A 57,671-nucleotide genomic window follows, 5' to 3' on the forward strand; every position below is an offset into this window, starting at 1 on the left:
GTTTGATTACTTCGTGCGTGATCGCATTCCTTTTCTTAGAACTGGCACCGAGCGATGTATTCGGACGTGAATTATCCACCGTACCCTTTATTTTAGTTTCCGTCGCAACGGTTGCAATTTCCGTATTAGGCGATTTGGCGGAAAGTATGTTTAAACGCCAAGCGAATATTAAAGACAGCAGCAATTTAATTCCGGGACACGGCGGTATTTTAGATCGAATTGACAGCTTAACTGCGGCGATTCCGTTCTTTGCCACTTTCTTTTTCTTTGTATTATAGGATGTTATGACCTCTGTTATTGCATTTTTCATCTTAATTTGCGTACTGGTTTTTGTACATGAATACGGTCACTTTTGGGCTGCTCGTAAATGCGGCGTCAAAGTGATCCGTTTTTCGATCGGCTTTGGAAAAGTGCTGTTTAAAAAGACCGACAAACACGGCACCGAATTTGCGTTTTCATTAATTCCGCTCGGCGGCTATGTACAAATGTATAACGGAGAAAACGAACATCAAGCTCGCGCAGATCAAACTTTAGCAAGTAAATCCGTTTTACAACGTGCCTTTATTATTGTTGCCGGTCCGTTAGCCAATTTTATATTTGCGATATTGGCTTACTGGTTGGTATTTGCGAACGGCATACCGACTCTAAAACCGGTTACCGGACAGATTTTACCGGATACGATTGCCTCACAAGCAAAGTTACCGACCGAATTTGAAATTAAACGCGTCGCTTCGCACAACGTACAAGATTGGGAGGAAACGACGCTTGCGTTAATCGGTTATGTCGGTTCCGATCGTGTAGAAGTTGAAGGCAGTCTGGTCGGTGAAGACCGTTTACAACGTTTCTATTTGGATTTATCCAATTGGAATGTGGACGGAAATAAAGAAAATCCATTAACTACGCTCGGAATCAGAACAAAAAGCAGTATCGTTAAACCGGAAATTAAACAAGTTATCGAAAATTCACCGGCGGCAAAAGCCGGATTACAAGCCGGTGATAAAATAGTCAGCGTGAATCAAACACCTTTCGATTGGGCAGATTTGGTTAAACAGGTTCAAACCGGTCAAATACTCGAATTAACCGTCGAGAAGTCCGGTAATACTTATCGATATTCTCTGCAACCGGATAAAAAAGACGATCGCTATTTTATCGGTATCGTCCCGAGCTACGAGCCTCTAGCGGATAAGTATCGAACCGAATTAAAATATGATATTCTAGCCGCTTTATGGAAAAGCGTTGAAAAAGTAGGCGCGTTGGTTAAAACCATTCTACAATTTATCGGGAACTTAATTACCGGCGAATTATCATTAAAAAATATGGGCGGTCCTATTTCAATGGCTAAAGGTGCGGGAGCAACCGCCGAAATAGGTTGGGTTTACTATATCAGTTTTATGGCGCTGATTAGTGTCAATCTTGGCGTAATGAATTTATTCCCAATCTTACCGCTAGACGGAGGACAACTTATTTTACTTGGTGCGGAAGCCGTTAGAGGAAAACCGCTCGCTGAAAAATTCCAATTACGTTTTCAACAAATCGGTGTATTCTTCGTACTAAGTTTAATGGCTTTTGCCTTTATGAATGATCTCATTCACTTTTAATTCCAGGTTATAAGCGGTCGATTCCGCTGATAATTTTGCAAACATTCATAGGATAATTTCAATGAAAAAATTCTTACTTTCTTCTCTTTTAATTGCAAACGGTGTGGTCGCAGCACCTTTTGTCGTTAAAGATATTCGTGTTGACGGCGTACACGCCGAAACAGGTCAGGCTATCATTTCTTCGTTACCGGTGAAAGTCGGTCAAACGGCTACGGATAATGATGTCGCAAACGTGGTAAGACAACTTTTCGAACAAAATCGCTTTGATGACGTCCGAGCGACACGAGAAGGTAATACCTTAGTCATTAAAGTTGCCGAGCGACCTTTCATCAATAGCGTTGATGTCGAAGGTAACAGTGCTATTCCGAAAGAGCCGTTACAGGAAAACTTAAAGGCGAACCTTATCACTAAAGGTGAACTCTATGACGCTGCAAAATTAGAAGGTTTTAAACAAGGCTTACTTGATCATTACCATTCTATCGGTCGCTATGAAGCTAAAATCGATACGACAACAACTCGCAACGAAAACGGCGGTATTAACATTAAATTAAATATTACCGAGGGCGAAGTCGCTTACGTTAAAAATATAAAATTCGAAGGCAATCAAGTATTTACCGATAAAGAATTAACTAAACCGTTAGATATTCAGCCGGACGTATCTTGGTGGAATATTTTTGAAAGCAGTAAATTCGAGCAACAGGCTTATAATAAAGATTTGGAAACGTTACGCGATTATTATTTAAATCGCGGTTACGCTCAATTTGCATTGCAAGATACCGATGTAACCTTTAACGATAAAAAAACCGAAGTGGATCTTACTTACAAAATTCACGAAGGCGTACAATATAATATTAGCGACATTCGTATCATCGGTAATACGGCAAAACTCGATAACGAATTAAATACGTTATTAAAAGACTTCGAACCGGGTCAATTATTCCGTAAAAGCGAATTGGTCGAGATCGAAGAAGGTATTAAACAAATACTCGGCGAACATGGTTTCGGCTCGGCAAAAGTCGATTTATATCCTAAATTCAACGAGCAAGATAAAACGGTACAAATTAACTTTATCGTTGATGCCGGTCGTCGTATTTACGTACGCAAAATCCGCTTTGAAGGCAATGATGTAACGGCGGATTCAACCTTACGTCGCGAAATGCGCCAACAAGAAGGTGCGTGGCTATCCACTACGAATGCGGCATTAGGTAAATCTCGTTTAGAACGTACCGGCTTCTATGAAACCGTCGATATGACGATGCCGACCGTTCAAAATACCGATGACCAAGTGGATTTAGTCTATAAAATTAAAGAGCGTAATACCGGTTCGATTAACTTCGGTATCGGTTACGGTACGGAAAGCGGTATCAGCTACCAAGCGGGTATCAAACAAGACAACTTCTTGGGGATGGGTTCGACCGTCAGCTTAAGCGGTACGCGTAATGACTACGGCACAAGCGTAAACTTAGGTTACACCGAACCGTACTTCACTAAAGACGGCGTAAGTTTAGGCGGTAACGTTTTCTACGAAGATTACGATAACTCGAACAGCGACACCTCTGCGGCTTATAAACGTCAAACTTACGGTATTAACGGTACGCTAGGCTTCCCGGTAAATGAAAGCAACTCATATTACCTAGGCTTAGGTTATACGCACGATAAGTTAAAAAATGTCAAACGAGAATTTACTCGTGAAAAATACGTGAAATCGATGAACTTCCCAATTATTGACGGCAGTAATCGTTATGAGCGTATTAAAGCGGACGATTTTGATTTCTCATTCGGCTGGAACTACAATAGCTTAAACCGCGGGTATTTTCCAACCGAAGGTACTACCGCAAATATCGGCGGTAAAGTGACGATTCCGGGTTCCGATAATAAATATTATCGCTTAAATGCCGATTTTAGAAATTATTATCCGCTTAATCGTGAACACAAATGGGTTATTTCAACTAAAGCCGGTTTAGCTTATACCAAAGGTTTCGGCGGTAAAGAAGTGCCGTTCTATCAACTTTATTCGGCGGGCGGTATCGGCACATTGCGCGGTTTCGCATACGGTGCGATTGGTCCTAAAGCAATTTATTACTCTACGCAGAGTAATAAATTCACGAATGCAAGCGATGATGTCGTCGGCGGTAATGCAATGGCAAATGCAAGTTTGGAATTAATCACCCCGACACCGTTTGTCAGTGATAAATATCAGCACAACGTACGTACGTCATTATTTGTAGATGCGGCAAGCGTATGGAATACGAAATGGAAAAAATCCGTATATCCGACATTACCGGATTATAAAGATTACAAACGTGTACGCGCTTCCGCCGGTATTGCGTTCCAATGGCAATCCCCGATCGGTCCTTTAGCGTTCTCTTATGCTAAACCGATTAAAAAATATGCGGGCGATGAAATCGAGCAATTCCAATTTAGTATCGGTAGCTCGTTCTAATCGATTAACAAGCGGTTAGATTTTGTCTATTTTTTGCAAAATTTTTGATAAATCCGACCGCTTATTTTCGTGCTACTCAGTACCGAATTAATTAAAAGAAATAAAGGATATCTAAATGAAAAAATTATTTAAAGCAGCAACAGTAACCGCAGCATTAGCAACCGCAGGCTTGGCTCAAGCAAGCGATACCATCGGTTTCGTAGATCCGAACTATTTACTGCAAAATCACCCTGTTGCCATTGATGCGGCACAGAAATTTGAAAAATTTATGAAAGAAGGCCAAAGTAAATTCGCCGACGAAGATAAAAAATTAGCGGAAGAAAATAAAGCCTTAACCGCAGAACGAAATAAACTTGAAAGCGATGCGAAAAAATTACAAGAAGAACAAACAAAAGTAGAAGCATCACTTAAGAAAAAATCCGCCGCATTAGAAAAAGATGCGCCGCGTTTACGCTCTAAAGAAATTCAAGCGCGTCAAAACGCAATCGAAGCGGAATATAAAGCGTTCCAAAACAAAGTTTCGGCAATCCAAAAACGTGAAGCCGACTTTGGTAAAAAAGCCGAAGCCTTCCAGAAAAAAGCGGACGCTTTCCAAGAAAAATTAAATAAAGCGCAACAAGAAGCCGGCGGTATGGATCCTCAAGCGGTACAAAAACAAGTGGTTGAGGAAATTAACGCAACAGTGAAAGAAGTGGCTAAATCAAAAGGTTATACTTTAGTATTACCACCGTCCGTTGCACTGTATGCGGAAGATGAAACCAAAGATATTACCGAAAAAGTGTTGGAAGCGTTAAAAGCGAAACACCCTGAAATTAAAATCGAACAACCGGTTGCAAATCCGGAGGTAAAAGCGGAAGAAGCTAAACCGGCAACCGACTCACCTCAAGCAGAAACAACCAAACCAGAAGAAGCGAAAAAATAATGGCTAATTTCCGTTTAATTGAACTTGCGGAGCAAATCGGCGGTACTCTAAGGGGTAACGCCGATTTGGCTATTTCTAGCATTGCCGCATTAGATAAAGCAAATTCGTCACAAATTACTTTTATTTCTAACGCAAAATATCGCCCTCAATTAGCACAATCTCAAGCCGGTGCGATTATTGTCAGCGAAGCGGATATCGAGTTTTGTGCGGAATCACAAAATCTTATTATCGTAAAGAATCCGTATGTCGCTTACGCATTATTGGCACAGTATATGGATTCGACGCCTAAAGCCGCTAACAGTATTTCACCTCACGCCGTTATTTCTTCGGAAGCAATTTTAGGCAATAATGTTTTCGTCGGTGCGAATGCGATGATTGAAAGCGGTGTAGAATTGGGAGATGACGTTATCATCGGTGCCGGATGTTTTATCGGTAAAAATACTAAAATCGGCGCACGTACTCAATTGTGGGCAAACGTATCGGTTTACCATAACGTCCGAATCGGTTCGGATTGTTTAATCCAATCCTCTGCGGTAATCGGCAGTGACGGCTTCGGTTATGCCAATGATAAAGGTCAATGGATTAAAATTCCGCAAACGGGCGGCGTGATTATCGGTAATCGTGTGGAAATCGGCGCTTGTACTTGTATTGACCGCGGTGCTTTGGATCCGACCGTTATCGAAGACAATGTAATTATCGACAATCTTTGTCAAATTGCGCATAATGTTCATATTGGTTTCGGTACGGCCGTTGCCGGTGGAGTAATTATGGCGGGTAGCCTGAAAGTAGGCAGATTCTGTCAAATCGGCGGTGCAAGCGTATTAAACGGTCATATGGAAATTTGTGACGGAGCCGTCATTACCGGTATGAGTATGGTGATGAAACCGATTACCGAAAAAGGAATCTACTCGTCTGGTATCCCTGCTCAAACCAATAAAGAATGGCGTAAAACCGCTGCGCTAACAATGAATATCGATGAGATGAACAAACGTTTAAAAGCGATTGAAAAACGTTTAGCTGAATAAGCATTTTTTATGGGCTTACCGCTGTAAGCCTTATTTTAGTTTATACATTTTATTATGAGGCCGAATTAATGACTATTGAAGTACAAGAAAATAGAGAACCTAAAATTATTGAAGTAACGGAAATTATGAAAATGTTACCTCATCGCTATCCTTTCTTACTTGTAGATCGTGTTATTGATTTTGAAGAAGGCAAATGGCTGAAAGCAATTAAAAACGTGACCGTAAACGAACCTTGTTTTACCGGTCACTTCCCTGAAAGTCCGATTTTCCCGGGCGTGCTTATTTTAGAAGCGATGGCGCAAGCAACCGGCGTATTAGCGGTCGCGACACACGGAAAAATGGCGCAAGACGAATTATATTATTTTGCGGCTATTGATAATGCTCGCTTTAAGCGTCCGGTCGTGCCGGGTGACCAACTTACATTCGAAGTTGAATTTTTAAAAGAAATGCGTGGTATCACTAAATTTACCGGAAAAGCTTTTGTTGATGGAAAACTAGTGTGCGAAGCCGATTTAATGTGTGCACGTAAATAATTAAACTCCAACCTCACGGGAGAAACTATGCGATTAATTGATTCAACTGCAAAAATCAGTCCTTTAGCCGTCGTTGAAGAAGGAGCGCAAATTGGCGCTCACGTCGAAATCGGCCCGTTTTCCGTTATCGGCAAAAATGTAAAAATCGGTGCAAAAACAATTATTCACTCTCATGTTGTGATTAACGGTCATACCGAAATCGGCGAACAAAATCAAATTTTCCAATTCGCCAGTATCGGGGAAATTAACCAAGATTTAAAATATCAAGGCGAACCGACTAAAGTGATTATCGGCAATCGTAACCGTATTCGCGAAAGCGTTACCATCCACCGCGGAACCGTGCAAGGCGGCGGTGTTACGCGTATCGGTAATGATAACCTGTTTATGATCAATACTCATATTGCGCACGACTGCTCTATCGGTAATCGTTGTATTATTGCCAATAACGGTACTTTAGCCGGTCATGTTACGTTAGACGATTTCGTTATCGTAGGCGGAATGTCGGCGATCCACCAATTCGTCGTTATCGGTTCACACGTAATGTTAGGCGGCGGTTCAATGGTTAGCCAAGACGTACCGCCATACGTAATGGCACAAGGAAACCATGCTCAACCGTTCGGGGTGAATTTGGAAGGTTTAAAACGTCGCGGCTTTGATAAGCCGGCGATGCACGCCATTCGTAATGCGTATAAATTAATTTATCGTAGCGGTAAGACAATTGAAGAAGCAATTCCGGAAATCGAACAATTTGCAGTAAACGAACCTGCCGTTCAGCTATTCCTAGATTTCTTTAAACGCTCGACTCGCGGTATTATTCGCTAATCGGCCGAATAGACAAGCGGTGTAATTTGCAAAGTTTTTAACAAATTACACCGCTTTTTTTATAAATTAATGACCGCTTGTTCCGCCAATTCTCGTGCCAATTTATCTATATGTAACACATCGGCGATTTCTTTCACTTGAACCGGTGCAATATTTTCCACCACTGTTCTATTCACGTTCACAATATCAATAAAACGAATACGCTCGTTTAAGAAAGCCTCAACCGCCACTTCATTTGCCGCATTCATTGCAGTTGTCGCATACTGACCTTCCGAAAACGCATCAATTGCTAATTTTAAATTCGGATAGCGAGCAAAGTCCGGTTCGATAAAGGTTAATTCTTTCAATTTAAAGAAATCTAACGGAGCCACGCCGGCATTAATGCGCTTCGGATACGCCATCGTATGTGCAATCGGCGTACACATATCCGGATTACCCATTTGAGCAATAACGGAACCGTCAATATAACGTACCATCGAATGAATAATCGATTGCGGATGAATAATAATTTCCATCTCCTCTGCCGACGCATTGAATAACCAACGGGCTTCAATATATTCCAAGCCTTTATTCATCATCGTGGCACTATCGACCGAGATTTTCTTACCCATAGACCAATTCGGGTGAGCAACCGCTTGTGCCGGTGTAATCGCTGCAAATTCGTCTAACGGTTTCACACGGAAAGGACCGCCAGAACCGGTTAAAATAATTTTACTCACGCCTAACTCGGCAAGCGGGCAAAAACCGACTTTTTGTTGTGCTTCCGGCGGTAGGGATTGGAAAATCGCATTATGTTCACTATCAACCGGTAATAACTGCGCGCCGGATTTTCTCGCCTCATCAATAAAGATTTGCCCGCAAGTGACTAATGATTCTTTATTTGCCAATAAAACTTTTTTACCAGCTTTAACCGCTGAAAGCGTTGGTAACAGGCCTGCCGCCCCAACAATCGCCGCCATCACTATATCCACTTCGGGGTGAGCGCTCAATTCACAAATCGCTTTTTGACCGCTTAATACTTCGGTTTTTACATTCAATTGTCTAAGCTGTTCCACCAATGCTTTTGCGGCGTTCTCATCATCTAATGCGGCAAATTTCGGTTGAAACAATAAGCATTGCGTCGTCATCAATTCAACGTTTTTACCGCCGACCAAACCGAATACTTCGTATTCGGTTTTGTTCTGTTCCACCACCGATAAGGTACTTTTACCGATTGAACCGGTTGAACCTAAAATGACTAATTTTTTCATATCCATTCCTAATCACTCAAAAAAACAAGCGGTCTTTTTTGTGATTTTTTTTACAAATTCGACCGCTTGTCACTTAATTTGATAAACGTTTCGCTTCAATAACATCGTCCAGCTGCGCAATACGCGCTAAGAGCTTGCCGAGCATTTCGATATTATTAAGTTCAATGCTCATATCCATAATCGCCAAACTGCGTTTCGCATCAATACGGCTCGATACGCTTAATACATTCACTTTTTCATTCGCCATCACCGCACTCACATCACGTAATAAACCGTTGCGGTCATTGGCGGTCACTCGAATCGCCAAACTAAAGCCGTTTGCATAATGCGTTCCCCATTGTGCATTTACTACCCTCTCCGGATTCGCACTGCGTAGGTCAAACAACTGTTCGCAATCGGCTCGATGAATCGAAATCCCACGCCCTTGGGTAATATAACCGACAATCTCGTCACCCGGAATCGGCTGACAGCAACGTGCGATGGTATGCATCAAATTACCGACACCGTCAATGATGATCTGTCCGTTTTTGCCCTTATGTTGTTGATTATTTGCGTTTTTATTAACTTGTTTTAATACCGCTTCGTCTTCTTGTTCTGCGGTCGGTTTAATTAATTTACTTTGTAAATAATGGCTTAATTGATTTAAACGAATATCGCCGCCGCCGATACCGGCATACAAATCATCGAATTGTTTTAAGTTATAACGAGGCAGTGCATACTGCTCAATTTGTTTATAAGTAAAGCCGAAACGAGCCATCTCCGCTTCCAACGCTTCCTTACCGAGCGGAATATTTTTTTCTCGATCCAGCTTTTTAAACCAAGCGATAATTTTTGCTCGTGCTTTAGACGTATTGACAAAGCCGGCATTCGGATTTAACCAATCTCGACTCGGATTCGGATTTTTCTGGGTAATAATTTCGACTTGATCACCCATTTGCAATAAATAAGTAAACGGCACGATACGTCCGGCGACTTTTGCGCCGATACAACGATGACCCACCTCGCTATGAATCGCATAAGCAAAATCAAGCGGTGTTGCATTTTTAGGCAAATCAATCACCTCGCCCTTCGGCGTAAAGACATAAACACGATCATCAAACACTTGAGAGCGCATTTCCGCCGCCATAACCTCGCCAGAATCGGCAATATCGTTTTGCCACGCTAATAATTTACGTAACCATACGATCTTTTCTTCATAACCGGAACGACCGGCGGTTGCGCCCTCTTTATATTTCCAATGCGCTGCGACACCTAATTCCGCATTTTCGTGCATCGCTCGAGTACGAATTTGTACCTCTATGGTGCGTTCACCCTCGCCCAAGACAACGGTATGAATGGATTGATAACCGTTCGGTTTAGGATTAGCTATATAGTCGTCAAAATGTTCAGGTAAATGTTTATATTGGGTATGAATAATCCCTAATGCAGTATAACAATCTTCCAAATTCGGTACGATAACACGCACCGCTCGAATATCGAACAATTGTTCAAAACGCAGATTTTTCTTCTGCATTTTTTTCCAAATACTGTAGATATGTTTCGGGCGACCGTAAACTTCCAAATCGCCGATTTGTTCGCTTAGACAAGCGGTCAAATCCGCCACGAATTTTGCGATATAACTCTCGCGTTCCAAACGGCGTTCGCCGAGTTGCAAGGCGATTACTCGGTAACATTGCGGATGTAACGCTCGGAAGCAATAATCCTCCAGTTCCCATTTCAGCTGTCCGATGCCTAAACGGTTAGCGAGTGGTGCATAAATATGCGAGCATTCTTTTGCCGCCAATACAAGATCTTCTTCGGTATGACGATATTTTCCTCGCAAATAGACGATACGTTCCGCCAGCTTAATAACCACACAACGGAAATCATCTACCATCGCTAACAGCATACGACGAATATTATCGATTTGCAGATCGGACACACTGTTCGCACTCAGTTGGCGAATATTGTCCATTTCAATCACGCCTTTCACCAAGTTTTTAACCTGATTACTGAAATCTTCTTTGACTTGGGCGAGATCGATAATGTGATTTTTTACGAGAGGGAAAAGTAAGGCGGCGACAAGCGAGTCATCATCCATATTCAGCCCGTGTAAAATTTCCACCATTTCAATCCCATCCCACATAAGGTGATAAGTATCGGTATCCAATTTTTCATGGGCGTAACGCCACGCGATTTGTAACTCTTCAAAGGTTATCGGCGACATTTGCAAAGCGGCACTCCAACTCGCTAACTCAAAAGTACTCGGATCAAGCTCGTGTGAGCGACGAATTGCTACCATAATTCCTCCTTTGCAAAATATTGTGAATATTTAACCGCTTGTCAGTCGAAAAGATGAATAGCATTATACTGGTATTTTTATAAAATGCTTGCTTATTTAGTCACTTTTCTTTTCTAAAGAGAAACGGGAATATACCTTCCGATACCTTATTTGAGGTATATCCGTTGTGATAAATCAAACCAATCTCTACAATTATTTGCGAGAGCCGATTCTATTCGTTAGAATAGGTCGGTTTCAACGGCATTTTGCCGTTTTTTGTTTTTAGCGTGGGATGTAAATGACGATTTTAGCACTTGGTATTAACCATAAAACGGCTTCGGTAAATTTGCGAAGTAAGGTGGCGTTTGATGATCAAAAACGTCAGCTTGCTTTCGAACAAATTCAACGCCGCGCGCTTGCTGAAAGTGTCGTAATTCTTTCAACTTGTAACCGAACGGAACTCTACTTTCATAATGCGGAAATTACGCCGCGAGAAGAACATGAAGATAACATCGCATGGCGTGAACAATGTTTTGAATGGTTTGCCGAAATTCATCAACTTGAACATAATGAATTACGCGAATGTATTTATTTCAAACAAAATATGGAAGCCGCTCGTCATTTAATGCGAGTAGCGTGCGGTTTAGATTCGCTTATCTTGGGCGAGCCGCAAATTCTAGGTCAGGTAAAACAAGCTTATCAATATAGCGAGAATTTTTACCAATCGCAGAACAGCCATATTTCTACTAAATTATCCCGCCTGTTCCAACGTACCTTTTCGACGGCAAAACGTGTGCGTTCCGAAACGGAAATCGGTTCAAGTGCGGTATCGGTCGCTTATGCCGCTTGCGGTTTGGCACGCCAGATTTTCGATAATTTCGGTAAATTGCGTTTCTTGTTGGTCGGTGCCGGCGAAACCATCGAATTAGTCGCGCGTTATTTAATTCAGCACGGCGCGAAAAACATTATGATCGCCAACCGTACGCCGCAACGTGCGGAAACGTTAGCTGAGCGTTTAAACACGCCGATGCAAATTTTATCATTAAGCGCATTGCAAATCGGTTTAAACCAAGCGGATATCGTTATCAGTTCTACCGGCAGTCCGGATATGCTGATTAACAAAGAAATGGTGGAAATCGCACAGAAACAACGCCAGTTTGATCCGATGTTATTGATTGATATTGCCGTTCCTCGCGATATTGACGAAAATGCCGGCGAATTGGATGCGGTATATTCTTACAGCGTGGATGATTTACAACATATCATTCAACGTAATATGGCGCAAAGGGAACAAGCGGCGGAACAAGCGGCACAAATTGTGGATGAAGAATGTAAAGCGTTCTTTGAATGGCTAAAACAACAGCAATCCAGCGATTTGATTAAACGTTATCGCCAAGATGCCGAGCAAACTCGTCAAGAGCTATTGGCGAAAGCATTAGTTGCCTTAACCAGCGGACAAGACAGCGAAAAGGTACTTAACGAGCTAAGTTATAAACTGACCAACAGCTTATTACACGTGCCGACCCAAGCGTTACAGGCTATGGCGAAAAGCGGAAATTCTCAAGGACTTCAGAGTTTTTCTAAAGCCTTAAAATTAGAAGAACAATAATCCAAAAAAACTCAATAAACAAGCGGTCGATTTTCGGTAAAATTTTGCCGAAAATCGACCGCTTTTTTTGATCCTTTTTCCGTTCTCAACGCTTTTAGTATATAATATGGCAATTTTGCGACTCGCAAAGACAGAATTTTTAGAAGGACAGAATAAGAATGACTCCAGTTGTTGCCCTTGTCGGCAGACCGAATGTAGGTAAATCCACTTTATTTAACCGCTTAACCCGCACGCGCGATGCGTTGGTAGCGGACTTTCCGGGACTTACCCGTGACCGTAAATACGGTCATGCGAATATTGCCGGCTATGATTTTATCGTGATTGACACCGGCGGGATCGACGGTACGGAAGAAGGCGTAGAAGAAAAAATGGCGGAACAATCGCTACTGGCGATTGAAGAAGCGGATGTCGTGCTTTTCTTAGTGGATGCACGTGCCGGTTTAGTACCTGCCGATATCGGTATCGCTCAATATTTACGTCAGCGTGAAAAAACCACCGTTGTGGTCGCCAACAAAACGGACGGTATCGATGCGGATTCACATTGTGCGGAATTTTATCAATTAGGCTTAGGTGAAGTCGAACAAATCGCAGCGGCACAAGGTCGTGGCGTGACACAACTTATCGATCAAGTATTAGCCCCGTTAGGCGAACAATTAAATGCGGATCAAGCGGTCGAAAACGAAGAAAATTCTGCAAATGAAGAAGCAGACGAATGGGATACTGACTTTGACTTCGAAAATGAAGACGATACCGCATTACTTGATGAAGCACTTGAAGAAGAAACCGAAGAGTCTATTGAAGATAAAAATATCAAGATTGCCATCGTCGGTCGTCCGAATGTAGGAAAATCGACTTTAACCAACCGTATTCTCGGCGAGGAACGCGTGGTTGTTTACGATATGCCGGGTACGACACGTGATTCTATCTATATTCCGATGGAACGTGATGGTCAGCAATATACGATTATCGACACGGCAGGTGTACGTAAACGTGGTAAGGTCAATTTAGCGGTAGAAAAATTCTCTGTGATTAAAACCCTACAAGCGATTCAAGATGCAAACGTAGTATTACTTACCATTGATGCGCGTGAAGGGATTTCTGATCAAGATTTATCATTACTTGGCTTTATTCTGAATGCCGGTCGTTCACTTGTGATCGTAGTTAATAAATGGGACGGCTTATCACAAGATATTAAAGATCAAGTGAAATCCGAATTAGATCGCCGTTTAGACTTTATTGATTTCGCGCGTGTGCATTTTATTTCCGCATTACACGGCTCGGGCGTGGGTAACTTATTTGATTCCGTGAAAGAAGCCTATGCGTGTGCAACACAAAAAACTTCGACTTCGATGCTAACGCGTATTTTACGTATGGCAGCGGATGAGCATCAGCCGCCGTTAGTAAACGGTCGCCGTGTGAAATTAAAATACGCTCACCCGGGTGGTTATAATCCGCCGATTATCGTCATTCACGGTAACCAAGTCGAAAAATTAGCGGATTCTTATAAACGTTATTTAAGTAATTACTTCCGTAAGAGCTTGAAAATTATCGGTTCGCCGATCCGTATTCAGTTCCAGGAAGGAAATAACCCGTTTGCAGGTAAGAAAAATAAACTGACACCGAACCAATTACGTAAACGTAAACGTTTGATGAAGTTTATTAAAAAAAGTAAGAAATAATTAGACAAATCTCTCCCTTATTAGTACCCGTCTTTGGCGGGTATTATGACTGAACAAGGTTTAAGGCACTCGCCATAAACGTGTGCCATCATTTCATTGAGAAATTAATTATGATGATGCAATACTCTCCGAAATTTAATAACGCTAAAGTGCTTGTACTTGGCGATGTAATGTTAGACCGTTATTGGTTTGGTGCCACCAACCGCATTTCACCGGAAGCACCGGTGCCGGTGGTAAAAGTACAAGATATCGAAGAACGTGCCGGCGGTGCCGCAAATGTGGCAATGAACATTGCCAGCCTTGGTGTACCGGTCGCCCTTCACGGTCTAATCGGGCAAGATGATGCCGGCCGTGCTTTAGATAAATTACTCAATTCACATAATATCCAAAACCATTGTGTTGCATTGGATTCACATCCAACCATCACCAAATTGCGTATTCTGTCACGTCATCAACAACTATTACGTTTAGATTTCGAAGAAGGCTTTCATCATGTCGCAAGCGATTCTCTCCTTGCAAAACTTGAGCAAGAAATTACCGCTTATGGCGCATTAATCTTATCGGATTACGGCAAAGGTACGCTTGAATCGGTACAGCAAATGATTCAAGTAGCACGTAAAGCCGGCGTACCGACACTCATTGACCCGAAAGGTACCGATTTTGAACGTTATCGAGGTGCAACGCTCTTAACACCGAATATGTTTGAGTTTGAAGCGGTAGTCGGTCACTGCAAAAATGACGATGAAATTGTAGAAAAAGGCTTAAAACTGATTGCCGATTTTGAATTAACCGCATTATTAGTGACTCGTTCGGAAAAAGGTATGACGTTATTACGTCCGAACCAAGCACCGTTCCATTTACCAACCCAAGCGAAAGAAGTTTATGACGTAACCGGTGCCGGCGACACGGTGATCAGTGTGCTTGCCACTGCGATTGCCGACGGTCGTCCTTACGAAGAAGCGTGTTATTTAGCGAATGCGGCGGCTGGCGTGGTTGTAGGTAAATTAGGTACTTCAACCGTGACACCAACAGAATTAGAAAATGCGATTCATCATCGCGAAGAAACCGGTTTCGGGATTTTAGCGGAAGACGAATTAAAACGTGCGGTAGAACAAGCAAAGCAACGTGGCGAAAAAATTGTGATGACCAACGGCTGTTTTGATATTCTGCACCCTGGTCACGTTTCTTACTTAGAAAATGCACGTAAATTAGGCGATCGTCTAATCGTTGCGGTAAATACCGATGAATCGGTGAAACGCTTAAAAGGCGAATCTCGCCCGATTAACGATTTAAATGCTCGAATGGCGGTACTTGCCGGTTTAGCCTCGGTGGATTGGGTCGTGCCTTTTGCAGAAGATACGCCGCAACGTCTTATCGGTGAAATCTTACCTAACTTATTAGTCAAAGGTGGCGATTATAAGCCTGAAGAAATTGCCGGCAGCCAAGAAGTTTGGGCAAACGGCGGCGAAGTTAAAGTGTTAAATTTTGAGAACGGTTGTTCAACGACAAACGTAATCAAGAAAATTCAGGCGTCAAAATAGGCTTTCTATCCACTAATGGAAAAAATTATTATTGATGCCGAGCAGTTTCAGCGTACGATTTCTCGGATTTCTCACCAAATTATCGAAAAACATTCTTCCTTAGATAATTTGGTGTTAGTCGGGATAAAACGTCGCGGCGCTGAAATTGCCGAAATGTTACAAAGCAGGATTGCCGAACTTGCTCAAACCGAATTGCCGTTAATGGCTTTAGATATTACATTTTATCGGGATGATCTTCATTTAGATCATCAAGACCCCGTTTATACCGGAGTGGAATCTCAAATTGATATTACCGGAAAAAATGTTATTCTGATCGATGACGTATTATTTACCGGACGTACGATTCGAGCCGCGCTTGATGCATTACTTGATTTTGGACGGGCAACACGTATAGAACTGGTCATTCTGGTCGATAGAGGGCATCGCGAGTTACCAATCCGAGCCGATTATGTCGGAAAAAATATTCCGACCGCAAGAACGGAACAAGTACAAGTGCGAACGCAATTTTACGACGGAATGAATCAAGTGGTGCTTATTCGAGCGAAAGATGAGTGAATAAATACTTAGGAACCTTTTTTAGAAAAATAGCTCTAATTATATCGGGGCTTATCTTTAACCTTTAGTAGGAAATAATAAATGAAATTAATCTCTGCAAAATCATTATTAGTCGCATTGGTTACTGCAATCGGTATTTCTCAAACGGCAATTGCCATTGAAGAACGTGTCGTAGCACTTGTCGATGGCGTACCGGTAATGGAAAGCCAAGTTCAGCGCGCTTTAAGTAAAAAAGCAAATTCCGAAGCAAATCACAAAGCCGCGTTAGAACAAATTATTGATGATCTTTTAGTACAAAAAGCGGTCAAAGAAGCGGGCGTAAAAGTCAATTACGCTAAAGTGGATCAAGTGATTGAAGATATCGCCGCACGTAACGGTATCACTTACGGTCAGTTACTCGATGCGTTGGATTATCAAGGTATTACCTTAGAGCAATACCGTCAGCAAATCGCACAACAAATGGCGATGGAACAAGTACGTCATATCAGTATCGGTAAATCAATTCAAGTTGATCCGAAAGACGTTCACGCTTATGCAAAAGAATTACTCGAAAAAGATAAAGCAAACGGCAAATTGAAAAATGTGACCGGCGTTCAACATCGAGTCAGTCATATTTTAATTAAAACGACACCGGTGTTAAATGATATTCAGGCAAAAGCGAAATTAGCTCAAATTGTTGCGGATATTAAAGCGGGTAAAACCACTTTTGAAGAAGCGGCGAAAGCGAATTCGGTCGATTATCTTTCGGCTGCGGACGGTGGTGATTTAGGTTATAATTTCTTAGATATTTATGATCCTGCATTTGCAAAAGCCGCAAGCACGGCAAAACAAGAGCAAATTACCGCACCGTTTAAATCTCAATTCGGTTGGCATATTCTTAAGGTAACCGGTACACAACAAGGCGACCGTACAGAAGACGCTTATAACCAACGTGCTTACGAGCAATTAGTGGACAAACAAGCGCAAGAAGCGGCAAAAGACTGGGTAAAAGCATTGAGAAAAACCGCTGACGTTCAGTACGTTGGTAAATAAACATAACGATTTATCTGAGAACCTCGCTATTTGCGGGGTTCTTTGCTTATTTTAAAAGGATAACAATGAGTAATCAAAATTCAAAAAAACATTTAGGTCATACCGCCCGTAAGCGTTTCGGTCAAAACTTTTTACACGATATGAATGTTATTCATAATATCGTATCTGCCATCAATCCGAAAAACGGTCAATTTTTACTTGAAATCGGTCCGGGTTTAGGCGCATTAACCGAACCGGTCGCCGAGCAAGTGGATAAACTCACGGTGGTTGAGCTGGACAGAGATCTCGCCGAGCGTTTACGTCATCACCCGTTCTTAAATCATAAATTAACCATTATCGAACAAGATGCGTTACGTTTTAATTTCCGTGAATATTTTGAAAGTCTCGAGCTAAAAGAAGGTGAAGGGGTTCGTGTATTCGGTAACTTGCCGTATAACATCTCAACGCCGTTGATGTTCCACTTATTCAAATTTCACGATTTGATTCAAGATATGCATTTTATGTTGCAAAAAGAGGTGGTAAAACGTCTATGTGCCGCACCGAATAGTAAAGCGTACGGTCGTTTAACTATTATGGCGCAATATTATTGTCAAGTAATGCCTGTGTTAGAAGTGCCGCCGACCGCATTTAAACCGGCACCTAAGGTAGATTCCGCCGTGGTACGTTTAATGCCGCATAAAGTATTACCGCATCCGGTAAAAGACGTATATTGGTTAAACCGTGTAACTACACAAGCCTTCAACCAGCGTCGTAAAACCTTGCGTAACGCACTCTCAACGCTATTTAGCCCCGAGCAATTAGAAGCGTTGAATATCGACCTAAATGCACGTGCGGAAAACTTAAGTATTGCGGACTATGCCCGTTTAGCCAACTGGTTATATGACAATCCGCCGGCAGTGGATAACCAAGAAGAAATCATTGACGAAGATATCTAATCTGACAAGCGGTTAAATTTGTAAAAAATTTTGCAAATTCCACCGCTTAGTCATAGATATAAAAAAACCTAAGAGATTCTCTTAGGTTTTTTGTTTTTATTAGCAATTATTTCGTACCGAAAATCTTATCACCGGCATCGCCTAAGCCCGGCACGATATAGCCGTGCTCATTTAAATGGCTGTCAATTGAAGCGGTGTATAACTCTACGTCCGGATGCGCAGCCTCTAATGCTTTAATACCTTCAGGCGCAGCGACAAGTACCAGTACTTTAATTTGCTTACAACCGGCTTTTTTCAAAAGATCGATTGTTGCAATCATTGAACCGCCCGTTGCTAACATCGGATCAACGATAATCGCTAAACGCTCTTCTACATCATTGGCTAATTTCGTGAAATATGGAACCGGTTCTAACGTTTCTTCATTACGATAAATACCGACGACACTGATACGCGCGCTCGGAATATGTTCCAACACACCGTCCATCATCCCTAAACCCGCACGTAAAATAGGTACGACCGTTACTTTTTTACCTTTAATACGTTCAACTTCCACTTTACCGCACCAACCGTCAATTTCAATCGCTTCCGTTTCTAAATCGGTTGTCGCTTCGTAGGTTAATAAGCTACCGACTTCTGTCGCTAACGCACGGAAATCTTTGGTATTAATATCGGCGGCACGCATTAAGCCAAGTTTATGTTTAACCAGAGGATGTTTTACTTCTACAATTTTCATATATTACTCCTAAGCATTTTTATATTATTTTAAATAAGAAACGAATACGATTCCAATATAAACCGATTAATTCTGTTGTTCTTTAATTTTCGCCAATTCTTCATCTCTTAATACTCTACGAAGAATCTTACCTACATTACTTTTCGGTAATTCGTCACGAAACTCTATTTCTCGAGGAATTTTATAACCGGTCAAATATTGACGACAATAATTTCGTAATTCTTCACGTGTAAGGCTTTCGTCTTTTTTCGTCACAAAAATTTTAATCGCTTCACCGGACGATTTACTCGGAATACCGATTGCGACGACTTCATTTACTTTCGGATTATGTGCAATAACCTCTTCGATTTCATTCGGATACACATTAAAACCGGAAACAATAATCATATCTTTTTTACGATCGACAATACGTAAATTAAGATCTTCTCCCATCACAACGATATCGCCGGTTGCCATCCAACCGTCTTTCAGAACGTCTGCGGTATCTTGCGGACGTTGCCAATAACCCTGCATAACTTGAGGGCCTTTAACCCAAAGCTCTCCTCGCTCGCCAATCGGCACATCGTTCCCCTCATCATCTACAATACGAATATCCGTATTAGGAACCGGTACGCCGATAGATCCGGTATGCTCGACCGAATCACTGCGTGTTGCGGCAATCAATGGAGAGCATTCCGTCATACCGTAACCTTCGATAATATGGCAATCGGTCGCATCATGCCAACGTTTCGCTACCGCGGATTGAATGGATGCGCCGCCTCCGACGCTAAGTCTAAGATGCGAAAAATCAATTTCTTTAAATTGCTCATTATTCAATAACGCATTAAATAATGTATTTACCCCGGTTAAAGCAACGACTTTATATTTTTTTAATTCCTTAACAAAGCCCGGAATATCGCGAGGGTTGGTAATTAACAAACCAGTTATACCCAGTTCAATAAAAAGCAGGCAATTAACGGATAATGCAAAAACGTGATATAACGGTAAAGGAATAACCGCTATGCATTCTCTACTATTTCGTAATAATGGCTCCGCAACCCATTTGGCTTGCATTAAGTTTGCAACTAAATTGCCGTGCGATAACATTGCGCCTTTAGCCACACCGGTCGTACCGCCGGTATATTGTAAAAAAGCCAGATCCTCTCTATATAAAGAAGGTTTCACATACTGACGTTGCTTACCGATACTTAACGCTTCACGGAAACTTACCGCATGAGGCAATTTATATTTAGGAACGAGTTTTTTAACGTACTTCACTACAAAATTGACTAATGTACGTTTACCGAATGAAAGTTGATCCCCCATTCGGGTCAAAATAACATGTTTTACACTCGTCTCAAATACGATCTTTTCAAGTGTTGCGGCAAAATTGGAAACGACAACGATAGCTTTGGCACCGCTGTCGTTTAACTGATGCTCCAATTCTCTGGGCGTATAAAGCGGATTAACGTTTACCACCACCAAACCGGCACGTAATGCGCCAAACAGTGCTATCGGATATTGTAATAAATTCGGCATCATCAATGCGATTCGATCACCTTTTTCCAAACGAAGTTCGTTCTGCAAATAAGCGGCGAATGCACGGCTTCTTTCTTCCAATTTACGGAAGGTAAGTACTTTTCCCATATTAATATAAGCGGGAATATCGGGATGCTTGCGTACGGCGGATTCAAACATTTCCAGTAATGAGTCGTAAGGTGTAACGTTTATCGTTTTCGGTGAGCCTTCAGGATAATTTTGTAACCAAATTTTTTCCATACTGTCTCCTATTAAAGTCGTCTCAAAAATACAGGCGTGAACTCACTTTCCCGTTTTTTATACATTATTCTTCTGATGTTCCAAAAAGTCATACTTACACTTATCAACATAAACAATGCGACGAATAACTCATTCGCAAACAGTTGAGAAAAAATGACCGCAGAGAGAACTAACACAAACAATGGAACACAATAAATTAAAAATACACTCAGTAATAAAGTTGGTTCGGGCAAACCGATTTGTACTTTATCTCCGACTGTCAAAGGCATATCTACGGATAATTTGAATTGAGGTGCAAACTTTTCTCCGGTAAGCGCCGATAAAGATTTCGTACCGCAACTATTACGGGCGGCGCAACCTCCACAAGCACTTTTTGCACTACATTGTACCGTTGCAATACCGGATTGGTAGTCCACAACGGTAGCCGTTTCAATCATCATTATATTTTCCTCATATCATTGAACGCTTTATGATTACTCAAAAATAAGCAATCCGTATTTTCCTTTTGCAAACCATATTAAACTGGTCGTATATGAAGAAAAATAAAAAAAGCGGTAAGATTGTAGCAAATTTTCTCAAAAAATTCGCTAAATCTTACCGCTTTCTTTGTTAGTAGATTTAATTTATTACAACAACAAATTCATTCGACTATTTTATAAGCTCGTTAATTCTTTTCTAACTCTGATTTTTTATCGGTCGATGATGTTTGAGCCTTTTCTTTTTGTTCTTTCTCTTTAGACGTATTCATCGCTTCGACATCCAGTTTACTTTGTAACTGTTGAGCTTGTAATAACGCATTGATTTTGTGTTGCTGACTTTCTAATTTATCGAGAGTCGCGACATCTTTGCTCGGTGCATTATAGCTTACCGGTTGAACCGAATCGCTAAACGGCTGTGTCTGTAATACAGGTTGGCTCGCTTGTGCAAGTTCGTTTTTCTCATTCATCATATTTACGCCGAGCACCGCAACCAAGCACACCGATGCGGCGATACCCGCTTGCATAAGCGGCATACTCCAGCGTTTTAATTTGATTAATTTACCCTGAGGAGCAGTCGTAGTTTCCTGAACGGACGGCTGAGATTCGATTTCTTCATTTTCCAGTAACGCTTCCATTTTTGCTGAAAAATCACGACCAAGAATAATCTCATCACCGTGCAAAACACTACTTACGGCATGGTATCTTGCCCATTTTTGCTTTAATTCGGGACTTTCGCATAACTCATCGATGAACGCATCATCAACTTTTTGCCCGTCCATAAAAGCGGAAAGGGTTTCATTTTGTTGCATAATAAACTCCGATTGAATCTTAAATCTGTTGCATTAGCGGATTGACCTTTACATCAATCGCTTCTCTTGCTCTAAAGATACGCGAACGAACCGTACCGACGGGACATTGCATGACTTCCGCAATTTCTTCATAACTTAAACCTTCCAACTCACGCAAAGTAATTGCCGTTTTGAGTTCTTCAGGTAAATTTTCAATCGTGTCAAAAACGACACGTTTTAATTCTTCGGATAGCACCACATTTTCCGGTGTATCACTCTCACGAAGTTGAACCCCAACATCAAAGCTTTCCGCATCTTCCGCCAAAATATCTTCTTTAGGAGGACGTCTTCCCAAAGCGGTTAAATGATTTTTAGCAGTGTTCACCGCAATACGATAAAGCCACGTATAAAAGGCGCTTTCTCCACGGAAAGACTCTAATGAACGATACGCTTTAATAAAAGATTCCTGCACAATATCCGGAATATCATCACGTGAAACATAGCGAGTTAATAAACCTGCCACTCTGTTCTGATAACGTACGACGAGTAAATTAAATGCTTTTTTATCACCTTTCTGTGCACGTTCAACCAATTCTTGATCGGCTACCAGCTCACTCATCTATTTGCGTTATCCTAATCTATTTCGCATATTCCTTATTGTTCTCATTCCGTACATCCTTTAGTGTGTAACAAAAATGAAAAGTTCATATAAAGAATAAATTACTCAATTATTTACAAATACTTTAATAAAATTCAATAACAAGACTAAGGATGCTACAAATATTTATAATTTTACTAAACTACTTATGTGTAAAAATTCAATCAATGTTATATAAAACAACCGGTCAAATATAATCGTATCAATATTTTCTTATTTAATGACTGAAAGCGGTCAGATTTTACTGGATTTTTACAAAATTTCCATCAAATCTGACCGCTTATCTCATCTTTTTAAAATACTTTATTTTTTAGCTTTTAAATCCGCCACTTTATGCGCTCGATAAATCGCATTGATCGCATGGATTAACGCACGCGCCGAAGACTCGACAATGTCGGTGGCTAAACCGACACCATGGAAACGGCGTCCTTCGTGTTCAACCACGATATCCACTTGTCCCAATGCTTCCGCACCTTCGCCTTTTGCGGTAAGGTTATAATGAAGCATTTTTACTTCCATACCCGTAATAGCCAAAATCGCATTAAAGACCGCATCGACCGGTCCGTTACCGCCGCTTGATACTTGGCTTAATTTTTCGCCGTCCAATTCCACCTGAACAAACGCCGAAGCCGGTAAATGACTAATCATTTGTGACGTAATCACATCTAAATGCAATCTGTCCTCATCACCGGCTTGCATATCGATAAAGGCAAGCGCTTCCAAGTCATAATCAAATACTTGACCTTTCTTATCCGCCAATTTTAGGAATGCGTCATAAAGTTTATCCAAATCATAGTCGTTTTCTTGATAACCCATTTCGCTCATATGATTTTTCACGGCGGCACGTCCTGAACGGGCGGTTAAATTTAATTTTTCTTTCTTCAAACCGATGGTTTCAGGCGACATAATTTCATAGGTATTTTTATTTTTCACCATACCGTCTTGGTGGATACCGGATGAATGGGCAAAGGCATTCGAACCGACAATCGCTTTATTCGGTTGAATCGGCATATTACATAATTGGCTGACCATTTGGCTGACACGATGAATTTCTTGCGTGTTAATGCGCGTATCTCTACCATTGAACATATCTTGGCGAGTTTTGATTGCCATGACCACTTCTTCTAATGCGGTATTCCCCGCACGCTCGCCGATACCGTTAATCGTACATTCGATTTGTCTCGCACCATTTAACACTGCCGTGAGCGAGTTTGCCGTCGCCATACCTAAATCGTTATGACAATGCACCGAAACAACCGCTTTATCAATATTCGGCACACGGTTCATCACATTGGCAATAATATCGCCGTACTGATACGGCAAACAGTAACCGACCGTATCCGGAATATTTACCGTAGTCGCACCGGCATTGATTGCCGCTTCGACAATACGACAAATGTTATCAATACCGGTACGTCCCGCATCTTCACAGGAAAACTCCACATCATCGGTATAGTTTCTGGCACGTTTAACCGCATGCACCGCCATTTCAACGACATCATCAAACGAACGTTTTAATTTAGACTCAACATGAATAGCGGAACTGGCGATAAATGTATGAATACGAAATGCTTCTGCGACTTTCAATGCTTCCGCCGCCACATCAATATCTTTATCCACTGCGCGGGATAATGCGCAAACACGGCTGTTTTTAATGTGTTGAGCAATGGTTTTTACCGACTCGAAATCCCCTGCCGATGAAACCGGAAAACCAACTTCCATAACATCAACGCCTAAACGCTCTAATGCTAACGCAATTTGTAGTTTTTCTTTTACGGTTAAACTTGCTTTAAGCGATTGTTCACCGTCACGTAATGTCGTATCAAAAATAATAATGTTACTCATAAGCTCTCCATTAAGTGTTCTCAACACTTTTATCCGAATTCAATATACCGAAATAAACTAGTCAAATATGCCCATCTTCACCGATTCTTTGCTATTTTTTATAAGTAAAAAAAACCCGCATCAATGTGCGGGCAAAGTGTGGATAGTGAACGCTTTCACTCCGAACGACCTTTATCCTCGCACGAAATGCGATAACAGAAGCAGTCGAAGAGATAGTCGTTTTTCCATTATGTTGTGTGTGTTTATGTTTGCATAGTTATTTGAAATACGGGTACATATTAACTTCAAATAGAGTGAAGTCAATAGCATTTTTCACTACAAGCAAACGATTTCCCGATAAAACATTGCATAAAAACAGTGATTAATTCTTTATAAATTAAAATAATTAGCAAATAACGCTAATACATCTAAATTCTTCCGAATAAACATTAGCTGTTTTAACAAAATGCAAGACCTCCGACCTTTTAATTCTTTTTCTGATTTTTTCAATAATTTTTGATTACGGTAGTAGAAATTCGCTATTTTCTTTGAAGAAACCGGTCAAATTTGTTAGCCTTAAATCAAATTATAATCAGAATAAATTTATAAGGATCTTTTATGACTCACCCGTTTCGCGCCATTGTTTCCGATTTAGACGGAACACTTCTGAATGCCGACCATAAAATAGGTCAATATACGATAGAAACGTTAAGCAAACTCTCTCAACAAGGTATCGATATTTTTTTCGCAACGGGGCGAAATTATCCCGATGTAAAACATATCATTAGCAAAGTCAATGTTAATGAAGCGATGCTCATTACCTCTAACGGCGCCAGAGCGAATTTTCTTTCCGGTCAGACCGTATTAAATCACTACCTTCCGGAAGATATTGCATTTCAGCTGATGAATATCCCTTTCGACAGTAATAGAGTTTGCCTTAACAGCTACCAAGGCGACGAATGGTTTATCAATGTCGATATCGAACAGTTAAAAAAATATCACAAAGATTCCGGCTATTCCTATCAAGTCGTCGATTTCAGCAAACACCACGGGCGTCAAACCGAGAAAGTTTTCTTTATCGGTAAGGCTCCGGAAGATCTCGTCCCAATCGAACAATATATTAAAGCGAAGTTTGGCGACCGAATTTATATGACCTATTCCGCGCTGCTCTGTTTGGAAGTAATGAACAAATCCGTATCAAAAGGCAATGCGCTTGAAGAATTGGTAAAACTAAGAGGCTACGAGTTAAAAGATTGTTTGGCATTCGGCGATGGTATGAACGATATAGAAATGCTTTCCAAAGTGGGGAAAGGTTGTATTATGCGGAATGCGGATAAGCGTTTAATTCAAGCGTTACCTCAACATGAAATTATCGGCAATAATGCGCATGAATCGGTCGCCGCTTATATACGGGCTACATTCGGTATCCTCTGATCGTTTATCTATTAACAAGCGGTCTGATAACCGAACGATATTGCAAATTTTTGGTCTTAACAGACCGCATATTACCTAGACATTATCGGAAAACAAATGAAATTAAAATCGTTAATCACGGGATTGACCCTTGCCGGTATTATAACCGCCGGCTATTTCTATTTTTTTAATCAAAGTGACAATCAACAAGTCTATTATATTACCGAACCCGTCGCACGAGGCACGATTGATAAGCATGTATTGGCAACCGGCTCGGTACGCGCCAGTAAGCGGACCGAAGTCGGGGCGCAGGTATCCGGTAAAATCATTAATCTTTATGTGGCCTTGGGGCAACAAGTTAAAAAAGGCGATTTGCTTGCCGAAATAGATTCGAGTAATCAAAGTAACAGTTTAAGCACGGCGGAAGCAACGCTTTCCTCTTATCAGGCACAGTTAAAATCCGCTCAAGTCGCATTGGAAGTCGCACAATCCAATTTCAATCGTTTAAATAAACTTTATAAGCAACAAAGCGCTTCCCAAAGTGATTTTGAAACGGCGAAAAATACCTTAGCTTCCGCCAGAGCGACGGTAGATAACGTAAAAGCGCAAATTAAATCGGCACAAATTTCGGTAAACGATGCCAAAACCAATTTAAATTATACGCAAATCGTATCGCCGATGGACGGCACTATTGTGTCCATACCGGTTTCGGTCGGGCAAACCGTCAATGCGAATCAAACCTCGCCGACTATTGTTCATGTGGCGGATTTAAGCAAGATGCTAGTCAAACTTGAGATTTCCGAAGGCGATATCGCTCAAGTAAAATCGGGACAAGCGATTCGATTTACGACACTGGCGGAACCTAATCATACGCACAACAGTAAAATTGACAGCGTAGATCCGGCATTGACTACCTTAAGTGACGATAACGCCTCAAATAAATATGCGGAGAAATCAGGCAATACCGAAGCGATTTACTACTACGCCAATTCTTTGGTTGAAAATTCGGAGCAAAGATTACGTATCGGTATGACGGTGCAAGGGCAAGTGGATATTGTTAAGCGCGAAAACGTGTTGATCGTGCCGACATCTGCGCTGAAGAAAAAAAGTAATGCGGTGTTTATCAATGTATTGGAAAATAATCAATCGATTGAGAAAAAAGTCGAAATCGGGCTTGCCGACAGTCAATATACCGAAGTGTTGAGTGGTTTAAATGAGGGAGAAAAAGTGATTACCGCCCAACGTACGGATGATGAAAAAATCAGTGCGGAAATGCGCCGCAGACCGGGCGGATTCTAATTGACTAAAAGCAAGCGGTGGAAATTTACAATATTTTAGTAAATTTCCACCGCTTGTTTACATTAAATCGTCCGAAAAATTATTTTTCGTTCTTAATCGAGGCGAAAATCATCGCCAATACCGGACCGGAAATATTGTGCCAAAAGCTAAATACCGCACTTGGCACCGCCACCACCGGATTCGCTTTAAAATGCAATGCGGCTAACGCTGCGCCTAAACCGGAATTTTGCATACCGACTTCAATCGAAACCGCTTTACTGTCGGCAATCGGTAATTTTAATACTCGACCTACCGTATAACCGATTAAATAACCTAAACCGTTATGTAATACCACTACGAAGAAAATCAATAAACCGGATTCGATAATACGATCTTTACTGACCGAAACCACCGCCGTTACGATTAAGATAATCGCCACAACCGAAATTAACGGCATCGTTTGGCTGAATTGTTCGATTTTTTGTTTAAAAATAGAACGAATCACTACCCCGACAAAAATCGGTAACAATACCATTTTTAAGACGGAAACGAACATTGCGCCCGCATCAATTTCCAACCATTCGCTTGCAAATAAATAGAAAATCGCCGGCGTTAATACCGGAGCCAATAAAGTTGAAACGGTAGTGCAAGCGACGGATAACGCCGTATTTCCTCTTGCCAAATAAGTCATCACGTTCGATGACGTCCCGCCCGGACAAGAACCGACTAAAATTACCCCGATTGCTAAATCCGGCGGTAGCTGAAATGCTTTAGCCAATAAAAAAGCAATACTCGGCATCACGACAAATTGCGCAATCACTCCGATAATCGCCGCTTTCGGATTTTTAGTGACTTCGCCAAAATCCTTAAAGGTTAAAGTAAGCCCCATTCCCAGCATGACGATACCGAGCAAGTATGGAATCCAAGGTACGAATTGCTTAAAAGTTTCCGGATATTGCGCCGAAATAAAGGCAAATACCACTACCCAAATAGCAAATGTTTTACTCACAAATAACGTCAGTTTTAATAAAAAATTCATGTTGTGTCCTTATTTATTATTAACATATATTGATTTAAATTAAAGGAAACACAGGCTACCTGAATTTTTTAGAAATGTGAATAGACAAGCATTCGCATTCTTTGTACCCTTTACAAACTTTTAACTGATTACGTTAAAAGAGATTTAAAGCAACAAAACGAAGGAGAAAACAATGAAATTGTTTAAATTAACCGGTGCAGCGGTCGCTTCCGCATTTATCTTAACCGCTTGCGCTCATCACGATACAACCAATCATGATGAAATGATCTTACAAGAACAAGCGGCATTAGGTCTTAACTGGGTACAACAATCCGGTGAGTATCAAGCACTTGCGCATCAAGCGTTCAACACGGCTAAAGTCGCATTTGATCAAGCAAAAGTCGCCAAAGGTAAGAAAAAAGCGGTTGTGGTCGATTTAGACGAAACCATGGTGGATAACAGCGCCTATGCCGGCTGGCAAGTCAAAAATCATAAAGCCTTCGACGGCGAGAGCTGGACTCGCTGGGTAAATGCCCGTCAAACGCAAGCGATTGCCGGTGCGGTAGAATTCAATAATTACGTAAACAGTCATAAAGGTACGATGTTCTACGTATCAAACCGCAAAGACAACGGTGAAAAAGCCGGTACGTTAGACGATATGAAAAAATTAGGCTTTACCGGTGTCAGCGAACAAACCCTTTTCCTCAAAAAGGACAAATCGAACAAAACCCCTCGCTTTGAAGAAATTGAAAAACAAGGTTATGAAATCGTGCTTTACCTTGGCGATAACTTAAATGACTTCGGCGATGCGACCTACAAAAAATCCAATGCGGAACGTCGTGATTTTGTTGCGGCAAATAAAGACAAATTCGGTAAAAAATTTATCGTACTTCCTAACCCGAACTACGGCGACTGGGAAGGCGGTTTAGATAAAAACTACTATAAAGGCGATGCGAAAAGCCGTTTAGATATTCGTCACGGTGCAATTAAGGCTTGGGACGGCAAATAATTTATCTTATCAAATTCACTTCCGAAGACCGCCACAAGCGGTCTTTTTTCTATCTCTCTTTACAAAATTTTGCTAGGATTGAACCGCTTATTTTAACCTAACAAGGACATAACAATGGTTACCATGAATATTACGCTTTCCCAAGATCCCGCTCCCGAACAATGGGGCAAAAATGCCATTCTGTCTGCCAATCAACAAGGTATGACGATTCACCTACAAAAAGATCCGCTAACGACGATTCAGCGTGCCGCTCGTAAAATTAAAAATCAAGGCGTTTTAAACGTTACGCTTAGCGGACAAGGTTGGACATTAGAAGAATGTTGGGCATTTCATCAAGGTTTTATCAGTGTTCGCAATACCGGAACAGTAAGTTACCCCGACTTAGCCGAACAACAAGCGGAATTTGATGCACGTTTGCATTGTTCTGACTTTACACGTGCTTTGATTAACGAATCTTCCGAAACGCTTACCCCTGAGCGTTTAGCGCAAAAAGCGGCGGAGTTTATTACTAAACAGTCTGAGCAATATCTCGGTAAAAATGTAGTCTACGCCGAAATGATTAGCGGTGAAGTGTTAAAACAGCAAGGCTATCACGGTATTTGGACGGTAGGTAAAGGCTCTGCAAATAAACCGACATTGCTCAAATTGGATTTTAATCCGAGCGGTGATATTAATGCACCCGTGCTTGCTTGTTTAGTCGGTAAAGGCATTACTTTTGATACCGGCGGTTATAGCATTAAACCGAGTGACTCAATGAGTACTATGCGTACCGATATGGGCGGTGCAGCCTTATTAACCGGTGCATTAGGCTTTGCAATCAGTCGCGGCTTAACACAACGGGTAAAACTCTACTTATGCTGTGCGGAAAATATGGTAAGCAGTACTGCATTTAAATTAGGCGATATTATCGAATATCGCAATGGCGTTAGTGCAGAAGTGCTGAATACCGATGCGGAAGGTCGCTTAGTGTTAGCGGACGGCTTAATTGAAGCCAGTGAGCAAAATGCGAAATTTCTTATTGATGCGGCAACCTTAACCGGCGCGGCAAAAGTGGCGGTCGGTAATGACTACCATTCGGTACTGTCTATGGATGATGAATTAACCGCTTGCTTATTTAATGCGGCAAAAGCGGAACACGAACCCTTCTGGCGTTTACCGTTTGAAGAATTTCATCGTTCACAAATTTCGTCATCATTTGCAGATATTGCCAATATCGGATCAGTACCGGTTGGTGCCGGTGCAAGCACGGCAACCGCCTTTTTATCGTACTTTGTGAAAGATTACGAAAAAAATTGGCTTCATATTGATGCTTCCGCCACTTTCCGTAAAACAGCGAGTGATTTATGGGCGGCAGGTGCAACCGGTTTAGGGATGAAAACCCTCGCGAATCTGCTTTTATCTCGATAAACGTTTTGTAAAATTTCCAAAAAATTTAACCGCTTGTTCCGCTAAAGTTCGCGTAAAACAAGCGGTTTTATTTTGCTTTGTGTATAATATTGCGAATTGACTTCTATTTTGCCATTTAGGAACAAATATGAATTACTTAGCGAGTGCAAACGAAACTCTCAGCCTTTACGCCCAAGCAATTAGCCAGCTTAATCAACGTTTAGACGGCGCATTTAATCAAGCGGTCGAAATGGTTTTGAACTGTGAAGGACGCGTCGTGGTTGCGGGTATCGGTAAATCCGGTTTAGTCGGACAAAAAATGGTCGCGACGTTTGCTTCAACCGGCACACCGAGTTTTTATTTACATCCGACCGAAGCCTTCCACGGCGATTTAGGGATGTTAAAACCGATTGATGTGGTGATTCTTATTTCCAACAGCGGAGAAACCAATGATGTAATTAAATTATTACCCAGCCTAAAAAGTTTCGGTAATAAAATTATTGCGATGACCGGCAATCCGAATTCAACTCTTGCTCAACACGCCAATTTAATTCTCAATATCGGTGTTGAGCGAGAAGCCTGCCCGAATAATCTTGCCCCTACTACATCGACACTAGTAACCATGGCGCTCGGCGATGCGTTGGCGATTGCATTAATCAACGCACGTGACTTCAAAGCGGAAGACTTCGCTCGCTTCCACCCGGGCGGTAGCTTAGGACGTAAATTGCTCAATCGCGTGAAAGACGTGATGCAAACTAAGTTGCCGATCGCCCAACCGAATGCGGATTTCAGTACGATTCTAAGTGTGATGAATGAAGGCAGAATGGGCGTGGCATTAATTATGCAAGGCGAACAATTACAAGGCATTATCACTGACGGCGATATTCGTCGTACGTTAGCGCAATTCGGTACGGACAGTTTAGCGAAAACCGCCGAACAAATTATGTCGAAACATCCGAAAACCGTTTCGGACAATACTTATTTGGCGAAAGCGGAAGAAATGATGAAAGAATTGCATATTCATTCGCTCATTGCGCTGAACGACGAAGGCAAAGTGTCCGGTATTATGGAATTCTCAAGTTAAGGATGTTTTGTGGCAAAATCAAATTATATTACTCGCGGCGGATGGCAGACCTTAGATCAAGAACTTAAATTCTTGTGGAAAGACGAACGCCCGAAAGTAACGCAAGCGGTATCGGAAGCCGCCGCTTTAGGTGATCGAAGTGAGAATGCCGAATATATTTACGGTAAACGTCGCTTACGTGAAATTGATCGCCGAGTTCGTTTTTTATCTAAACGCTTAGAAGTGTTACAAATCGTGGATTATCATCCGAAACAAGAAGGCAAAGTCTTTTTCGGTGCTTGGGTTGAGCTTGAAAACGAACAAGGAGAAACCAAGCAATACAGGATTGTCGGGTGTGATGAATTTGATCCGGCTAAGAATTGGATCTCAATTGATTCGCCGGTAGCCCGAGCGTTAATCGGTAAAGAAGCGGATGATGAAATTAAGGTGAATACGCCGCTTGGCAAAAGCTTGCTATATATCAACAAAATCTGGTATGAGAAAGAAGGTCTTTACTAGTACATAAAATGTAAGCGGTCGTTTTTAACGGGAAATTTGCAAAATTCCAGTCAAAAACGACCGCTTGTTTTTAGTACGTCAAACGAAAAATTAGATCGCTTTTAATACGTTTACCATTTCAATTGCACCTAATGCACACTCTGAACCTTTGTTACCTGCTTTAGTACCCGCGCGTTCAATCGCCTGTTCAATATTTTCTGTGGTTAATACACCGAAAATTACCGGTACACCGGTTTCTAATGCAACTGCACCGATACCTTTTGCCGCTTCATTACACACGTAATCATAGTGAGTTGTTGAACCACGAATTACTGTACCTAAACAAATTACCGCATCATATTTACCGCTTGTTGCCATTTTTTTCGCTACTAACGGGATCTCAAATGCTCCCGGTACCCATACCGTATCAATATCATTTTCATCCGCACCGTGACGCACTAAAGTATCAATTGCGCCGCTTAATAATTTATCGTTGATAAAATCGTTGAAACGTGCGGTTACGATACCGAATTTTAAACCTGTCGCAACTAAGTTACCTGTAATCTTTGCCATTTTTTTGTCCTCTTGAAATATGCAAAATTTTATAAAAAAGTGACCGCTTGTATCATTTTATAGTAGGGACGCAATGCTTGCTTCCCTAACATTACATACAGTCGTTAAAGTTAGAAGTTAAACATATGTCCCATTTTTACCTGTTTCACTTTTAGGTAATCAATGTCATTTTTGTTCGGTTCTACAATAATCGGCTCACGTGCAACGATATTTAACCCTTGCTCTTTTAAGCCTTCAATTTTTGCCGGATTATTGGTTAATAAACGGATCGATTTCACGCCTAACTGCTGGAACATTTGCGCACCGATATAATATTCACGTTCGTCTTCTTTAAATCCTAAAGCGACGTTCGCTTCAACCGTATCCATCCCTTTATCTTGTAGTTCGTAAGCACGTAGCTTATTGATTAAACCGATACCACGACCTTCTTGGCGTAAATACAGAATCACACCTCTGCCCTCTTGCTCAATTTGGGTCATTGCTGCGGCAAATTGCTGGCCGCAGTCACAACGTTGAGAGCCGAACGCATCACCGGTTAAACATTCAGAATGAATACGCGCTAAAACTTGCTCACCGTCCGTTAAATCACCTTTGACTAACGCAACGTGTTCTTTACCTGAAATCACTTCAACAAAGCTATGCGCCATAAATTCGCCGTATTTTGTCGGCATTTTTACCACAGAAATTTGTTTCACTAAGCTATCATGTTTACGACGATATTCTTGTAATTGTTGAATCGTGATAAACGGCATATTGTGCTCTACGGCAAATTTTTGTAGATCCGGCATGGTCATCATTGTGCCGTCATCTGCCATAATTTCACAACATAAACCAGCGTGTTTTAAACCGGCTAAACGAGCTAAATCAACTGTTGCTTCAGTATGACCGTTACGTACTAAAACACCACCGTCTTTTGCTACTAATGGGAACATATGCCCTGGGCGGCGGAAATCACTTGCTTTCGCATTATCACCTACAATTTTCATTGCGGTAATTGAACGTTCAAAAGCAGAGATGCCTGTTCCTGTGTCAATGTGATCCACCGATACTGTAAACGCCGTTTCATGGTTATCTTCATTGACTGCCACCATCGGATGGAAATTTAACTTTTTAGCAATTTCCGTTGAAACCGGTGTGCAAATTAAACCTTTGCCATAAGTTGCCATAAAATTGATATTTTCCGGTGTTGCGAATTCTGCAGCACAAATAAAATCACCTTCGTTTTCACGATCTTCATCGTCAGTCACTAAAATGATCTTACCTTGACGAATCGCTTCAATCGCTTCTTCTACTTTTGAAAATTGGAAATCTGTCATCTTCTTTTCCTAAAATATACATTTTTGTCGGTAGGGTACACTGAGTGTGTCCTACAAATTTTAAAATCCCGCCTGCTTTAAAAAGTCTAAACTAAGATTACTTTTCGGTTCATCCGCCGGCTTTTTTAGCAAAAACTGTTCGATATATTTGCCGACAATGTCGTTTTCTAAATTGACAATACTGCCGATTTTTTTCGAACCTAAATTGGTTTCTTTTATGGTATGTGGAATAATCGATACACGGAAACTTTCATCATCGGTATCCACTACGGTCAGGCTAATACCGTCTATGGTAATCGAACCTTTCTCAATAATATAACGCATTAACTTCGGAGAGGTTTTTATACGATACCAAGTTGAATTATGTGCCGGTATGATTTCCGCAATTTCGCCTGTGCCGTCAATATGCCCCGAAACAATGTGTCCGCCGAAACGTCCGTTTGCCGCCATCGCGCGTTCTAAATTAACCGGACTATTCGGTTTTAATTCGCCTAATGAAGTACGTTTTAACGTTTCAGACATCACATCAGCGGTAAATTGGTTGTTTGAAAAAGACGTTACGGTTAAACATACGCCGTTCACCGCAATGCTGTCGCCTAAATGAACGTCTTGTAATACTTTGGTCGCATTAATTGTGACTACCGCAAATTCGCCTTGCTTATGAATTTGAGCAATTTTGCCGACTTCCTCAATAATACCTGTGAACATATAATTTCCTCATTATTGATCCCCCTCTTTTGTAAAGAGGGGTTAGGGGAGATTTAACAACGCCAAAGTGAAAGACGGTGTAAATTTCAACATTATCTCAAATCTCCCCCGGCCCCTCTTTGCTAAAGAGGGGAGATGACTACATAATCCAACAAAATATCTTCGCCGATAAGTTCAGTCGATTTCAATTTTAATTTAACCGCTTGGTCAATTTGCTGAATACCTTCGCCGCCGATTGGGGTTTTCGCTTGTTTACCACCGACTAATTTCGGCGCGATATAACAATGTACTCGATTCACAATACCACTTTCTAACGCACTGAAATTTAAACTTGAACCGCCTTCTAATAACAGGCTGTCGATCTGCATGTCACCGAGCTTTTGCAAAAGATCTTGCAAATCTACCCGCTTGTTTCGTGCTTTACACACTAATACTTCTACGCCAAGCGATCTAAATTGTTCAATTTTTTGCAAATCGTCACAAACGGTTGCAATCACGGTGCGATATTCTTTCGCTGTTTGCACTAACTGGCAATCCAACGGTGTACGTAATTGGCTATCGCAGACAATCCGAACCGGCTGTTTCGCATTCGGCATTCGGCTATTTAGCATCGGATTATCGGCAAGTACCGTATCCACTCCAACCATAATCGCACTATATTGATGGCGAGTTTGTTGCACTCTTGCTCTTGCCGATTCACCGGTAATCCATTTAGATTCACCGGTACTGGTTGCAATTTTGCCGTCTGCCGTCATCGCATATTTCATCAACACATACGGGCGTTTAGTTTGAATATAGTGGAAAAAAATCGGGTTTAACGCATCGCATTCTTCTTTGAGTAAACCTTCCACCACTTCCACACCGACTTGACGTAACTGACTTGCTCCTCGCCCCGCCACTAAAGGATTCGGATCGCTTGAACCGATAAATACTTTTTTAATGCCTCGTTCAATTAATAAATCCGAACAAGGAGGCGTGCGCCCGTGATGACAACAAGGCTCAAGTGTTACATAAGCAGTCGCCCCGGAAAGATCTTCCTTACAATGTAAAATGGCATTACGTTCCGCATGCCAACCACCAATCTTTTCATGGTAACCTTCGGCAACGATTTCACCGTTTTTGACAATTACACAACCGACAAGCGGATTGGGATTCGTCCAACCTAAACCTTGTTTTGCCAGTGCAATCGCACGGCGCATATAGTCTAAATCCGTCATTGTTTTGAAACTATTTAAGGGCAGAGGAAAACACATTACAGGCGTGTTTACCCTAATGATGAAAAAAGCCTTGAAATCTTTCGATCTCAAGGCTTGTAAAAAAGATAGGAAAAACCACCGCTTACACGGTTATTTCATCTTCTTCCATCCAGACTATACTGTCGGTACCGGAATCTCACCAGTTCCTGCCAAACCTTTTTCGTTCGGCTCGCGGACTTTACCGCCGATCGGGAATTTCACCCTGCCCTGAAGATTATTAAAAAATTGTTGCAAATTTTGCGACTTTTGATTGTCAAAGTCAAGCAAGAATTAGCGTTTATCCAATGCCATTGATAATAAAGTGATTGGATGTAAGCAAGTAACATTGCTCGACATATCAATCTGCCATTTACAGGTTTCGCACTCTGAAATCACATAATCAAAACCGCCCTCATTGATATGCTCAAACAAAGTACGTCCGATTGCTTGTGACGTTTCGTAGTTTTCCGCTTTAAAACCGTAAGTCCCGGCAATACCGCAACATTGTGAAGGCAACATGACTATTTCTAATTCCGGAATTTGTTTTAATAATTCCAATGTATAAGGTGCCCAACCTGCTTTTTCTACGTGACAAGCGGTATGATAAGCAACACGTAAACGCATTGGCTTAAGCGGTAATTTTCTGCCGGCTTTTTGTAATTTATACAAGTAACGAGTCACAATATTAATGTGAGATTTCACATTGGTATTCGGCATACCGAGTACGTGACTGTATTCTTCTTTAATATTTGCCGTACAGCTTGAAGACGTACCGATCACTTCCAACTGTTTATTAACGGTTTTTTCAAGATATTTCAGGTTAAATTCCGCCTGTTTTTTCGCTCTTTCAGGAAAACCGTTCACCATTAACGGCAAACCGCAACATTTTTCTTTTTCAAGCAAGACCACACCGATATCCAGTGCATTCATTACGTCAATCACTTCTTTCCCTAACTGCGGATTATTATAGTTCACATAACAACCGTGGTAATAAGCGACTTGCTCTTTGAATTGCGCCTGGCGTTTCGCTTCTTTTTTCATATACCAATTACGGAACGAACCGAATGAATATTTCGGTAAGGTACGGTGTTGGCTGACTTTTAAGGTTTTCTCCAGTAAGAATCGGGTCGCTTTTAAACCGGTAATCGTATTCACAATCGGTGCAAACGGGGTATTCATCGTCCCCATAATATCGGTATTACTTAATACCGCATCACGCAATTTGTGAATTAACGGTTTATTTTGACGCTCAACGTGACGATTTCTTGCACGTACGATAATATCGCCGATTTTTACATCCGACGGGCAAGCAATTTCACAACGTTTACAGTTAGTACAATATTTCAAGGCTTCATCGTAGAAATCCGGGCTTTTCAGACGTAAACGCTCGCCGTCCGGGCCGGATTGTTTCGGTCCCGGATAGAACGGATTATTACGTGAAACCGGACATACCGCCGTACAAGCGGTACATTTCAAGCAACTTTCAAAACTCGGATCAAAATGTTGATGAACAACCGGAGATTGTGCGCCTTGACGTGCATTTTCAATCAATTGTTTAATATTCATTTTGTACCTCCGATTTGTTCTGCAACGGTTAATGCCGTTACCACTGCAACACCCGAACCGCAACCTTGCTCAATGCCTTGGAAACCACCAATGACATTGCCCACCGCATATAAATTCGGCACAACCTCACCGTTTTTTTGCACTTGGCAAGCCGAGTTAATCACTACACCTGCAGATTGATATGGTTGAGGTGCCGCAAAGCGGTTATTTGTCCAAGTAAAGCGGTCAGAATTATCAAAATTTTTGCAACCGCAAATATCCAAATCAAATACCGGCTCTTTCACTCGTTCAAACTCCGCCACAAGCCCGTTGCTAAAGAAACTGCCGGCAGCCAACACAAAATGATCCGCACTAATCGGTTCTTCTTGGTGTGATGTGGTAAAAATACGTACTACCTTATCCTCTTCAAATTCCGCTTTAACCGCTCGGTCACCGTTCATCATCATACCGCCTAATTGCTCAAAGCGTGAACGTAGCTGACGATGTTGGCGAATACCCAATAAAGACGGTGGTAACGTCGGTAATTCAAATAATGCCAAACCGGTTGCTTGCTGTAAGCTATTGAAGAAATCTTGGTTATCTAAGCCGAAACAAGCCGGTAAAAAGACCGCTTTCGCATTGCCTGCCGCTTGTTTAATTTCTTGTACTAAATCTTGGAAAGACAATTTATGTTCTAATAATTGCGCAATATTTACACTGCGAAACTCACGAGAGTTTTGGCGTAAATAGTCCAACTCGGGAATATTCAAATAACCGATGGTAAATTCGTAATCGGAAAATTGGCTATGCTGTTTTAAATTGTCCGCCAATAATTGCGGCTGAAAATCGTGATAGCCTTCAATTCCTAAAATGGCGACCTGTTTCTCCGCTAAGGTAGTTAAATGTTTTACTGTCGGCACGCTATTCGGCGATAGCCAAGTCGCACGAAGACCACCTAGCGGGGTAATGCGTTCATGATTTTGCGCCGTTGATCCTTCTAAATGTAGAGTTAAACTTTGCGCTAATTGTTCGAACTGCTGCGCTTTTGCCAATACTTGATCTTTGCCGAGAATGCTATACGGATGTTCCAGCGCTTGAAGTTTTAATTCATCAAGCGATTGGTAAACATTTTCGACTTTTTGACCGCTTGGTAAACGAGAAAGTAAATCCATTGAGCCGGAAGAAAAATCCATCGCCGCTTGTCCGTTATTAATAATCGCACAGCGTTTGCCTTGTTCTTGAAGCGCAATCCCACAGGTTAAACCGGCAAGCCCTCCGCCAATAATCACTACATCAAAATTCATTGCTATTCACTCCCTGCTCTTTGTCCATCGGCACATCATTCAGTCCGAGTAGGCTATAGTAAATCCAGCTGGTAAATTCCGCTTCCCGCATTGCATCTCCCCACGCAATCGGTTGAATACCACGCCAACGTTCTTCCATAAATGAAGCTAATTGTGTGGTTGATTCTTTCGGTGTCGCCACATTGAAACGGCTCATCAATCCCGCAGCACGGCAGGCGCAAAGTTCCGCTTGGCAAGTTCCCATACCGACACGGGTACGGCGGCGTAAATCGACTAAGTTATTTACATTCAGCTCATCAACCGCATAGCGAACTTCACCGGCGGTTACCGCTTCACATTCGCACACTAAGGTTTTATCCAATCGTTCGGTTTCCAGTAAACGCAATGCTCTGGAACCGTGACGATAAACCGCAGAATGACGAATCGTATTCGGTAGCGAAATGATTTTTTTACTGGTCTCTTCACAGCTTTCATTTGAACCCGGAAGCGGACGCTCCGCCGTGCTACACAAGCGCTCGGATTTATTCAATTTTTTGCAAACCAAATCGGTTGCCCATTCCGCCATCAAACGATAAGTCATTAGTTTACCGCCGGTAATAGTGATAAAGCCGTCTAAACCGTCACGTTCCGCGTGATCCAGCAATACTATACCGCGGCTCACGTTACGACCGGACGGATCATCGTCCGTTGCCACCAATGGACGAACCCCCGCATAAGCACGTAATACACGGGTATGACGCAAACTCGGTGCAAGTTTCTCCCCTTCACGGAACAGTACGTCCACTTCTTCCGGTGTGACTACCATATTGTCAATTTGATCATAAGGAATACGGTCGGAAGTCGTCCCGATAACACAAATGGTATCGCCCGGTACTAAAATATCGGCATTCGCCGGTTTACGACAACGGTTGATCACCATATTATTGATACGGTGTCCCATCACTAATAACGAACCTTTTGCAGGGAACATTTTGATTTTGAGATCGGCGTATTCGGCAATACCCTGCCCCCAGATCCCGCCTGCATTCACCACAATCGGCGCAAAAAATTGACGTTTTACTTGGTTTCTATGATCGAACACATTAACGCCGATAACGGTGCCGCCTTCACGAATCAACCCTATCACTTCGCAATAAGTGAATATTTTTGCGCCGTTTTCCGTTGCATCCAACATATTGGAAGCGGTTAAACGGAACGGGTCAATCGAACCATCCGGCACAACCACCGCACCGACTAGCGAAGGGTTAACGGACGGCTCCATATATTTTGCAAGATCCGGTTCGATTTCAACCGCTTCGATACCCGAATCGGTACAGGCTTGGATAAAGTTTTTCTGATAATTGAGATCGTCTTCCGGCAGGGTTATGAAAAGCCCTTTCGTATCATCTACGCAATGACGGGCGATTTGTTTAAGGATTAGATTTTCTTTAATGCACTCTTCGGCAGATTCCCTATCATTCACCGCATAACGTGCGCCGCTATGTAGTAAACCGTGATTACGACCGGTCGCACCGGTTGCAATATCTCTGCGTTCAAGTAATACGCATTTTAAACCGCGTAATGCGCAATCTCGCGCAATACCGGCTCCCGTTGCGCCGCCACCGATAATAATCACATCGGTATTAATCGGCGAAAAGTCTGCAACATTTTGATACATCTGAGGTGAAATGTTCATACTCAACCTCTCCCACACTTAAATGAAATGAAACGAACAAATTAAAATAACCGCATTGTATTAAAATGAGCGTTTTTGAACAAGTAAATGAGCAAAAAAGAAATCAGAAGTGTGAATAACATCACAAATTCTTTCGATTTACGAAATTGTTTGTGGTACAGATCACAAATTTACATAAATCATCTTTTATATTTGTGCTTTTCGGCTAACCTTTTAGCCGGCTTTTTAAGCAATCATCATGAGGAGAAATCTATGAAAACAATCAAAGCATTAGCGATTAGTCTTATTACTACGGCGGTATTAGCTGGTTGTTCTAATACGCAACCTGTTGAGCCGGTTAAATCCGACAAGTTGATTATCGCTCACCGTGGTGCCAGCGGCTACCTACCGGAGCATACGCTTGAATCCAAAGCGCTTGCTTTCGCTCAACAAGCGGATTATTTAGAGCAAGATCTTGCGATGACAAAGGACAACCGTTTAATTGTTATTCACGACCATTTCTTAGACGGCTTAACCGATGTGGCGAAAAAATTCCCGAAACGTGCGCGTAAGGACGGACGTTTCTATGTGGCGGATTTCACCTTAAAAGAAATCCAAACGCTTGAAATGACGGAAAATTTCAAAACCGAAAACGGCCAACAAGTACAGGTTTATCCGAATCGTTTCCCGATGTGGAAATCACATTTCAGAATTCACACTTTCGAAGATGAAATCGAATTTATCCAAGGCTTAGAAAAATCAACCGGTAAACAAATCGGTATCTATCCGGAAATTAAAGCGCCTTGGCTACATCACCAAGAAGGTAAAGATATTGCATTAGAAACCTTAAAAGTACTGAAAAAATACGGCTATGACCAAAAATCGGACAAAGTTTATTTACAAACTTTCGATTTTAACGAGTTAAAACGTATTAAAACCGAATTATTGCCGAAACTCGGTATGGACGTAAAACTCGTTCAATTAGTCGCTTATACCGATTGGCATGAAACCGAAGAAAAAGACGCTTCGGGCAAATGGGTGAACTACAACTACGACTGGATGTTCAAAGACGGCGCAATGGCTGAAGTGGCTAAATACGCCGACGGCGTAGGCCCTGGTTGGTATATGTTGGTTGATGACAAAAACTCAAAATTAGGCGATATCAAATTCACGCCGATGGTGAAAGATATTGCGAAAACTAAAATGGAACTACATCCGTACACAGTACGTAAAGATGCCCTTCCGGAATTCTTTACCGATGTAAATCAAATGTACGATGCGTTATTAAATAAAGCGGGAGCAACCGGCGTGTTTACCGACTTCCCGGATACCGGCGTACAATTTATTAAAGGAATAAAATAATCTCAATTTTGAGCGAAAATGAAGAATAAATTTGTGAATCGACCATGTTTTGATTGAATATGTTGAAATACCCTCATAAAAATGTGAGTAGATTCACAAATTTGAATAATTTTTATGGAGTATTACTCTTTTTTATATAGAATATACTCGATTGTTCGTAATCGAACTTTTTATCAATAAATATAAAATATGGAGTGTTTCTATGTTTGGTCCATTCAAACCGGCTCCGCATATTGCGGAATTACCGGCAGATAAAATAGATGCCAGATACAAATTCTTACGTTGGCAAGTTTTTGCAGGTATCTTTTTCGGCTATGCCGCCTATTACTTTGTGCGTGCGAACTTCGACCTTGCGCAAAAAGGTTTAATTGAAGCGGGTTTATATAATAAAGCGGAACTCGGTATTATCGGTACCGGTGCGGGTTTGGCTTACGGTTTATCTAAATTCGTAATGGCGGGTATGTCAGACCGCTCGAATCCGAAAGTATTTTTACCGTTCGGTTTATTACTTTCCGGTCTTTGTATGACGATGATGGGCTTAATGCCGTGGGCGACTTCAGGTATTGCAGTGATGTTCATCATGATTTTCTTAAACGGTTGGTTCCAAGGTATGGGTTGGCCACCGTGCGGTCGTACTATGGTTCACTGGTGGTCTAAATCCGAACGCGGTACTATCGTTTCTATTTGGAACTGTGCGCATAACGTGGGCGGTATGGTACCGGGTGCGATGGTATTATTAGCCAGTGCGATTTACTTCAGCAACACCGGCGAACACGCTACAGCGAAAGACGTATGGCAACAAGCGCTTTATTATCCAGGTATTGCCGCAATGATCGCTGCGATTCCGGTTTATTTCGTGATGAAAGATACGCCGCAATCTTGCGGTTTACCGCCAGTAGAAAAATGGCGTAACGATTATCCGGATGACTATAATGAAGAAACGGCGGAAAAAGACTTAAGTACCAAAGAAATCTTTGTGACTTACGTACTTAAAAACAAATTATTATGGTACATCGCAATCGCTAACGTATTCGTGTATTTAATTCGTTACGGCGTTTTAAAATGGTCTCCGGTTTATCTTGGTGAAGTAAAACACTTTAACATTAAAGGAACTGCATGGGCTTATACCATTTATGAATTAGCTGCGATTCCGGGTACATTATTATGCGGTTGGGTATCGGATAAATTATTCAAAGGTAAACGCGGTTTAACCGGCTTTATCTTCATGATCTTAACGACTATCGCCGTGTTCGCATTATGGAAAAACCCGGCAACGCCTGAAGCGGAATTAGCGCAATATGCAGGTAAAGCGTGGTATGAAAACCCATATCAATTAATGGACTTCATCTTAATGACAACTATCGGTTTCTTAATCTACGGTCCGGTAATGTTAATCGGCTTACACGCACTTGAACTTGCACCGAAAAAAGCGGCGGGTACTTCAGCGGGCTTTACCGGTTTATTCGGTTACTTAGGCGGTACTGTTTCGGCATCGGCCGTTGTAGGTTGGGCGGCTGAATATTACGGCTGGGACGGCGGTTTCTACGTAATGATTGCCGGCGGCGTATTAGCCGTACTCTTAATGTTTATCGTGATGATTGAAGAAGGTAAACATAAAGCGAAATTAGGTGATCACTACGGTAAATAATCTTATCGTAAACCACTAAAAATATGAGAGAGGAAATACTATTCGGTATTTCCTCTCTTTTTAATTTTAATCAAATTTTCGCTTGTTTTTCCAAAAATCAACCCCATAATGGGCTAATCGATTGATAGAAAAATAAGAGAGAAATATATGGCACCGAGAAAAAAGAAAGCGATTGAATTGCCACTTCTTCCATTACGCGACGTAGTGGTTTTCCCCTATATGGTAATGCCGTTATTCGTAGGTCGTGAGAAATCGATTCAGGCTTTACGTGCGGCGATGGATTCAAATAAACAGTTATTTCTTGTCACGCAACAAGATCCGAATAAAGAAGAACCGACCACGGAAGACGTGTATTCCGTTGGTGTAATTGCCAATATTATTCAAATGCTCAATCTACCGGACGGTACGGTAAAAGTGCTTGTTGAAGGTCAGCAACGCGCGAAAATCGAGCATATTCACGACGATGAGAACGGTTTTTGGGCAGGCGTTCAACCGTTAATTTCCGAATACGATAATGAGAATGACGAACTAAGCGCAATCGCTAAAGCGACAATTAACGAATTTGAAAATTATGTAAAAAATAACAAGAAGATCCCGACGGAAATTTTGCCGAAGTTACAGAAAATCACTTTGGAAGATCGTCTTGCCGATACGATTGCCTCTAACTTAATCGCACCGGTTCAGAAAAAACAGGCGTTATTGGAAGAAACTAATCTTATCGCTCGTTTTGAAGCATTATTAGTAGCTATGGCAACCGAGTTGGATTCGCTAGAAACCGAAACGCGTATTCGTAATCGTGTGAAACAACAAATGGAAAAAAACCAACGCGATTATTATTTAAACGAGCAAATTAAAGCGATTCAAAAAGAACTTGGCAACGGCGAAGACGCCGAACAAACCGAGCTGGATAAATTAAAAGAACAAATCGAAGAAGCGAAGTTACCGCTCGAAGTAAAAGAAAAACTGGATAGCGAGTTTAAAAAGTTAAAAGCGATGCCGCAAAGTTCTTCCGAAGCGACCGTCGTACGCGGCTATATCGATTGGGTCTTAAAAATGCCGTGGAACAAAAAATCAACGGTGAAAAAAGACTTGGCGAAAGCGCAAGAAATTTTAGACAAAGATCACTATGGTTTGGAGCGTGTTAAAGAGCGCATTGTCGAATATCTTGCGGTACAAAGTCGTTTAAACAAACTTAAAGGTCCGATTCTTTGCTTAGTCGGTCCTCCGGGTGTGGGTAAAACCTCACTTGGGCAATCTATCGCTAATGCAACCGGTCGTAAATACGTTCGTATGGCGTTAGGCGGTGTGCGTGACGAAGCGGAAATTCGCGGTCATCGCCGTACTTATATCGGTTCTATGCCGGGTTCATTAATGATGAAAATGGCAAAAGTCGGCGTGAAAAATCCGTTGTTCTTGCTCGATGAAATCGACAAAATGGCGCAAGATATGCGTGGCGATCCGGCTTCGGCATTACTTGAAGTATTAGATCCGGAACAAAACAAAGCGTTTAACGACCATTATTTAGAAGTCGATTACGATCTTTCCGACGTAATGTTCGTAGCAACGTCAAACTCAATGAATATTCCGCCGGCATTACTCGACCGTATGGAAGTGATTCGTCTTTCCGGTTATACCGAAGATGAGAAAATGCATATTGCCCGTGACCACTTAATTGCCAAACAGCAAGAAAATAACGGCTTAAAAGCGGGTGAATTAACTATCGAAGATAGTGCTATTTTAAGCATTATTCGTTACTACACTCGTGAAGCCGGCGTGCGTAGTCTTGAACGTGAAATTGCTAAGATCTGTCGTAAAGCGGTGAAAACTTTGGTGTTGGACAAAAAAGTCAAATCAATTACGGTAACCGAAGACAATATCGCCGATTACTTGGGTGTAAAACGTTTTGATTACGGTAAAATGGACAGCCAAAACCGTGTCGGTGAAGTGACCGGTTTAGCTTGGACGGAAGTCGGCGGCGATTTACTCACCATCGAAACCACTTCGGTCAGCGGTAAAGGTAAATTCTCATTTACCGGTTCATTAGGCGATGTGATGAAAGAATCGATTCAAGCGGCAATGATGGTGGTACGAGCAAGATCCGCACAATTAGGCATTGCGGATGACTTCTATGAAAAACGAGATATTCACGTACACGTGCCGGACGGCGCAACGCCGAAAGACGGCCCGAGTGCAGGTATCGCAATGTGTACCGCATTAATTTCAAGTTTAACCGGCAATCCTGTTCGCAAAGAAGTGGCGATGACCGGTGAAATTAGCTTACGTGGTAAAGTATTACCGATCGGCGGCTTAAAAGAGAAATTATTGGCGGCACACCGTGGCGGCATTACCACGGTGATTATTCCGAAAGACAACGAAAAAGATCTGGAAGAGATTCCTGAAAATGCCAAAGCGGCATTGGCTATTCATTCGGTGGAAACGATTGACGAAGTGTTAGCGATTGCACTAGAAAATCCGCCGATGGGGATTGAGGTGCTCTCTCCTAAATCACAAACGATTAAAGTGAAAAAAACTCGCTCAAAAGCGGCGATTCAATAATCGTAATAACATAACGTAAAAAGGGCTTCAAATTATTTGAAGCCCTTTGTTTTTCTATAATAAGCGGTCATATTTTCCGCAAAATTTACCAGAAATCAGACCGCTTACAGAATGATTAAATTATTCCTCTGCGTCTTCTTTTGCCCATTCTAACGCACGTTTAACCGCTTTTTTCCAACCTTTATAACGTCTGGTACGTTTTGCTTCGTCACCATCCGGAACAAAGGTACGCTCAATCGACGCTTTACCGCGTAATTCTTGCAAATCTTTCCAGAATCCTACAGCAAGACCGGCAAGATATGCCGCACCTAAAGCGGTAACTTCACGCACGACCGGACGTTCTACATTCGCATTGAGAATATCCGCTTGGAATTGCATTAAGAAGTTATTGGCAACCGCACCGCCGTCCACACGTAAAGTCGCAAGGTGTTTACCGCTATCCGACTGCATTGCATCTAATACGTCACGAGTTTGATATGCAATAGACTCTAATGTCGCACGCACGATATGGTTACGGTTTGCACCGCGTGAAAGCCCTAAAATCGCGCCTCGCGCATACGGATCCCAATACGGCGCACCTAAACCGGTAAATGCCGGTACGACATACACACCGTTTGTGCTGTCTTCTTTTGTTGCAAAATATTCGGAGTCTTTACTGTCATGTACGATTTTAAGTTCGTCACGTAACCACTGAATCGAAGCACCGCCCATAAAGATAGAACCTTCTAAGGCATAGCACGGTTCGCCTTTTGCATTACACGCAATCGTCGTCAATAAACCGTTTTTCGATTCAACCGCTTCATTTCCGGTATTCATCAACATAAAACAACCGGTACCGTAAGTGTTTTTCGCTTGTCCGGCTTCAACACATAAATGACCGTAAAGCGCTGCCTGTTGGTCGCCCGCCATACCGGCTACCGGAATACGTACGCCGCCTTTACCACCGATATTGGTTTCGCCGTAAACTTCCGATGAATTTCTTACTTCCGGTAACATAGAACGCGGAATATTTAATAATTCCAACATTCTATCGTCCCATTGTTTAGTATGAATATTGAACATCATAGTACGGGAAGCGTTTGTGTAATCGGTAACGTGCACGCGACCTTGGGTTAATTTCCAAACCAACCAAGTATCTACCGTACCGAATAACAGCTCGCCGCGCTCGGCTTTTTCTCTTGCGCCTTCAACATTATCTAAAATCCATTTTACTTTCGTACCGGAGAAATACGGGTCCACCACTAAACCGGTCGTTTTACGAATATAAGCTTCGTGCCCGTCTTCTTTTAATTTCGCACAAATATCCGCCGTACGACGGCATTGCCATACAATCGCATTATAAACCGGTTTACCGGTTTCTTTTTCCCAAACAATCGTGGTTTCACGTTGGTTGGTAATACCGATTGCCGCAATTTTATCGGAAGTAATGCCCGCTTTTGCCACCACTTCATTTAATGTCGAACTTTGCGTCGCCCAAATTTCCATCGGATTATGTTCCACCCAACCGACTTGCGGATAAATTTGGGTAAATTCACGTTGAGAAACCTCTACGATATTGGCGTTTTTGTCGAGTAACACCGCACGAGAGCTTGTCGTACCTTGGTCTAACGCAATAATGTATTCTTTAGTCATAGTAATCACCTTCTCTATTAAATGAATGACGCAATTATTTACAATTACATGGTAAGTTTTTACCGATAAAACGACGATAGCCCCAAGCACCGACAAGTCCGCCGACAATCGGCGCAATCAAAGGAACGAGGAAATACGGAATATCGCGCGCACCGGTAAAGGCAACTTCACCCCAACCGGCTAAGAATGCAAAGGCTTTCGGACCGAAGTCACGCGCCGGATTCATTGCAAAGCCGGTTAAAGGACCGAAAGCACCGCCGATCGCAGCGATCAATAAACCGATTAATAACGGAGCCATCGGACCTCTCGGTACGCCGTTACCGTCATCGGTTAAAGCTAAAATTAATGCGACTAACGCCATGGTAATGACCGCTTCGACACAAAAGGCTTGTAATACGCTGATATGTTGATGAGGATAGGTAGAGAAAACACCGGCAAGTCCGACGCCTTCGCCGCGTACAATATTTTTAGCGGCTTCAGTTGCGGCAAAGAGATCTTTATAAAGGAAATAAACTAACGCCGCTGCGGCAAAAGCACCTAAAAATTGGGAAATGATATAAGGCAGTACTTTTTTTCCGTCAAAACACGCAAACTTCCAAAGTGCGACGGTTACCGCCGGATTTAGATGCGCACCGGATACGCCTGCGGTAGTATATACCGCCAAAGCAACCCCCACGCCCCACATAATGGAGATTTCCCATAAACCGAATGTCGCACCGGCTAATTGTGCGGCGGCAACACAACCTACCCCAAAGAAAATAATTAAACCCGTACCGATAAATTCTGCGATACAAGCACCTTTTAACGATCTTTCCATATAGTCCTCCTACGGATAACGAAAAGTAAATTACGCTATTGAATGTTGAAAAACGCAAACGTTTTCGATGCGAACTATATAAAAACGAACATTTTTCGCAAACGGGAAAATGCAAATTTGTGATATTACGCACATTTCTTCTGTTAAAAATGTGACGCATTTCAAATTTTACGGACGAAAACAGGCAAAAAAACCTCAACCGAAGTTGAGGTTTAACCCGTAAAAAGGGGAAACGTTACTGTTGTTTTTTAGCCCATTCCAAGAAACGTTTTTGCGTTTCTTTATCCGCTTTTTTAAATAAGACTTGCAACTGTTCTTCTTTAACATTATTGGTTTCAATCACCATTTGTCCTTTAGCTTCCAACGCCGCATTTGCAAAAGCCTGAACGGAAGCGACCGCTTTACTTGCGTTATATTTAGAGAGATTATCTTCAACTCGAGAATTCGGTGCGAAACCTTCTCCTTTTAAGAAATCGCGTTTATATGCGATTTCTTTACCCGATGCGGTTTCAATTTTAAAGTTTAACTCTTTCTTAAACTTATCTACCGTAAAATTAGACGTAAATTTCGGAGTCACAATTTTGGCGTCTTCATCAGTACCGTTAAAAGTAAGAATAATCGGATCAATGGAGAAATAGCTTCCGTCCACAATATCGCTTACACTGACTACGACTTGGTGCACTTTGCCGTCAATCGATAATCCCGCCGTACCTCTCGCTACTTTCTGTCCGTCAAAAGCCAATAATTCTACGCTATCCGATGCGGTTAAAGTGCCTGCAACCGAAAACGCACTGACCGCTAATGTTGCAACCGCAACCGCCATTTTGGTTAATTTCATAAAGAAGCTCCTTAACTTAAATCAATATGAATATTTATAGCTTATGCTATGCTAATTTCTCAAAAATAGAAATAAATTTATTATCAAAGCGATGAATTTGTGATAATTTTCTTTTATATCCGATCAACAGATAAAAATCGGGTAAATATTATTTTTAAGAGTAGATACAATGAGTGATGAACAACAGAGCGTCAATACGCAACAGGATAAAAAATCGTTTTTACAATCGATTTTCGGCGGCTTATTTCAATCCGAACCGAAAAATAGAGAAGACTTGGTTGAAGTAATTCGAGATTCTCTGGATAACGAACTGATCGATAGTGATACCAAAGATATGATCGAAGGCGTAATGGAGATTTCCGAACTGCGTGTGCGGGATATTATGATACCTCGTCCGCAAATCGTTTATATTGACGCCAATCTTGATCTTACCGCTTGTGTTGATTTAATCATTGAATCCGCTCACTCTCGCTTTCCGGTCATTTTAGACGACGGCAAAGATACCGTATTAGGTATTTTACATGCCAAAGATCTCTTAAAATTCCTCAGAACCGATTCCGAAGAGTTTGAAATGCCAACCATTCTACGCCCTGCAGTGATTGTGCCGGAAAGTAAACGGGTCGATAGAATGTTGAAAGAATTCCGCTCCGAACGCTTTCATATGGCGCTGGTGGTGGACGAATTCGGTGCAGTATCCGGCTTAGTCACGATTGAAGATATTCTTGAGCAAATCGTCGGCGATATTGAAGACGAATTCGACGAAGAAGAAATCGAGCCGATTCGCCAGCTTTCTCGCCATACTTATGCGGTATCGGCACTGACGGATATTGAGAAATTTAACGAAACTTTTGCCACCGATTTTACCGATGAAGAAGTGGATACGGTCGGCGGTTTAGTGATGCAAGCGTTCGGACATTTACCGAAACGAGGCGAACAAATTCAATTGGAAGGTATCGATTTTAAAGTAACTTCCGCCGACAGTCGCCGTCTAATTCAATTACGTGTCACCGTATCGGACGAACAGCTGGAAAAAATGGAACAGCTGGTCAGTAACGAAGAATAATGAACAATGCATAGGTGAGGTTTTATCCTCACCTTTTGTTTGTGTTATTTCGCTTAATATTAGTTAATCTATCTCTTTAAAATGAACTTTGTAAAAAATCCGTCAATTTTAACCGCTTGTTTACTCGCCTTTGCCCTCGGAGGTCTCGGTACGCTTGCTTATTCCCCTTTTGATCTTTGGGGAATCGTCTATCTTTCCGCCGCCGGTTTAATTTGGGCGGCAACGCTTCCGCAACGAAAAATCGCCCTCTGGGCAACCTTTGCTTGGTCGCTCGGCTGCTTTTGTATCGGAGTAAATTGGGTACACGTCAGTATGACTCAATTCGGCGGTGTTCCGCTGGTAGTGAGCTATATTGCAGTATTTTTATTGGCTTGCTATCTCGCGCTTTATAATTTGCTATTCAGCTATATTGCACATAAGTTCCGAATCCAAAATCCCTTTGCACTTGCGGCGATTTTTACCTTTACCGAATATCTGCGCGGCGTTGTCTTTACCGGCTTTCCTTGGTTGCAGTTCGGTTATACGCAAATTGACAGTCCGTTTGCCGGCATTGCCCCGCTGTTAGGTGTTGAGGGCTTAACATTCTTTGTGATGACGGTGAGCGGTTATCTGGCGTTATTGGTAAAAAAATCCGCAAAAACGACCGCTTCGCTTGCCACCTTAGCAATACTGTGCGGATTAGCATTTGCCGCCAAATTCATTCCGTTTGTGCAAATTGACGAGCAAAAACAACCGCTTACCGTAAGCCTTGTACAAGGCAATATTGAGCAAAAAATGAAATGGGATCCGGCGCATTTCGATTATACGCTGCAAACTTATCAACGTTTAATTAGCCCGCTATTAGGTAAAAGTGATGTAATTGTATTGCCCGAATCCGCTGTTCCGGCGTTAGAAACGCAAATTTATCCGCTACTAAACCAACTTCAACAAGTTGCTGCGGACAAAGGCAGTGAAGTAATTATTGGTACACTCTACCAAGACGAAAGCGAGCAATTATTTAATAGTGCGGTAGTATTGGGAAATCCATTACAACCCTATGACTTACACAATACCGAGCGTTATAACAAACACCATTTAGTGCCGTTCGGCGAATATGTGCCTTTCGGCTCGGTATTGGATTGGATGCGTGATGTATTTATTCTGCCGATTAACTTATCGCAAGGCGAATTCGTGCAACCGGCACTTTTTGCCAAAAATCGTAAGTTTAATATGGCGATTTGCTATGAAGTGATTTTCGGCAATCAAATGCAACAAAACCAACAGGTACAACAATCGGATTATTTATTAACGATTACCAATGATGCGTGGTTCGGCGCCTCTATCGGCCCTTGGCAACATTTCCAAATGGCGAGAATGCGTGCGCTTGAATTAGGCAAGCCGCTACTGCGTGCGGCAAATACGGGAATTACGGCGATTATCGGTACCAAAGGCGAAGTCATTGAGCAGATTCCGCAATTTGAAGCGAACGTATTGACCGCTCAAATTCAACCGACTAAGGGAGAAACCTTATTTGCCAAAACAGGTAACCGGCTGATTTATGCGCTAAGTCTGTTTTGCTTTATTTTTGCCTTTGTAAGAAATCGGAAAAAATAGGTCGCTTGTTTAAAAAATAAAGCACTAAAACTTATTATTTTAGTGCTTTATTTTTCAGCTTAATGTAGTGAAGGTTATTAACCGAATATTTCATCCATACCTTCGATTAACTGCTTGCAAGGTTTTTCGAAAAATACACCGCTATTCGGTGTGCCGTTCATTCCTCGTAAGAATAAATATGCTACGCCGCCAAAATCACGCTCATACTCATACTGCCCACCTAAACGTACTCGTAAATAGCGATGTAGCGCCAGCGTATAAAGCAGATATTGCAGATCATAGCGATATTGCCCGATCGTTTTTTCCAAATTTTGTCGGCTATAGTCTTGTGCTAAATAACCTAAGAAATTGGACTTATAATCAATCAGATAAAATTTCTCGTTTACTTGCACGATACAATCGACAAAACCGCGTAAATAGCCTTCCAACTGCGGTAAATTCAAATCCGGTAATTTTGCCGAAACCGCACTGTATTGCTTTAACAACTGGTTTAACTTACGTAATCCGTCCGAATTTTTTAAGCGTAAATAAAACTGCCATTCGTTTAAACGTTTTGTCATCGGAACGTCTTTTAGCGCAAATTCAGACTCACTAAACGGCGTTGCAAGTACCTTTTCAAACCATTGTTGTAACGGTTCGTGCCAATTTTCATCTAAGTCCAGCTGCTCGCAAATAGTAAGAATTTGCTCAAAATCGACCGCTTGTTGGAAGTCACTGTGTTCAAAGAAACTATGTAGAATATTGCCAACCTTGGTACTGTGAGGGAATTGGTAGGGCGAATAGGCATTGGTTTCTTCACTATCCAAAGCAAAAAGATTATCCGTTTCGGGCGTAAGCACTTGTTGCTGGTCATAATCTTGTCCGGCGCTCTCAAATGCTTTCGGCATACTATATCCCGTATGATGTTGCATCGCCCACTCGTGTTGTTGATGCAATGCACTGAAACTGGTCACTAGCCCTGTCTGCTGAATCTGTCCGGTAAAATGACAAGCGGATAAAGTCTCTGACACAAACGGAGTCGGTCGCCATTCATCATTCGCAATTTTTTCATCTAATTCAACCGCTTGGAAATCAATCCTTTTTTGTTGCAAATATTCCGATGTACTTATTTCCGCTTTATAGCTTTTATCTAAACCGATTTCACCATTGCTCAGCAAATAATGCACCGCATTCCAACCGTCTTCAAAACGTTGCGGCAGAATCAAGTTAAGCTGTGATTCCGCTCGCGTAACCGCTACATAAAGCAAACGCAGATCTTCAGCCAATTCTTCCCGATCCATCAGTGCTTGTACTTGCTCTGACGGTTTCCCGAAATACCAATGCGCTTGCCCTTGTTCATCACGGTAGATAGCCAAATTACTTGCTTTAGCACCCTGATTTTTTTTACCGATAAACGGCAACCAAACTATCGGATATTGCAAACCTTTTGAACCGTGAACGGTCACGATTTTAATCAATTCTTCTTCACTTTCTAAGCGTAAAATATGCTCTTCCGTGCTATCTATTTTTGCCAATTGACGTTCATACCAACGCACTAACGCCGATTCATTTTCTAAGCTCGGCATGGCATTTTGTAGTAATTCCGTTAAATGCAATAAATCCGTTAGACGGCGATCACTGTCGCGCGGGTTGGCTCGTAAGCGTTCAATAATTCCCTCTTGCATAAATAACTTATGCAACATCGGTAAAATACCTTGTTGTTGCCAAATTTGCTGATATGTAATAAAGCGCCCTACCTGTTCATCCCACTGTAATTCGCTATTTTTAAGCTGATGAATCTCCGTTGCTGACAGCCCCCAGAGGGTTGTGCCTAACGCACTGAGTAAATGGCGTTGATGATACGGATTTAAACAGGCATACAACACCCACAATAATTCTTTAGCGGTTTCCGATTGATAGACGCTTTCTTTTTCCGACAAAAATACCGAACGAATGCCCAGTTCAGCTAATGCACTTTTTATCAATGTAGCTTGCGAGTGGCTACGCACCAAAATTGCAATATCTTTTGCCTGAAACGCATTAATCTCTTCCGTAGTATTGGTAAATTTTAAGCCGAATTCACCCGCTTCCATTTGCTTAAGCTGCTGCTGAATTTGGTAAGCACACTGCTTTGCCGCTAATTTTTCATCAAATTTTGCTTGTAGATAACAATTTACATAGTCGGCGCCGATTAATTCAGCTTCGCTCGCTTTCGCTTCCACCGAGTGAAACTGAATACCTTGATACAAGAAAGGACTGTTTTCAGCAGCTTCCGGAAATTCAAATAAGCGATTAGTTACACTCACAATTGGTGGCAACGAGCGCCAGTTTTTGGCTAACGTGCGTTTTTGTTGCGCCTGTTGAGAAGCGGTCAAATAAGTGAAAATATCCGCACCTCGGAATTTATAGATCGATTGTTTCGGGTCACCAATCATAATAAATCCGTGATTCGTATGCGTTTCCTGCATAAAAATCTTATGGAAGATTTCATATTGCTCTTTATCGGTATCTTGGAACTCGTCAATCATTGCGAACGGGAATTGCGCACGAATTTGTGCTGCTAACTCTGCCCCCCTTTCAGCGTTTAAAGCTTGATTGAGTAAAGTGAGCATATCGTTAAAACTTTTCTCACTATGCGTCGCTTTATAATCTGCGAGCTTTGTTCTCACTGCGAGTAAGAATTGATAGAGCAATAACGGCTTCTGTTTATTCGCAAACTGCTGTTGATAAGCGGTCAAAATTTGCTGATTTTTTGCAAAATGCGGATGAACCAACGGTTCTGCGCCCTCTTCCGCTTTTTCGTTTAGAAATTCCTGACAGAAACGTTCAAACTGTTCTTCCGGCAAATAGGAAAGCGAACTTGCCGCCCATTCGTCCACGGAAGCACGCCATTTTTCTAAGTAACGAGTTTGGTAAGAACGGCGATTAAGTGCTTTTTTCTCACCGGTTTTATATTTTTTCGCTAATTCGCTTTCAATTAAGCGACTGATTTCTTCTCCGTGTGCCGACCAATGCCGTTTAGCATCCGCTAAAAAATGCTGTAAGGCAGCCAAATGAACAGCAAGCTCGCCGTTCAACCAATGTTGTTCATCTGACAATGGCGGCAATTCGGCAGGCACAAAGGCACGAATTGCCTCAAAAGCATTGTACGGCGTACCAAGATATTCCGCCACCGCCGCCGTTTCGGTCAGTCCCATCGGATAGAACATTTCACGCCAAACTTCTTCACTTAAACGGCGTAACAAATCACTTTCATCCGGCTGCAAGTCGTTATCAAAACGCATCCCCGAATCAAACGCAAATTGAAATAGCATCTTTTGACAAAAACTGTGAATGGTAAAAATACTGGCTAAATCGATCTCTCGTTCGGCAATGCGTAAGCGTAAAATCGCCTCTTCCACACTTTCAATCTGCTGATGTAATTGGAAGAAGAAATCATTGGCATCATAGGATTTTTCCGCATCATACTCTTGCAAAAAGCGGCGGCAGGCTTTGATGTTTCTACGAATACGATCACGTAATTCTTCGGTTGCCGCTTTGGTAAAGGTTACCACCAAAATCTGCTCAACGGTTAAAGACGCACAACCGACACCCAGCAACAAACGCAAATATAAGTTTGCCATGGTAAAGGTTTTACCGGTACCGGCGGACGCTTCAATTAATGCGGTACAATTTAACGGCAATTCAATCGGAGAAAGGGTTTTCATGACTCTCAATACTTCTTACTTAATTCGTTCTAATTTTGCCAGCAGCTGTTCTGCAGGAATCTGTTGAATTTTGTGCATTTGGTAAATTAGCAAACCGGCAGCGATACTTAAACTGACGCAGAAAATAAACCAAAAGCCTGATGCCGCCATCGGTTCAACAATCCAATCCGTTCTCGCTAAAATATAGCCGAACGGCATACCAATCACCCAGTAACAGAACATCGTGACATATAAAATCGGTTTGGTATGTTTATAGCCACGCAGAATACCGTTTGCCACCGCTTGTAACGAATCCGGAATTTGATACACCGCCGCAAACAACAATAAATGCGCCGCAATTGCAATCGACACCGGATCGCTGGTAAACGCCAGCGGAATAATTTCATCTAAAATCACAATCACGACCGCTGCCGCTAACGCAAACAGCGCACCGGTAATCAGCGCGTGATAGCTAATAATTTTTGCCTCTTCGACTTGTTTCTGCCCCAAGGTTTTTCCTACCACAATTGTGGTCGCAATGCTGAAAGACATCGGGATCATAAATAATAAAGAACTGGTTTGCAGAGCCGCCTGATGACTTGCCACCACTTGCGAACCAAGTGGAGACAGCAGTAAAGCAGATGCGGAGAACAGCATCACTTCGGTAAACGTTGCAAAGCCGATCGGCAAACCTAATTTGCAAATTTTTAGCAACGTTTGACCGCTTGGCATTTCAAACCAACGGTTAAATAAGCCGATGTCTTTCTGAGATTTATTAGTGTAGCTGTAATGGAACAGTAATAAGAACATCACCCAGTTCACAATCGCAGTTGCTACACCGCAACCGACCGCCCCCATTTCCGGCAGCCCAAACTTACCGAAAATAAAAATATAATTGAGCGGAATATTTAACAATAGCCCTAAGAAAGTGATACGCATTGCCGGCTTCGGATTGGATAAACCGTCATTCATACAACGCAAATTGACCGCCAATAGTGCCGGCACAACACCGATTGCCATAATCGCTAAATATTGTTGCGATTTAATCGAAAAAGCTTGCGGCGTATTCATATAATCTAAAATCCAATGACTGTTTAGGAACACGAAAATCAAAGGAATTGCACACGCCCAAACCAACCAAAAACCTTGACGAATTTGGTGGGTAATCAAATGACGCTGATTCGAACCGTTTAAATAAGAAACGGTTGGTGTGATTGCATTAAGCAAACCTAATACAAATAAAAAGAGAGGGAAATAGATGGAATTACTCACCGCAATCGCCGACACATCATCATCACTCACTAGCCCCGCCATCACAATATCAGCCAGCCCCATTCCCGCCACCGAAAGCTGAGAAATAAAAATTGGCAGCGTGAGTTTAAATAGTTTACGCGTGTTTTCCGGATATTTTTGCCATTGCAGATTCATAATTACCTCTTTCAAAATACGGAGGCTATTATACGGCAACAAGCGGTCGTTTTTCGCAAAAATTTTGTAAAATAAGACCGCTTGTAAAAATGAAAAAGCCCTCGAAAATCACTTCTCGAGGGCCTTATCTATTCAGCTAACGAATTATTTCGCCGCTTTTAACTCTTGATAATATTTTTCGTAAAGTTCGATTGCATCACCTACATCGTCTTGCCATTGTGCCGCTTTTAACACTTCAGCTGTCGGATAGATTGCCGGATCTTCGGTAATCTCTTTTGGTAATGTTTTTAACGCTTCTACGTTTGAAGTCGGATAACCGATTTCTAACGTTAATTTTTCCGCAACCGGTGCACTTAATAAGTAGTTGATTAACTTATGCGCATTTTCTTTGTTTTTCGCATTCGCAGGAATTGCTAACGTATCAACCCAAAGCACAGGACCTTCTTTCGGGAATACCATATTTACCGGCGCTTGTTCTTTTTTCGCAATACGTACAGAACCGTTCCATAGTTGACCTACAGATACTTCACCTGCGATAAATGAGTTCGCTGGGTTGTCTGAAGTGAAAGAAAGTACGTTTGGACGTAATTTTCTTAACTCTTCGTAAGCCGCTTTAATCTCTTCC

Annotated in this window: 46 protein-coding genes and 1 riboswitch (2 of these 47 cut by a window edge); of the genes, 24 read left to right on the plus strand and 22 right to left on the minus strand. The window is 41.9% G+C overall.

Annotated features, from left to right (window positions below; translation table 11 throughout):
- From DY200_RS04260 to lpxA, 7 genes are all read left to right on the plus strand, one after another.
- Positions 1 to 278, plus strand: partial view of a phosphatidate cytidylyltransferase gene (locus DY200_RS04260; RefSeq protein WP_005596459.1) — the 3' portion only. It extends 592 nt beyond the left edge of the window; 278 of the gene's 870 nt are visible here — the last part of the coding sequence; its start codon lies off the left edge, out of view; its stop codon occupies positions 276 to 278.
- Positions 279 to 284: 6 nt separating this feature from the next.
- A complete protein-coding gene (gene rseP, locus DY200_RS04265; RefSeq protein WP_115587037.1) occupies positions 285 to 1,598 on the plus strand; it encodes an RIP metalloprotease RseP in 1,314 nt (437 codons plus the stop codon).
- A 61-nt stretch (positions 1,599 to 1,659) separates the two neighbouring features.
- Positions 1,660 to 4,041, plus strand: coding sequence for an outer membrane protein assembly factor BamA (bamA, locus tag DY200_RS04270; protein ID WP_115587038.1), 2,382 nt, complete (start codon positions 1,660 to 1,662; stop codon positions 4,039 to 4,041).
- 115 nt (positions 4,042 to 4,156) lie between these two features.
- Positions 4,157 to 4,963: an OmpH/Skp family outer membrane protein gene (locus tag DY200_RS04275; protein WP_115587039.1), complete on the plus strand. Its 807-nt coding sequence runs from the start codon at positions 4,157 to 4,159 to the stop codon at positions 4,961 to 4,963.
- Complete coding sequence (lpxD, locus tag DY200_RS04280; RefSeq protein ID WP_115587040.1) at positions 4,963 to 5,988, plus strand: UDP-3-O-(3-hydroxymyristoyl)glucosamine N-acyltransferase; 1,026 nt, start codon at positions 4,963 to 4,965, stop codon at positions 5,986 to 5,988. Before DY200_RS04275 ends, lpxD begins: the two co-directional genes overlap by 1 nt.
- A gap of 68 nt (positions 5,989 to 6,056) precedes the next feature.
- Positions 6,057 to 6,521 (plus strand): 3-hydroxyacyl-ACP dehydratase FabZ, encoded by a 465-nt coding sequence (gene fabZ / locus DY200_RS04285; protein WP_005596447.1) that lies wholly within the window; start codon positions 6,057 to 6,059, stop codon positions 6,519 to 6,521.
- 27 nt (positions 6,522 to 6,548) lie between these two features.
- Positions 6,549 to 7,343, plus strand: a complete 795-nt coding sequence (gene lpxA, locus DY200_RS04290; protein WP_005616848.1) for an acyl-ACP--UDP-N-acetylglucosamine O-acyltransferase — start codon at positions 6,549 to 6,551, stop codon at positions 7,341 to 7,343.
- A 59-nt stretch (positions 7,344 to 7,402) separates the two neighbouring features.
- Here the strand turns inward: lpxA and ispC are convergent, their stop codons facing one another.
- Both ispC and relA read right to left on the minus strand, forming a co-directional pair.
- On the minus strand, positions 7,403 to 8,593 hold the full coding sequence (ispC, locus tag DY200_RS04295) for a 1-deoxy-D-xylulose-5-phosphate reductoisomerase (RefSeq protein ID WP_115587041.1): 1,191 nt from the start codon (positions 8,591 to 8,593) through the stop codon (positions 7,403 to 7,405).
- Between the two features lie 73 nt (positions 8,594 to 8,666).
- A complete protein-coding gene (gene relA, locus DY200_RS04300) occupies positions 8,667 to 10,874 on the minus strand; it encodes a GTP diphosphokinase (protein WP_115587042.1) in 2,208 nt (735 codons plus the stop codon).
- A gap of 277 nt (positions 10,875 to 11,151) precedes the next feature.
- Here relA and hemA point away from each other — a divergent pair, with 277 nt between their 5' ends.
- The 6 genes from hemA (at position 11,152) to rsmA (ending at position 18,204) form a co-directional block, all read left to right on the plus strand.
- Positions 11,152 to 12,462, plus strand: a complete 1,311-nt coding sequence (gene hemA / locus DY200_RS04305) for a glutamyl-tRNA reductase (protein ID WP_115587043.1) — start codon at positions 11,152 to 11,154, stop codon at positions 12,460 to 12,462.
- A gap of 158 nt (positions 12,463 to 12,620) precedes the next feature.
- Positions 12,621 to 14,141, plus strand: a complete 1,521-nt coding sequence (der, locus tag DY200_RS04310) for a ribosome biogenesis GTPase Der (RefSeq protein WP_005614634.1) — start codon at positions 12,621 to 12,623, stop codon at positions 14,139 to 14,141.
- A gap of 110 nt (positions 14,142 to 14,251) precedes the next feature.
- A complete protein-coding gene (gene hldE, locus DY200_RS04315) occupies positions 14,252 to 15,682 on the plus strand; it encodes a bifunctional D-glycero-beta-D-manno-heptose-7-phosphate kinase/D-glycero-beta-D-manno-heptose 1-phosphate adenylyltransferase HldE (RefSeq protein WP_115587044.1) in 1,431 nt (476 codons plus the stop codon).
- A 15-nt stretch (positions 15,683 to 15,697) separates the two neighbouring features.
- A complete protein-coding gene (pyrR, locus tag DY200_RS04320; protein WP_005600504.1) occupies positions 15,698 to 16,237 on the plus strand; it encodes a bifunctional pyr operon transcriptional regulator/uracil phosphoribosyltransferase PyrR in 540 nt (179 codons plus the stop codon).
- Positions 16,238 to 16,318: 81 nt separating this feature from the next.
- Positions 16,319 to 17,269, plus strand: coding sequence for a peptidylprolyl isomerase (locus tag DY200_RS04325; protein WP_115587045.1), 951 nt, complete (start codon positions 16,319 to 16,321; stop codon positions 17,267 to 17,269).
- Positions 17,270 to 17,334: 65 nt separating this feature from the next.
- Positions 17,335 to 18,204 (plus strand): 16S rRNA (adenine(1518)-N(6)/adenine(1519)-N(6))-dimethyltransferase RsmA, encoded by an 870-nt coding sequence (rsmA, locus tag DY200_RS04330; protein ID WP_115587046.1) that lies wholly within the window; start codon positions 17,335 to 17,337, stop codon positions 18,202 to 18,204.
- A gap of 106 nt (positions 18,205 to 18,310) precedes the next feature.
- On the opposite strand, the gene upp is transcribed toward rsmA, so the two are convergent.
- From upp to leuA, 6 genes are all read right to left on the minus strand, one after another.
- Positions 18,311 to 18,937 carry a uracil phosphoribosyltransferase gene (gene upp, locus DY200_RS04335; protein ID WP_005596420.1) on the minus strand — a complete coding sequence of 209 codons (627 nt, stop codon included), beginning with the start codon at positions 18,935 to 18,937 and terminating at the stop codon, positions 18,311 to 18,313.
- Between the two features lie 66 nt (positions 18,938 to 19,003).
- Entirely contained in the window at positions 19,004 to 20,695 is a 1,692-nt protein-coding gene (gene fadD / locus DY200_RS04340; protein ID WP_115587047.1) for a long-chain-fatty-acid--CoA ligase FadD, read from the minus strand.
- 11 nt (positions 20,696 to 20,706) lie between these two features.
- Positions 20,707 to 21,135: a SoxR reducing system RseC family protein gene (locus tag DY200_RS04345; RefSeq protein ID WP_115587048.1), complete on the minus strand. Its 429-nt coding sequence runs from the start codon at positions 21,133 to 21,135 to the stop codon at positions 20,707 to 20,709.
- 224 nt (positions 21,136 to 21,359) lie between these two features.
- Positions 21,360 to 21,983 (minus strand): sigma-E factor negative regulatory protein, encoded by a 624-nt coding sequence (locus DY200_RS04350; RefSeq protein WP_115587049.1) that lies wholly within the window; start codon positions 21,981 to 21,983, stop codon positions 21,360 to 21,362.
- 19 nt (positions 21,984 to 22,002) lie between these two features.
- Positions 22,003 to 22,581, minus strand: a complete 579-nt coding sequence (gene rpoE, locus DY200_RS04355) for an RNA polymerase sigma factor RpoE (protein ID WP_115587050.1) — start codon at positions 22,579 to 22,581, stop codon at positions 22,003 to 22,005.
- 342 nt (positions 22,582 to 22,923) lie between these two features.
- A complete protein-coding gene (gene leuA / locus DY200_RS04360) occupies positions 22,924 to 24,465 on the minus strand; it encodes a 2-isopropylmalate synthase (protein ID WP_115587051.1) in 1,542 nt (513 codons plus the stop codon).
- A gap of 597 nt (positions 24,466 to 25,062) precedes the next feature.
- On the opposite strand from leuA, the gene DY200_RS04365 reads away from it, so the two are divergent.
- The gene (locus tag DY200_RS04365) at positions 25,063 to 25,878 is read left to right on the plus strand and encodes a Cof-type HAD-IIB family hydrolase (protein WP_115587052.1); all 816 of its coding nucleotides are present in this window, start codon (positions 25,063 to 25,065) and stop codon (positions 25,876 to 25,878) included.
- Positions 25,879 to 25,974: 96 nt separating this feature from the next.
- The gene (locus tag DY200_RS04370; RefSeq protein WP_115587053.1) at positions 25,975 to 27,156 is read left to right on the plus strand and encodes an efflux RND transporter periplasmic adaptor subunit; all 1,182 of its coding nucleotides are present in this window, start codon (positions 25,975 to 25,977) and stop codon (positions 27,154 to 27,156) included.
- Between the two features lie 79 nt (positions 27,157 to 27,235).
- On the opposite strand, the gene DY200_RS04375 is transcribed toward DY200_RS04370, so the two are convergent.
- The gene (locus tag DY200_RS04375) at positions 27,236 to 28,174 is read right to left on the minus strand and encodes a bile acid:sodium symporter family protein (protein ID WP_115587054.1); all 939 of its coding nucleotides are present in this window, start codon (positions 28,172 to 28,174) and stop codon (positions 27,236 to 27,238) included.
- Between the two features lie 172 nt (positions 28,175 to 28,346).
- Here DY200_RS04375 and DY200_RS04380 point away from each other — a divergent pair, with 172 nt between their 5' ends.
- The 4 genes from DY200_RS04380 to greB all read left to right on the plus strand — a co-directional run bounded on the left by DY200_RS04380 (position 28,347) and on the right by greB (position 32,130).
- Entirely contained in the window at positions 28,347 to 29,162 is an 816-nt protein-coding gene (locus DY200_RS04380) for a 5'-nucleotidase, lipoprotein e(P4) family (RefSeq protein ID WP_115587055.1), read from the plus strand.
- Positions 29,163 to 29,285: 123 nt separating this feature from the next.
- Entirely contained in the window at positions 29,286 to 30,569 is a 1,284-nt protein-coding gene (gene pepB / locus DY200_RS04385; protein ID WP_115587973.1) for an aminopeptidase PepB, read from the plus strand.
- Positions 30,570 to 30,696: 127 nt separating this feature from the next.
- Positions 30,697 to 31,632 carry a KpsF/GutQ family sugar-phosphate isomerase gene (locus DY200_RS04390; protein WP_115587056.1) on the plus strand — a complete coding sequence of 312 codons (936 nt, stop codon included), beginning with the start codon at positions 30,697 to 30,699 and terminating at the stop codon, positions 31,630 to 31,632.
- 9 nt (positions 31,633 to 31,641) lie between these two features.
- Complete coding sequence (gene greB / locus DY200_RS04395; RefSeq protein WP_115587057.1) at positions 31,642 to 32,130, plus strand: transcription elongation factor GreB; 489 nt, start codon at positions 31,642 to 31,644, stop codon at positions 32,128 to 32,130.
- A 90-nt stretch (positions 32,131 to 32,220) separates the two neighbouring features.
- Here greB and ribH read toward each other — a convergent pair whose 3' ends face one another.
- The 7 genes from ribH to glpA all read right to left on the minus strand — a co-directional run bounded on the left by ribH (position 32,221) and on the right by glpA (position 40,465).
- On the minus strand, positions 32,221 to 32,682 hold the full coding sequence (gene ribH / locus DY200_RS04400; RefSeq protein WP_115587058.1) for a 6,7-dimethyl-8-ribityllumazine synthase: 462 nt from the start codon (positions 32,680 to 32,682) through the stop codon (positions 32,221 to 32,223).
- A gap of 110 nt (positions 32,683 to 32,792) precedes the next feature.
- Positions 32,793 to 33,998: a bifunctional 3,4-dihydroxy-2-butanone-4-phosphate synthase/GTP cyclohydrolase II gene (locus DY200_RS04405; RefSeq protein ID WP_115587059.1), complete on the minus strand. Its 1,206-nt coding sequence runs from the start codon at positions 33,996 to 33,998 to the stop codon at positions 32,793 to 32,795.
- A 60-nt stretch (positions 33,999 to 34,058) separates the two neighbouring features.
- Positions 34,059 to 34,706 (minus strand): riboflavin synthase, encoded by a 648-nt coding sequence (gene ribE / locus DY200_RS04410; protein ID WP_115587060.1) that lies wholly within the window; start codon positions 34,704 to 34,706, stop codon positions 34,059 to 34,061.
- Between the two features lie 122 nt (positions 34,707 to 34,828).
- The gene (gene ribD / locus DY200_RS04415; protein ID WP_115587061.1) at positions 34,829 to 35,923 is read right to left on the minus strand and encodes a bifunctional diaminohydroxyphosphoribosylaminopyrimidine deaminase/5-amino-6-(5-phosphoribosylamino)uracil reductase RibD; all 1,095 of its coding nucleotides are present in this window, start codon (positions 35,921 to 35,923) and stop codon (positions 34,829 to 34,831) included.
- Between the two features lie 132 nt (positions 35,924 to 36,055).
- A riboswitch (FMN riboswitch) is annotated at positions 36,056 to 36,181 on the minus strand.
- Between the two features lie 51 nt (positions 36,182 to 36,232).
- Positions 36,233 to 37,507, minus strand: a complete 1,275-nt coding sequence (gene glpC, locus DY200_RS04420) for an anaerobic glycerol-3-phosphate dehydrogenase subunit GlpC (RefSeq protein WP_115587062.1) — start codon at positions 37,505 to 37,507, stop codon at positions 36,233 to 36,235.
- Positions 37,504 to 38,790, minus strand: coding sequence for a glycerol-3-phosphate dehydrogenase subunit GlpB (gene glpB, locus DY200_RS04425; RefSeq protein WP_115587063.1), 1,287 nt, complete (start codon positions 38,788 to 38,790; stop codon positions 37,504 to 37,506). The genes glpC and glpB overlap by 4 nt, the downstream gene beginning before the upstream one ends.
- The gene (gene glpA / locus DY200_RS04430; protein WP_115587064.1) at positions 38,780 to 40,465 is read right to left on the minus strand and encodes an anaerobic glycerol-3-phosphate dehydrogenase subunit A; all 1,686 of its coding nucleotides are present in this window, start codon (positions 40,463 to 40,465) and stop codon (positions 38,780 to 38,782) included. The genes glpB and glpA overlap by 11 nt, the downstream gene beginning before the upstream one ends.
- 252 nt (positions 40,466 to 40,717) lie before the next feature.
- Here glpA and glpQ point away from each other — a divergent pair, with 252 nt between their 5' ends.
- The 3 genes from glpQ (at position 40,718) to lon (ending at position 46,010) form a co-directional block, all read left to right on the plus strand.
- The gene (gene glpQ / locus DY200_RS04435; protein WP_115587065.1) at positions 40,718 to 41,806 is read left to right on the plus strand and encodes a glycerophosphodiester phosphodiesterase; all 1,089 of its coding nucleotides are present in this window, start codon (positions 40,718 to 40,720) and stop codon (positions 41,804 to 41,806) included.
- A gap of 202 nt (positions 41,807 to 42,008) precedes the next feature.
- Positions 42,009 to 43,454, plus strand: a complete 1,446-nt coding sequence (gene glpT / locus DY200_RS04440) for a glycerol-3-phosphate transporter (protein ID WP_005596379.1) — start codon at positions 42,009 to 42,011, stop codon at positions 43,452 to 43,454.
- 147 nt (positions 43,455 to 43,601) lie between these two features.
- A complete protein-coding gene (gene lon / locus DY200_RS04445; protein WP_115587066.1) occupies positions 43,602 to 46,010 on the plus strand; it encodes an endopeptidase La in 2,409 nt (802 codons plus the stop codon).
- A 120-nt stretch (positions 46,011 to 46,130) separates the two neighbouring features.
- Here lon and glpK read toward each other — a convergent pair whose 3' ends face one another.
- The 3 genes from glpK to DY200_RS04460 all read right to left on the minus strand — a co-directional run bounded on the left by glpK (position 46,131) and on the right by DY200_RS04460 (position 49,297).
- Complete coding sequence (gene glpK, locus DY200_RS04450; RefSeq protein ID WP_115587067.1) at positions 46,131 to 47,642, minus strand: glycerol kinase GlpK; 1,512 nt, start codon at positions 47,640 to 47,642, stop codon at positions 46,131 to 46,133.
- Positions 47,643 to 47,676: 34 nt separating this feature from the next.
- Positions 47,677 to 48,459, minus strand: a complete 783-nt coding sequence (locus DY200_RS04455; protein ID WP_005596374.1) for an MIP/aquaporin family protein — start codon at positions 48,457 to 48,459, stop codon at positions 47,677 to 47,679.
- Between the two features lie 235 nt (positions 48,460 to 48,694).
- Positions 48,695 to 49,297 (minus strand): curli polymerization inhibitor CsgI-related protein, encoded by a 603-nt coding sequence (locus tag DY200_RS04460; RefSeq protein WP_115587068.1) that lies wholly within the window; start codon positions 49,295 to 49,297, stop codon positions 48,695 to 48,697.
- A gap of 169 nt (positions 49,298 to 49,466) precedes the next feature.
- Here DY200_RS04460 and corC point away from each other — a divergent pair, with 169 nt between their 5' ends.
- A complete protein-coding gene (corC, locus tag DY200_RS04465; RefSeq protein ID WP_005603650.1) occupies positions 49,467 to 50,360 on the plus strand; it encodes a CNNM family magnesium/cobalt transport protein CorC in 894 nt (297 codons plus the stop codon).
- 81 nt (positions 50,361 to 50,441) lie between these two features.
- The gene (gene lnt / locus DY200_RS04470) at positions 50,442 to 51,953 is read left to right on the plus strand and encodes an apolipoprotein N-acyltransferase (RefSeq protein ID WP_115587069.1); all 1,512 of its coding nucleotides are present in this window, start codon (positions 50,442 to 50,444) and stop codon (positions 51,951 to 51,953) included.
- A 77-nt stretch (positions 51,954 to 52,030) separates the two neighbouring features.
- Here the strand turns inward: lnt and recB are convergent, their stop codons facing one another.
- The 3 genes from recB to DY200_RS04485 all read right to left on the minus strand — a co-directional run.
- The gene (gene recB / locus DY200_RS04475) at positions 52,031 to 55,639 is read right to left on the minus strand and encodes an exodeoxyribonuclease V subunit beta (protein WP_115587070.1); all 3,609 of its coding nucleotides are present in this window, start codon (positions 55,637 to 55,639) and stop codon (positions 52,031 to 52,033) included.
- Positions 55,640 to 55,654: 15 nt separating this feature from the next.
- Positions 55,655 to 57,046 carry an MATE family efflux transporter gene (locus tag DY200_RS04480; protein WP_115587071.1) on the minus strand — a complete coding sequence of 464 codons (1,392 nt, stop codon included), beginning with the start codon at positions 57,044 to 57,046 and terminating at the stop codon, positions 55,655 to 55,657.
- Positions 57,047 to 57,190: 144 nt separating this feature from the next.
- Positions 57,191 to 57,671, minus strand: the 3' end of a protein-coding gene (locus DY200_RS04485) for an extracellular solute-binding protein (RefSeq protein ID WP_115587072.1). 602 nt of this gene lie beyond the right edge of the window; the window shows 481 of its 1,083 coding nt (coding positions 603-1,083); its start codon lies beyond the right edge, outside the window; the stop codon is at positions 57,191 to 57,193.

The sequence above is a fragment of the Actinobacillus lignieresii genome, from assembly GCF_900444945.1.
Lineage (GTDB): Bacteria > Pseudomonadota > Gammaproteobacteria > Enterobacterales > Pasteurellaceae > Actinobacillus > Actinobacillus lignieresii.

Bases quoted from the DNA above. Each gene is read 5' to 3' on its own strand.
- rseP (WP_115587037.1), top strand. From the start codon at position 285: ATGACCTCTGTTATTGCATTTTTCATCTTAATTTGCGTACTGGTTTTT.
- bamA (WP_115587038.1), top strand. From the start codon at position 1,660: ATGAAAAAATTCTTACTTTCTTCTCTTTTAATTGCAAACGGTGTGGTC.
- DY200_RS04275 (WP_115587039.1), top strand. From the start codon at position 4,157: ATGAAAAAATTATTTAAAGCAGCAACAGTAACCGCAGCATTAGCAACC.
- lpxD (WP_115587040.1), top strand. From the start codon at position 4,963: ATGGCTAATTTCCGTTTAATTGAACTTGCGGAGCAAATCGGCGGTACT.
- fabZ (WP_005596447.1), top strand. From the start codon at position 6,057: ATGACTATTGAAGTACAAGAAAATAGAGAACCTAAAATTATTGAAGTA.
- lpxA (WP_005616848.1), top strand. From the start codon at position 6,549: ATGCGATTAATTGATTCAACTGCAAAAATCAGTCCTTTAGCCGTCGTT.
- ispC (WP_115587041.1), bottom strand. From the start codon at position 8,593: ATGAAAAAATTAGTCATTTTAGGTTCAACCGGTTCAATCGGTAAAAGT.
- relA (WP_115587042.1), bottom strand. From the start codon at position 10,874: ATGGTAGCAATTCGTCGCTCACACGAGCTTGATCCGAGTACTTTTGAG.
- hemA (WP_115587043.1), top strand. From the start codon at position 11,152: ATGACGATTTTAGCACTTGGTATTAACCATAAAACGGCTTCGGTAAAT.
- der (WP_005614634.1), top strand. From the start codon at position 12,621: ATGACTCCAGTTGTTGCCCTTGTCGGCAGACCGAATGTAGGTAAATCC.
- hldE (WP_115587044.1), top strand. From the start codon at position 14,252: ATGATGATGCAATACTCTCCGAAATTTAATAACGCTAAAGTGCTTGTA.
- pyrR (WP_005600504.1), top strand. From the start codon at position 15,698: ATGGAAAAAATTATTATTGATGCCGAGCAGTTTCAGCGTACGATTTCT.
- DY200_RS04325 (WP_115587045.1), top strand. From the start codon at position 16,319: ATGAAATTAATCTCTGCAAAATCATTATTAGTCGCATTGGTTACTGCA.
- rsmA (WP_115587046.1), top strand. From the start codon at position 17,335: ATGAGTAATCAAAATTCAAAAAAACATTTAGGTCATACCGCCCGTAAG.
- upp (WP_005596420.1), bottom strand. From the start codon at position 18,937: ATGAAAATTGTAGAAGTAAAACATCCTCTGGTTAAACATAAACTTGGC.
- fadD (WP_115587047.1), bottom strand. From the start codon at position 20,695: ATGGAAAAAATTTGGTTACAAAATTATCCTGAAGGCTCACCGAAAACG.
- DY200_RS04345 (WP_115587048.1), bottom strand. From the start codon at position 21,135: ATGATGATTGAAACGGCTACCGTTGTGGACTACCAATCCGGTATTGCA.
- DY200_RS04350 (WP_115587049.1), bottom strand. From the start codon at position 21,983: ATGCAACAAAATGAAACCCTTTCCGCTTTTATGGACGGGCAAAAAGTT.
- rpoE (WP_115587050.1), bottom strand. From the start codon at position 22,581: ATGAGTGAGCTGGTAGCCGATCAAGAATTGGTTGAACGTGCACAGAAA.
- leuA (WP_115587051.1), bottom strand. From the start codon at position 24,465: ATGAGTAACATTATTATTTTTGATACGACATTACGTGACGGTGAACAA.
- DY200_RS04365 (WP_115587052.1), top strand. From the start codon at position 25,063: ATGACTCACCCGTTTCGCGCCATTGTTTCCGATTTAGACGGAACACTT.
- DY200_RS04370 (WP_115587053.1), top strand. From the start codon at position 25,975: ATGAAATTAAAATCGTTAATCACGGGATTGACCCTTGCCGGTATTATA.
- DY200_RS04375 (WP_115587054.1), bottom strand. From the start codon at position 28,174: ATGAATTTTTTATTAAAACTGACGTTATTTGTGAGTAAAACATTTGCT.
- DY200_RS04380 (WP_115587055.1), top strand. From the start codon at position 28,347: ATGAAATTGTTTAAATTAACCGGTGCAGCGGTCGCTTCCGCATTTATC.
- pepB (WP_115587973.1), top strand. From the start codon at position 29,286: ATGAATATTACGCTTTCCCAAGATCCCGCTCCCGAACAATGGGGCAAA.
- DY200_RS04390 (WP_115587056.1), top strand. From the start codon at position 30,697: ATGAATTACTTAGCGAGTGCAAACGAAACTCTCAGCCTTTACGCCCAA.
- ribH (WP_115587058.1), bottom strand. From the start codon at position 32,682: ATGGCAAAGATTACAGGTAACTTAGTTGCGACAGGTTTAAAATTCGGT.
- DY200_RS04405 (WP_115587059.1), bottom strand. From the start codon at position 33,998: ATGACAGATTTCCAATTTTCAAAAGTAGAAGAAGCGATTGAAGCGATT.
- ribE (WP_115587060.1), bottom strand. From the start codon at position 34,706: ATGTTCACAGGTATTATTGAGGAAGTCGGCAAAATTGCTCAAATTCAT.
- ribD (WP_115587061.1), bottom strand. From the start codon at position 35,923: ATGACGGATTTAGACTATATGCGCCGTGCGATTGCACTGGCAAAACAA.
- glpC (WP_115587062.1), bottom strand. From the start codon at position 37,507: ATGAATATTAAACAATTGATTGAAAATGCACGTCAAGGCGCACAATCT.
- glpB (WP_115587063.1), bottom strand. From the start codon at position 38,790: ATGAATTTTGATGTAGTGATTATTGGCGGAGGGCTTGCCGGTTTAACC.
- glpA (WP_115587064.1), bottom strand. From the start codon at position 40,465: ATGAACATTTCACCTCAGATGTATCAAAATGTTGCAGACTTTTCGCCG.
- glpQ (WP_115587065.1), top strand. From the start codon at position 40,718: ATGAAAACAATCAAAGCATTAGCGATTAGTCTTATTACTACGGCGGTA.
- glpT (WP_005596379.1), top strand. From the start codon at position 42,009: ATGTTTGGTCCATTCAAACCGGCTCCGCATATTGCGGAATTACCGGCA.
- lon (WP_115587066.1), top strand. From the start codon at position 43,602: ATGGCACCGAGAAAAAAGAAAGCGATTGAATTGCCACTTCTTCCATTA.
- glpK (WP_115587067.1), bottom strand. From the start codon at position 47,642: ATGACTAAAGAATACATTATTGCGTTAGACCAAGGTACGACAAGCTCT.
- DY200_RS04455 (WP_005596374.1), bottom strand. From the start codon at position 48,459: ATGGAAAGATCGTTAAAAGGTGCTTGTATCGCAGAATTTATCGGTACG.
- DY200_RS04460 (WP_115587068.1), bottom strand. From the start codon at position 49,297: ATGAAATTAACCAAAATGGCGGTTGCGGTTGCAACATTAGCGGTCAGT.
- corC (WP_005603650.1), top strand. From the start codon at position 49,467: ATGAGTGATGAACAACAGAGCGTCAATACGCAACAGGATAAAAAATCG.
- lnt (WP_115587069.1), top strand. From the start codon at position 50,442: ATGAACTTTGTAAAAAATCCGTCAATTTTAACCGCTTGTTTACTCGCC.
- recB (WP_115587070.1), bottom strand. From the start codon at position 55,639: ATGAAAACCCTTTCTCCGATTGAATTGCCGTTAAATTGTACCGCATTA.
- DY200_RS04480 (WP_115587071.1), bottom strand. From the start codon at position 57,046: ATGAATCTGCAATGGCAAAAATATCCGGAAAACACGCGTAAACTATTT.